The organism is Oceanobacillus caeni (assembly GCF_019037185.1).
GTDB classification, from domain to species: Bacteria; Bacillota; Bacilli; order Bacillales; family Amphibacillaceae; genus Oceanobacillus; species Oceanobacillus caeni.
On the sequence record NZ_JAHHXM010000016.1, the window covers coordinates 1 to 57,671 of the forward strand.

At 35.6% G+C, this 57,671-nt stretch carries 49 protein-coding genes (1 of these 49 running past the window's edge); 40 read left to right on the plus strand and 9 right to left on the minus strand.

The window, feature by feature from the left end; translation table 11 throughout:
• Positions 1-847 precede the first annotated feature (847 nt).
• The 22 genes from KM885_RS10155 (at position 848) to KM885_RS10260 (ending at position 29,232) form a co-directional block, all read left to right on the plus strand.
• Positions 848-2,794: a hypothetical protein gene (locus tag KM885_RS10155; protein WP_068672179.1), complete on the plus strand. Its 1,947-nt coding sequence runs from the start codon at positions 848-850 to the stop codon at positions 2,792-2,794.
• Positions 2,784-3,629, plus strand: coding sequence for a hypothetical protein (locus KM885_RS10160; protein ID WP_068672178.1), 846 nt, complete (start codon positions 2,784-2,786; stop codon positions 3,627-3,629). Before KM885_RS10155 ends, KM885_RS10160 begins: the two co-directional genes overlap by 11 nt.
• Positions 3,630-3,635: 6 nt before the next feature.
• Positions 3,636-4,412 carry a DUF6339 family protein gene (locus KM885_RS17895; RefSeq protein WP_244986979.1) on the plus strand — a complete coding sequence of 259 codons (777 nt, stop codon included), beginning with the start codon at positions 3,636-3,638 and terminating at the stop codon, positions 4,410-4,412.
• 575 nt (positions 4,413-4,987) lie between these two features.
• Positions 4,988-6,664 (plus strand): restriction endonuclease, encoded by a 1,677-nt coding sequence (locus KM885_RS18190; protein WP_216883902.1) that lies wholly within the window; start codon positions 4,988-4,990, stop codon positions 6,662-6,664.
• Between the two features lie 208 nt (positions 6,665-6,872).
• Complete coding sequence (locus KM885_RS10175; RefSeq protein ID WP_216883904.1) at positions 6,873-7,271, plus strand: (deoxy)nucleoside triphosphate pyrophosphohydrolase; 399 nt, start codon at positions 6,873-6,875, stop codon at positions 7,269-7,271.
• A 79-nt stretch (positions 7,272-7,350) separates the two neighbouring features.
• On the plus strand, positions 7,351-10,245 hold the full coding sequence (locus KM885_RS10180; protein WP_216883906.1) for a DEAD/DEAH box helicase: 2,895 nt from the start codon (positions 7,351-7,353) through the stop codon (positions 10,243-10,245).
• 245 nt (positions 10,246-10,490) lie between these two features.
• Complete coding sequence (locus tag KM885_RS10185) at positions 10,491-12,308, plus strand: DUF262 domain-containing protein (protein ID WP_216883908.1); 1,818 nt, start codon at positions 10,491-10,493, stop codon at positions 12,306-12,308.
• 346 nt (positions 12,309-12,654) lie between these two features.
• Positions 12,655-12,825, plus strand: coding sequence for a helix-turn-helix domain-containing protein (locus KM885_RS10190; RefSeq protein WP_216883910.1), 171 nt, complete (start codon positions 12,655-12,657; stop codon positions 12,823-12,825).
• A gap of 62 nt (positions 12,826-12,887) precedes the next feature.
• The gene (locus KM885_RS10195) at positions 12,888-13,604 is read left to right on the plus strand and encodes a DnaD domain protein (protein WP_216883912.1); all 717 of its coding nucleotides are present in this window, start codon (positions 12,888-12,890) and stop codon (positions 13,602-13,604) included.
• A gap of 383 nt (positions 13,605-13,987) precedes the next feature.
• Entirely contained in the window at positions 13,988-15,016 is a 1,029-nt protein-coding gene (locus KM885_RS10200; RefSeq protein ID WP_216883914.1) for a LacI family DNA-binding transcriptional regulator, read from the plus strand.
• Between the two features lie 281 nt (positions 15,017-15,297).
• On the plus strand, positions 15,298-16,311 hold the full coding sequence (locus KM885_RS10205) for a Gfo/Idh/MocA family protein (RefSeq protein ID WP_216883915.1): 1,014 nt from the start codon (positions 15,298-15,300) through the stop codon (positions 16,309-16,311).
• 63 nt (positions 16,312-16,374) lie between these two features.
• Positions 16,375-17,628, plus strand: coding sequence for an ABC transporter substrate-binding protein (locus KM885_RS10210; RefSeq protein ID WP_216883916.1), 1,254 nt, complete (start codon positions 16,375-16,377; stop codon positions 17,626-17,628).
• A 52-nt stretch (positions 17,629-17,680) separates the two neighbouring features.
• The gene (locus KM885_RS10215; RefSeq protein WP_338113676.1) at positions 17,681-18,658 is read left to right on the plus strand and encodes a carbohydrate ABC transporter permease; all 978 of its coding nucleotides are present in this window, start codon (positions 17,681-17,683) and stop codon (positions 18,656-18,658) included.
• Positions 18,655-19,485 (plus strand): carbohydrate ABC transporter permease, encoded by an 831-nt coding sequence (locus KM885_RS10220; RefSeq protein WP_338113677.1) that lies wholly within the window; start codon positions 18,655-18,657, stop codon positions 19,483-19,485. Before KM885_RS10215 ends, KM885_RS10220 begins: the two co-directional genes overlap by 4 nt.
• Before the next feature lie 67 nt (positions 19,486-19,552).
• Positions 19,553-20,521 (plus strand): sugar phosphate isomerase/epimerase family protein, encoded by a 969-nt coding sequence (locus KM885_RS10225; protein WP_216883917.1) that lies wholly within the window; start codon positions 19,553-19,555, stop codon positions 20,519-20,521.
• Positions 20,509-21,714 (plus strand): Gfo/Idh/MocA family protein, encoded by a 1,206-nt coding sequence (locus KM885_RS10230; protein ID WP_244986980.1) that lies wholly within the window; start codon positions 20,509-20,511, stop codon positions 21,712-21,714. The genes KM885_RS10225 and KM885_RS10230 overlap by 13 nt, the downstream gene beginning before the upstream one ends.
• A 136-nt stretch (positions 21,715-21,850) precedes the next feature.
• Positions 21,851-23,176 carry a xylose isomerase gene (gene xylA, locus KM885_RS10235; protein ID WP_216883918.1) on the plus strand — a complete coding sequence of 442 codons (1,326 nt, stop codon included), beginning with the start codon at positions 21,851-21,853 and terminating at the stop codon, positions 23,174-23,176.
• 177 nt (positions 23,177-23,353) lie between these two features.
• The gene (gene xylB, locus KM885_RS10240; protein WP_216883919.1) at positions 23,354-24,853 is read left to right on the plus strand and encodes a xylulokinase; all 1,500 of its coding nucleotides are present in this window, start codon (positions 23,354-23,356) and stop codon (positions 24,851-24,853) included.
• A 237-nt stretch (positions 24,854-25,090) separates the two neighbouring features.
• Positions 25,091-25,717: a DnaB-like helicase C-terminal domain-containing protein gene (locus tag KM885_RS10245; RefSeq protein WP_216883920.1), complete on the plus strand. Its 627-nt coding sequence runs from the start codon at positions 25,091-25,093 to the stop codon at positions 25,715-25,717.
• A 427-nt stretch (positions 25,718-26,144) separates the two neighbouring features.
• Entirely contained in the window at positions 26,145-27,053 is a 909-nt protein-coding gene (locus tag KM885_RS10250) for an RluA family pseudouridine synthase (protein ID WP_216883921.1), read from the plus strand.
• Between the two features lie 180 nt (positions 27,054-27,233).
• Positions 27,234-28,535 carry a DEAD/DEAH box helicase gene (locus KM885_RS10255; RefSeq protein ID WP_216883922.1) on the plus strand — a complete coding sequence of 434 codons (1,302 nt, stop codon included), beginning with the start codon at positions 27,234-27,236 and terminating at the stop codon, positions 28,533-28,535.
• Positions 28,536-28,611: 76 nt separating this feature from the next.
• Positions 28,612-29,232: a branched-chain amino acid aminotransferase gene (locus KM885_RS10260; protein ID WP_204798737.1), complete on the plus strand. Its 621-nt coding sequence runs from the start codon at positions 28,612-28,614 to the stop codon at positions 29,230-29,232.
• Positions 29,233-29,478: 246 nt separating this feature from the next.
• Here the strand turns inward: KM885_RS10260 and KM885_RS10265 are convergent, their stop codons facing one another.
• Both KM885_RS10265 and KM885_RS10270 read right to left on the minus strand, forming a co-directional pair.
• Positions 29,479-29,643 carry a hypothetical protein gene (locus KM885_RS10265; RefSeq protein ID WP_167507324.1) on the minus strand — a complete coding sequence of 55 codons (165 nt, stop codon included), beginning with the start codon at positions 29,641-29,643 and terminating at the stop codon, positions 29,479-29,481.
• A gap of 282 nt (positions 29,644-29,925) precedes the next feature.
• Positions 29,926-31,353: an aldehyde dehydrogenase family protein gene (locus KM885_RS10270; RefSeq protein WP_047185115.1), complete on the minus strand. Its 1,428-nt coding sequence runs from the start codon at positions 31,351-31,353 to the stop codon at positions 29,926-29,928.
• Between the two features lie 414 nt (positions 31,354-31,767).
• Between KM885_RS10270 and KM885_RS10275 the strand changes: the two genes are divergently transcribed.
• The 10 genes from KM885_RS10275 to KM885_RS10320 all read left to right on the plus strand — a co-directional run bounded on the left by KM885_RS10275 (position 31,768) and on the right by KM885_RS10320 (position 40,229).
• Positions 31,768-32,118 carry a hypothetical protein gene (locus KM885_RS10275; protein ID WP_204798738.1) on the plus strand — a complete coding sequence of 117 codons (351 nt, stop codon included), beginning with the start codon at positions 31,768-31,770 and terminating at the stop codon, positions 32,116-32,118.
• Positions 32,119-32,477: 359 nt separating this feature from the next.
• Positions 32,478-32,618 carry a hypothetical protein gene (locus KM885_RS10280; protein ID WP_204798739.1) on the plus strand — a complete coding sequence of 47 codons (141 nt, stop codon included), beginning with the start codon at positions 32,478-32,480 and terminating at the stop codon, positions 32,616-32,618.
• Between the two features lie 621 nt (positions 32,619-33,239).
• A complete protein-coding gene (locus KM885_RS10285) occupies positions 33,240-33,524 on the plus strand; it encodes a hypothetical protein (RefSeq protein WP_047185112.1) in 285 nt (94 codons plus the stop codon).
• Between the two features lie 142 nt (positions 33,525-33,666).
• Positions 33,667-34,473, plus strand: a complete 807-nt coding sequence (locus tag KM885_RS10290; RefSeq protein ID WP_216883923.1) for a class I SAM-dependent methyltransferase — start codon at positions 33,667-33,669, stop codon at positions 34,471-34,473.
• A gap of 163 nt (positions 34,474-34,636) precedes the next feature.
• Positions 34,637-35,494: a class I SAM-dependent methyltransferase gene (locus tag KM885_RS10295; protein WP_216883924.1), complete on the plus strand. Its 858-nt coding sequence runs from the start codon at positions 34,637-34,639 to the stop codon at positions 35,492-35,494.
• A 79-nt stretch (positions 35,495-35,573) separates the two neighbouring features.
• Positions 35,574-36,002: a FosM family fosfomycin resistance protein gene (gene fosM, locus KM885_RS10300; RefSeq protein WP_420874572.1), complete on the plus strand. Its 429-nt coding sequence runs from the start codon at positions 35,574-35,576 to the stop codon at positions 36,000-36,002.
• Between the two features lie 141 nt (positions 36,003-36,143).
• Positions 36,144-36,563 carry a cytidine deaminase gene (locus KM885_RS10305; protein WP_216883926.1) on the plus strand — a complete coding sequence of 140 codons (420 nt, stop codon included), beginning with the start codon at positions 36,144-36,146 and terminating at the stop codon, positions 36,561-36,563.
• Positions 36,564-37,671: 1,108 nt separating this feature from the next.
• Positions 37,672-39,468 carry a group II intron reverse transcriptase/maturase gene (gene ltrA / locus KM885_RS10310; protein ID WP_145523649.1) on the plus strand — a complete coding sequence of 599 codons (1,797 nt, stop codon included), beginning with the start codon at positions 37,672-37,674 and terminating at the stop codon, positions 39,466-39,468.
• Between the two features lie 238 nt (positions 39,469-39,706).
• Positions 39,707-40,051 carry a hypothetical protein gene (locus KM885_RS10315; protein WP_225344116.1) on the plus strand — a complete coding sequence of 115 codons (345 nt, stop codon included), beginning with the start codon at positions 39,707-39,709 and terminating at the stop codon, positions 40,049-40,051.
• Positions 40,041-40,229: a helix-turn-helix transcriptional regulator gene (locus KM885_RS10320; RefSeq protein ID WP_047185108.1), complete on the plus strand. Its 189-nt coding sequence runs from the start codon at positions 40,041-40,043 to the stop codon at positions 40,227-40,229. The genes KM885_RS10315 and KM885_RS10320 overlap by 11 nt, the downstream gene beginning before the upstream one ends.
• Positions 40,230-40,522: 293 nt before the next feature.
• Here KM885_RS10320 and KM885_RS10325 read toward each other — a convergent pair whose 3' ends face one another.
• The gene (locus KM885_RS10325) at positions 40,523-41,401 is read right to left on the minus strand and encodes a DUF2161 domain-containing phosphodiesterase (RefSeq protein ID WP_225344117.1); all 879 of its coding nucleotides are present in this window, start codon (positions 41,399-41,401) and stop codon (positions 40,523-40,525) included.
• Positions 41,402-41,432: 31 nt separating this feature from the next.
• On the opposite strand from KM885_RS10325, the gene KM885_RS10330 reads away from it, so the two are divergent.
• From KM885_RS10330 to KM885_RS10340, 3 genes are all read left to right on the plus strand, one after another.
• On the plus strand, positions 41,433-42,011 hold the full coding sequence (locus KM885_RS10330; protein ID WP_216883927.1) for an ABC transporter permease: 579 nt from the start codon (positions 41,433-41,435) through the stop codon (positions 42,009-42,011).
• Positions 42,012-42,235: 224 nt separating this feature from the next.
• Positions 42,236-42,958, plus strand: a complete 723-nt coding sequence (locus KM885_RS10335; protein WP_204798621.1) for a 3-ketoacyl-ACP reductase — start codon at positions 42,236-42,238, stop codon at positions 42,956-42,958.
• A 1,348-nt stretch (positions 42,959-44,306) separates the two neighbouring features.
• Complete coding sequence (locus KM885_RS10340) at positions 44,307-45,611, plus strand: S8 family peptidase (RefSeq protein WP_047185106.1); 1,305 nt, start codon at positions 44,307-44,309, stop codon at positions 45,609-45,611.
• A 304-nt stretch (positions 45,612-45,915) separates the two neighbouring features.
• Here the strand turns inward: KM885_RS10340 and KM885_RS10345 are convergent, their stop codons facing one another.
• Positions 45,916-46,125, minus strand: a complete 210-nt coding sequence (locus tag KM885_RS10345; protein ID WP_060668867.1) for a hypothetical protein — start codon at positions 46,123-46,125, stop codon at positions 45,916-45,918.
• 444 nt (positions 46,126-46,569) lie between these two features.
• Here KM885_RS10345 and KM885_RS10350 point away from each other — a divergent pair, with 444 nt between their 5' ends.
• The 3 genes from KM885_RS10350 (at position 46,570) to KM885_RS10360 (ending at position 49,285) form a co-directional block, all read left to right on the plus strand.
• Positions 46,570-47,433 carry a C40 family peptidase gene (locus KM885_RS10350; RefSeq protein ID WP_216883928.1) on the plus strand — a complete coding sequence of 288 codons (864 nt, stop codon included), beginning with the start codon at positions 46,570-46,572 and terminating at the stop codon, positions 47,431-47,433.
• Between the two features lie 422 nt (positions 47,434-47,855).
• Positions 47,856-48,617, plus strand: a complete 762-nt coding sequence (locus tag KM885_RS10355) for a SurA N-terminal domain-containing protein (protein WP_216883938.1) — start codon at positions 47,856-47,858, stop codon at positions 48,615-48,617.
• 407 nt (positions 48,618-49,024) lie between these two features.
• Positions 49,025-49,285, plus strand: a complete 261-nt coding sequence (locus tag KM885_RS10360; protein WP_047185102.1) for a hypothetical protein — start codon at positions 49,025-49,027, stop codon at positions 49,283-49,285.
• A gap of 153 nt (positions 49,286-49,438) precedes the next feature.
• On the opposite strand, the gene KM885_RS10365 is transcribed toward KM885_RS10360, so the two are convergent.
• The 3 genes from KM885_RS10365 to KM885_RS10375 all read right to left on the minus strand — a co-directional run bounded on the left by KM885_RS10365 (position 49,439) and on the right by KM885_RS10375 (position 52,284).
• Positions 49,439-50,380, minus strand: a complete 942-nt coding sequence (locus KM885_RS10365; protein WP_216883929.1) for an FAD:protein FMN transferase — start codon at positions 50,378-50,380, stop codon at positions 49,439-49,441.
• A gap of 88 nt (positions 50,381-50,468) precedes the next feature.
• A complete protein-coding gene (locus KM885_RS10370; RefSeq protein ID WP_060668863.1) occupies positions 50,469-51,656 on the minus strand; it encodes an NAD(P)H-dependent oxidoreductase in 1,188 nt (395 codons plus the stop codon).
• 19 nt (positions 51,657-51,675) lie between these two features.
• Positions 51,676-52,284, minus strand: a complete 609-nt coding sequence (locus KM885_RS10375; protein WP_047185099.1) for an NADPH-dependent FMN reductase — start codon at positions 52,282-52,284, stop codon at positions 51,676-51,678.
• A 417-nt stretch (positions 52,285-52,701) separates the two neighbouring features.
• On the opposite strand from KM885_RS10375, the gene KM885_RS10380 reads away from it, so the two are divergent.
• Positions 52,702-53,337 carry a lysozyme inhibitor LprI family protein gene (locus tag KM885_RS10380; RefSeq protein WP_047185098.1) on the plus strand — a complete coding sequence of 212 codons (636 nt, stop codon included), beginning with the start codon at positions 52,702-52,704 and terminating at the stop codon, positions 53,335-53,337.
• A gap of 356 nt (positions 53,338-53,693) precedes the next feature.
• On the opposite strand, the gene KM885_RS10385 is transcribed toward KM885_RS10380, so the two are convergent.
• Together KM885_RS10385 and fdhA are read right to left on the minus strand one after the other, a co-directional pair.
• Positions 53,694-54,122, minus strand: coding sequence for a GlcG/HbpS family heme-binding protein (locus KM885_RS10385; protein WP_060668862.1), 429 nt, complete (start codon positions 54,120-54,122; stop codon positions 53,694-53,696).
• 183 nt (positions 54,123-54,305) lie between these two features.
• A complete protein-coding gene (gene fdhA / locus KM885_RS10390) occupies positions 54,306-55,517 on the minus strand; it encodes a formaldehyde dehydrogenase, glutathione-independent (RefSeq protein WP_216883930.1) in 1,212 nt (403 codons plus the stop codon).
• 302 nt (positions 55,518-55,819) lie between these two features.
• Here fdhA and KM885_RS10395 point away from each other — a divergent pair, with 302 nt between their 5' ends.
• Positions 55,820-57,671, plus strand: the 5' portion of a protein-coding gene (locus tag KM885_RS10395) for an FdhF/YdeP family oxidoreductase (protein ID WP_216883931.1). It continues 494 nt past the right edge of the window; only the first 1,852 of its 2,346 coding nucleotides appear in the window; the start codon lies at positions 55,820-55,822; the stop codon falls past the right edge of the window.

Here is a 57,671-nt window from a genome sequence, read left to right on the forward strand (position 1 = left end):
ATCCCTATCAACAATAATATATATATTTTGTTTCGTTTCGTTTAGTTTATATAATGGGGCCACATTGTGGTTCGTGCAGCGGTTCATTTTGTGGTTCTTTTATCAGTCCGTACTTTGGTCCAAATTGTGGTTCAAGTTGAGGGCCAAACTGTAAAAAAGTGAACAGAAAAATAATCAATTTAGTGTTTAAAATCCACCAATTAAAGATGAAAATTGGATGATTTTTGTAGTGGTTGTTAAAAAGATCAGTAATGGCTAGGAATATTCTCTTGTTTATAAAAAAACTGTTATAATTTAACTATCTTTTTTATTGAACCTTAATACCTAATGCGTTATTTAAATAAGTGTTATTTTAATAAACTTCTTGCCTAAACGGAAAACCAAATTTAATCATTCCCTCACTCTGCCTAACAATATATTCCGTAGCATTAATCCACCCGATATTCCTGATTGCTTCGATATATTGCTCCATATCCTTTCAAAAATAAGAATTCTACTCTTATCAATCTTCCAACTCTGGCGGATTTTTTCACTATCGTGAGCTCGTACATAAAGTAAACCTGTCTTTTCATCCATATAATTTGGCAAGGTAATATTATTTAAAGCATTCATTGTATTTTCCTTTCTAAAAGATATTGTTTTTAGGTTCCATTTTATGTAATAACTTTTCTATTTTTTTCTTGATTATATTCTTTTCTATAATAATCATTGTTATCTTTATGTGGAATTTTTATCCTGCTTTTTGGAAACTCAACTAGGATTTATTATGGTACTATTATACTAGTAAATATTCTTTACATCATACATAAGATTAAATGTTATTTACATTTTCAACAGGGGGATACAAATGACAACATACTGGAATTTTCCAGCTGCAACTGGTGGATTGATTAATTCCATTAACAATGCCGGATTGGAAACCTTTAGAGGAAACGCACTTGATTCATTAACAAGAGAAATATGTCAAAATTCGTTAGATGCGGTAAAGGATAAATCGAAACCGGTTGTGGTTGAATTTAAAAGTTTTCAAGTGGATACGAATAAATTTCCAAATAAAGATGAGCTATTAAACGTCTTCGAATTATGTGAACGAACATGGCGAGGCCATAATAAGAAGAGTGAGGATTTCATTGAGGAAGCCCTAATGATTTTGAACCAGAGTGAAATGAGATTTTTACGTATTAGTGACTTTAATACTAAGGGACTGGAAGGTGCTAAGGATGGAAAGCTTGGATCACCTTGGTCTTCATTGATAAAAGAAGCTGGTTCTTCCAATAAAGAGGATAGTTCTGGTGGGAGCTTTGGAATTGGAAAATCAGCTCCCTTTTTAAATTCAAACCTAAGAACTTTATTTTACTCCTCGTATGATATAACCAATTATACATCTCATATTGGCGTGGCTAATATTATGTCATTTAGAAAAGATCATGACCATATTACACTAGGCAATGGTTATTTTACAGATAATGAGAATTCAACTGCGATACCTGGACAATTATTATTAGATGACACGTTCCATAGAAAGGAAACGGGAACGGACATTTATGTTTCAGCCTTTCATCCTAAGGAGCAGGATTGGGAAAATGAAATTATAAAATCTATCCTATATAACTTTTTCATTACGGTTTTCCAGAAGAAATTAGTAGTGAAAGTTAATGATATGGAAATAAATGATCACAATATAGGACAATTAATTGGTGAATTAGAGGATACGAAAGAAAACCAAGAATTAAAGAATTATTTTCAGCTATTAACCTCAAGTAAAACAATTGTCATTCCTTATCCAGCCAAAAAATATAAACAGGGAATCCAATTTGAAGAAGGAGAAGCGGAACTACTTCTAATGAATGGAGAAGACTTGAATAGAAGAGTACTGATGACCAGAAAAACTGGAATGCGTATATTTGAGCAAAAGAATATTAGCGGGAGTATTTCATTTACCGGAATTTTGATGATTACAGGAGCCAACATGAACAATATTTTTAAACAAATGGAAAACCCCGCGCATAACGAATGGTCAGAAAGTCGTTATGAAAAGGATCCAAAATTAGCAAAGGAAATTTATACTGAATTACGGAAATTTATTCGTGATACTGTAAAAGAAAAGTTTCAAGAACAGATTACAGACGAAATGGATGCAGTAGGATTAAGCGATTTTTTACCAAATGCAAACTTAGACTCTGGTCAATCTACGAATAAAACGGAATCATTAAATTCTTCTATTAAACAAATTATCAAAAAGGAAAAGAAACAGGAATCAAAAACAACCTCTAGACGTAATAAGGGGATGGAGATAGAAGATGTTGAGGAGCAATTAGCTGGTGAATACGGCATTACTCCTTCTGGTAACGAAGGTGGGAGTAATGGTGAAACTACGACTGATGGTGGAAATGCAGGTGGCGGAACCGGTAATCCTGGTGGAGATAATGAACTAAATCCAAATGAAGACGGAGAAAAAGATAAAAAACGGCAAAGAAAACCGAGTAAATATCCGATTGAAATGAACCAAAAATATGTGTGTATCGATAAGGCCAACGGTAAATATCGCTTTATCATTTCAGCACAAAAAACACTTTCAAGGGCTCGATTGGTGTTTCGTGTAATGGGAGAGCAAAGTAATTATGATTTACCAATAAAACAAGCAATCACAAATGATGCTAATGTGACTGTTGAAAAACACACATCCAATATGGTCTATTTAAATTCATTGAAAAAGAACAAGCGGTTTATGCTTGATGTTGATATTGACTACCCGGACTATTGTGTATTGGAGGTGGAACTCTATGAGAATTAATACATCTTATCCGTACCCTGTTCTATATATGAATAACGAGGATTATATTAATTCAAGTTTTCACGTGAATTTCGATGTCCATCACTCATTTGGTGAAATAAAAATTCATGCCCAATTTCATTTAGATAATGAAGAGATTCAAAGACTAATAGAAGAGGAAGCATGTATTTATGTAATCCATGTAGAATGTGCTCAGGCTAGTTTCAGAAAAGTGTATCGTTCGTTTACGAAGAACTTGGAAGTATCTATTCCTGTTGAAGAACTACGTGGAAAAATTGAATTGCATTCCTTTATCATTGCTAATAAAAGAATGGAAAATTATACCAATGATAGTCTAAGTGAATGGTATCAAGATATACCTATTACGTTTGAAAAAGGGAATATACTTGCCATAGGAGATGCTATTGAAACAACAATGTTTGAAGATAACATGGAAATGCTGAATTTACCTTCTATTGCAAAGGTAACTAAATCTCTTAAAAATGAATTTATGGAAGTTGATATCGCATCAGATATTATTACGATTTCATTGCCAGAGTATGAATATAATCAATATGCGTTAAATGCAAAATCGAACCTAAAGAATACCATTCTATCTAATGTTATCCTGCCAAGTTTGGTATATGTTTTTACCAAAATCAAGGACGGCCAGGAAGATATAGAGGAATATACCTGGTATCAGGTTCTGAAGAATATATTTGATGAGAATAATTACCGTATAGAAGATGTTGGAAGCGACTCTTTATCGGCTCTTAAGGCAGCACAAATGGTTTTAAGAAAGCCGTTGAGAACGACTTTTGAAGAAATTGAAAAAATCAACAAGATGGAGGATTAAAATTCGATGAAACTAGAATTTGTATCCGATGAAACATTAATGGATTTACGGACAAATTATAATGCATATAAAGAAAACTATTATAACAAGGACAATCAGTGGTTTGATGATTACTTCAAGGAATCCGGTAGAGTAATAGAGTCAAAAATAGAGTTCGATATGCCTGAGCTTAATTACAATGAGGACTATGCGATTAGTGATAGAGAAAACGTGAAGCTTATTTATAATGCCCTGAAAGATTTAAATGTTTCACAAGCAACCCAAGAAAGATTGTGGTCCGGTCTTGCGCATTTGCAGTTTAGAGATTTTACCTACTACAGATTGAAGAAAGAATTACAGAATAAGAATGACAAACGGATTAATACTGCGGTGTTTTTTAAAAACGGTAAAAAACGGTCATTATTTGTGCATATCATAGCCCGTCTATGGTGGGTAGGTTACATGACTTATGATGAATCGAACAGAGAAAATCCATATTGGTTAACAGACTTCTTCTGTGAAAAGGATTTCTCAGCAAGAAGTGTCGTATTTTTTGCAAGTAATTTGACTTCCAATCCGAATATTACAAAAGGTATCTTGAGAACTTTGAAAAGATGGCAGAACAGCGGAATATCCATCAAACGTGATCATTTTGTGCAGGCGAATAAGTATTTAAATGTTGTTGGAGGTGCCATGATCTTGGATATGCTTTCAATGGAGGAAGTGGAAGGGATGGTGGATAGTTATTTGAGGAAGTATTATGGGGTAGAAGTGATGGAAGAGGGAAAAGGGTTAAAAGTTTGATTAGTAGCCTTTAATAAAGTGAAGTTTCAAATGTGTGGGAGGTTTTAATCCTCTACTTATTATTCTTAGGACGTAGGAATTCTTCTTGGTAGGTGACATACAATCAGTAAACCCGCGAAAAAGGTTAAGATGTTCAGGAATTTGTCTTCTGCCATTAAGGTCAAGAAATTTTGTCTATAATAGTATTCTAGTCTAAGAAATACTTATTTATTATTATTGGGTTATTAAAAGCAAGAAAAAAAGGGCAGTTCCCTCCCGCGTTAAAGTATTAGCGTGGCTGGAAGCTAACCTTATATATCATTTTTAACACTCAAAAATTTGAGCTTTTTATCGGGTGTTTAGTTACCCTATTATTCGGTGGTCTTAAATATTTGCTTTTTCATAACCTATCAGAATTATATTACGAAAATATGATTTAAACTTAACTATCTTGTGCAAGGGTGGTAATTGTTCTATATATAGTTATTGGGAATAAAATGTAAATGATATAAGCTGAGTTAATTGATAATATAGATATAAAGAACTAGTAAAATGTAGAGGAGTAAGTAGAATATTACTGATTTAGGAGGATAAAAGTGGCGAGACAAATGTACCAGGTAGAGATTAAACATGATGGTTTAAACAAATATAGGGTCATAAAAGGTTCCGATCCTTATGTAGTAAGACAAAAGGCAATATATCAAGAACAACAATGGGATGAAATGTGGGAAAAAAAACAGGAAGCTGAAAGAAAAGAAGAAATTCGTGAAGCTGCAGCGAAGGAAAAGGAGGAAAAAAAGTCTTTAGCACTTCAACTAACTACCGAAGCTTCACAGGAATTAAATAAATTAGAAAATATACTGAATTTTACCTTAAACATAAATGATGCAATTGATTGGGAGAAAATAAAAGATAAGTCCGAATATAAAGAACCAAAACCGAATCCAATAGAAGAAATTGAATTACCTGTAAAGCCTAATGAAACCGATATTGAATATCAGCCCCAATTAGGATTATTAGATCATATTTTTACATCAAGAAAGGAAAAAAAAGTACTTGAATTGAAAGATAAATACAATAATGATCTAGAAAATTGGGAAAAGAAAGTTGAAGAAATAAAAAACATAAATGAAAAAAATAAGGATGAATATGATGAAATCCTTAATAAGTGGTTAAAAGCGGAAAAAGAGTTTAAAGAAGAACAAAAATCGAAAAACTTAGCGATAGATAATCAAAAGAGTAATTACGATACTGGAAAACCAGCTGCTATAGTTGATTATTGTGACATGGTTTTATCTAATTCAATTTATCCGAATTATTTTCCACAGGAGTATGATATAGATTATAATCCGGAAACTAAGTTATTAATTGTCGACTATTCATTTCCATCTCCAGATGTTTTACCTAAAGTTAAGGAAGTAAAATATATCCAAACTAGAGATGAATTTAAAGAATCTCATCTGTCGGCAGCCGCATTCAATAAAATGTATGATAATTTACTTTATCAAATTACCTTACGTTCTTTACACGAACTATTTGAAGCAGATGTTCATAATTATCTACAAGCTATTGTATTTAATGGTTGGGTTGAATCCATTGATCCTGCTCTAGGAAAAGAGGTTAATTCGTGTATTCTATCAATCCAAGTATTAAAGGAAGAATTTTTAGAAATAAATCTATCTCAAGTGGAACCAAAATTATGTTTTAAAAATCTGAAGGGTGTAGGAAGCAGTAAATTAAACACTTTAACTCCGATTGCCCCTATTATTAAAATTAATCGTGATGATCCGAGATTTGTTTCTTCATATGATGTAACTGATTCATTAGATGAGTCACAAAATTTAGCAGCAATGGATTGGCAGGACTTTGAACATTTAATCAGGGAATTATTCGAAAAGGAATTTAATCAATCCGGTGGCGAGGTTAAAATTACAAGGGCAAGTAGAGATGGCGGTGTCGATGCAATTGCATTCGATCCTGACCCAATACGTGGAGGAAAAATTGTTATCCAAGCAAAAAGATATACCAATGTGGTTGGAGTTTCAGCAGTACGAGATTTATACGGTACTGTAATGAATGAGGGAGCTACTAAAGGGCTTTTAGTTTCTACCGCGGATTATGGTCCGGATGCGTATAATTTTGCAAAAGATAAACCACTTACCTTATTGAATGGAAATAATTTACTACACCTCTTGCAAAAACATGGTCAAAAAGCAAAAATTGATTTAAAAGAAGCCAGAAAATTAAATAAAGAACGTGAAGAAAAAATTTAAATTATATAGAGATAAAATGTTTCGGGATGGATTTTCTATAAAGAATGTACTGCACTTCAAGAGTAGAAATTTAATTCTTGAGGTGTAGTTTTTATTTTTATATACAATTTTTATAGAAAATCAAAATAATTCTTTTAGTGGGAATTAGATAACTAGTTTAGTTATAATAAGAAATATATATAGTACATATTTAGGGGAGAATTTTTAAATGAAAAAAGATATTTATGTAGTGGGTGCAGTTATTGTAGAAAATGGAAAAGTTTTGTGTGCTCAAAGAGGACCAAGTAAATCCCTAGCAAATAAATGGGAGTTTCCAGGTGGAAAGATTGAACAAGGAGAACTACCCGAAGAAGCATTAAGACGTGAAATTGAAGAAGAAATGAAATGTAAGGTTCTAGTAAAGGAGAAAGTAGAACATACGATTTATGAATATGATTTTGGAATTGTTCATTTGACAACTTTTATTTGTGAGCTTAAAGAAGGAACTCCGGTTTTAACGGAGCATATTGACATAAAGTGGTTACAACCTGATGAACTTCCAACTTTAGATTGGGCTCCGGCTGATATTCCAGCTATTGAAAAATTGTCTAAGGAATATACGTTTTAGGCTATCTTTTAGAAGGATAGCTTTTTGAACTGAACTCTAAATCTAATAGGATATAAAGTTTAATTGAATGGTGGTACATATGGAGCAATTTGTAGAAATATTAAAGACATCTTTACATAAAGGATTTATTGATAAGAAAATTAACAAATATGGGAGATATTCCCCAAAACTACTTGTGAATGATCATAAAAGGAATGAGAACGTTTTAACATCTATCATTGAAGAATTGGATCATTGTAAGACATTTTTGTTTTCTGTAGCTTTTATTACAGAAAGTGGACTTGCAACTCTTAAATCTCATCTACTAGATTTGAAGAGAAAAGGGGTTTCAGGACGAATTCTAACGTCTACATTTTTAAATTTCAATCAACCCAAAGTATTTAAAGAACTTATGAAAATAACAAATGTAGAAGTTAAACTTGCAGAGGTAGAAGGCTTTCATTCGAAGGGATATATATTTGAAAAAGATGATTTTTATTCATTAATTGTAGGGAGCTCTAATCTTACGGCACAAGCATTAAAAGTAAATCATGAATGGAATGTCAAGCTGACATCACACGAGAATGGTGAGATCGTACAACATTTCAGAGATCAATTTGAGGAAATTTGGAATGAAAGTAGGCCTTTAAGTGATAGTTGGATAAAAGAATATGAAGAGAAATATACACCAATTGAATATCAAAATGCAGAAAAAGTACTTGAACTTCCATCAAACTATAACCTAAATCCAATGGAAGAGGCTTTGAAAATAAAGCCTAATAAAATGCAAATTGCAGCATTGAAACAAATAGAGGCTGTAAGGGCCAAGGGGCTGGGCAAGGGTTTAGTTATTTCCTCAACTGGTACAGGAAAAACTTTTCTATCGGCATTTGATGTTAGAAGATTTGCCCCAAAAAGAATGTTATTTATTGTGCATCGTGAACAAATCTTAAATCAGGCGAAATCTGACTTTCAACGAATTTTAGGTGGCTTAGAAAGAGATTTCGGTATATTATCCGGTTCTAGTAAACAGAAAGATGCAAAATATTTATTTGCAACCATTCAAACGATCTCCAAACAAGAAACATTACATCGTTTTGATCCTGAAGAATTTGATTATATTTTAATAGATGAAGTACATAAAGCAGGTGCTAAATCCTATCTTAATGTCATTAATTATTTTAAACCAAAATTTTTAATGGGGATGACAGCAACACCGGAACGTACGGATGATTTCAATATATATGAGTTATTTAGTTACAATATAGCCTACGAAATTCGCTTACAAGAAGCACTTGAAGAGGATATGCTCTGTCCATTTCATTATTTTGGAGTAACAGATTTGGAATATGATGGAGAATTAATCGATGATGCGACCATTTTATCTAAGCTGGTTACAGAAGAACGGATAAATCATATTATTGATAAAATTAACTATTATGGTTTCTCGGGAGAACAAGTTAGGGGCTTAATGTTCTGCAGTCGAAAGGAAGAAGCAGTAAAATTATCCCATGCTTTAAATGACAGAGGGCTTCGTACCGTGGCCTTAACAGGTGATCATTCACAAGAAGATAGGGCACATCAAATATTAAGATTAGAGAATGGATCCTTAGACTATATCTTAACAGTAGATATATTTAATGAAGGGATTGACATACCAAGTATTAATCAAGTAGTAATGTTAAGGCAAACCCAATCCAGTATTATTTTTATACAGCAGTTGGGAAGAGGCTTACGTAAACATAGTTCAAAGGATTTTGTGACGATTATTGATTTTATTGGAAACTATAAAAACAATTATTTAATTCCTGTAGCCTTATCAGGGGATCAATCACAAAACAAGGATAATATACGCCGTCATACGGTTGAAACTAGCTATATTAAAGGTGTTTCTACCGTTAACTTTGAGGAAGTAGCTAAAAAGCAAATATTTAAATCTATTAATAATAGTAGCCTAACTTCATTGAAGATCTTAAAAGAAGCCTATACAGAATTGAGAAATAGAATTGGAAGAGTTCCAGACCTATATGATTTTATTGAAAATCATTCGATAGACCCATTAGTTATTGCAGATAAATATAAAAACTATTATCAGTTTTTAATTAAAATGAAGGAAGAAATACCTCCAATAACACCTTATGAAACTAGCGTTTTAACTATGTTATCTAATGAAGTATTGAATGGAAAACGAAAACACGAGTTATTGTTGTTGAATTTATTGCTTCAGCATGGTGAGCTGGATCATTCTAAATATATAAATTATTTAATGGAATCGCGTTGTTCGGTAGATATAGATACTTTAGATTCCGTTCGACGTATATTTGACTTAACGTTTTTCACACAATCTGATAGGAAAAAGTATGGCGATCAGCCACTTATCATCTTGAATAATGATAAGTATACATTCAATGATTCAATACAACAAAGTCTTCAGGCTAGTTATTTTAATCATTTAGTAAATGATATTGTAAAAAGTGGGATTGAAAAGAGTAATAAATATCAGTGTAATCAACCACTTACATTGTATTCAAAATATACAAGGAAAGACGCTTGTAAACTACTTAACTGGAAAATGGATGAAAGTTCGACAATGTATGGTTATAAACCTAAACATGATACTTGTCCAATATTTGTAACATATCATAAAAACGTAGAAGTAGAATCCAGTGTAGACTATGGGGATGAATTTTTAAGTCCAGAAACATTAAAGTGGTATACAAGAAGTAATAGATCCTTACAATCAGAAGAGGTTCAAAAAATAATAAACGCAGAAGAAAGAAACATAGATATCCATATTTTTGTTAAGAAAGATGATGATGAGGGAAGTGGTTTTTACTATCTAGGACAAGCTAATCCGGATAAAAGAACCGTTGAACAAGATAAAATGCTTGATAAAAAAGGAAAAGAAATTCCGGTTGTTCATATGAATATGATGATGGAGAAGCCGGTTGAGAATAAGCTTTATCAGTATATTGTGGATGGTATAGTAAATTAGTTCAGTACTTAGAGATATCATTATTAAATATATAATGGATTTTGTAGATTTTATTAAAATATTATTATCTAACTGCAATAAATTAAATAGAGATCTTAGAGATTTATCATCTTATACTTATTTCGAATAAAGATTCATTAAATAGTTATACTGTAAGTTAACTAATGTAAGTAAAATAGCAACATTAGTTCTTCAAATTCATCATTTTGTATGGGATCTAATAGTTTTAAGGAGGATAAATTATTATGAATATTAACCCAGAATCTAAACCCATATCCGAAATTTTCCCTATAGAAGGAAAGTCTATTTATAATATTCCTATTTACCAGCGTAATTATTCCTGGAACAATAACAATATTGAAGAACTTTATAACGATGTTATAAATGAAGAAGCGGGTTATTATATTGGTAACTTGTTAGTGACACGCATTCCTAATACACATGAGTTCGATGTGGTCGACGGCCAACAACGTTTAACTACAATTGCTCTTTTCTTCCTAGCTATTCATGAAGAACTAACTAATATAGAAAAAAAATATACCGAATCTAATGAATATGGTCAGATTTTTGCATTGAAAGCTGATATCCAACGCAAGCTACGCACGAGCGAAGGTGACCCAAGATTAAAACTACTTGAATCTGATGCAGAAATTTTTAAAAACTATCTGCAAGTTCTTGATGGGAAACCAAAAGGAAAATTCGGGAATCGAACTTTCGGTAAAAGATATAGGTTTATCCAAGATTTAATTGGAGACAAAGAAGAAAATAATGATGGTATTGACGAATTCTCGAAATTAAACGGACTTTACAACAAACTAAACAATGTTGAGTTATTAAGAATTACAGTTAATGATCTAACAGATGCTTTCTCTGTATTTACGTCTTTAAACGCAAAGGGCTTGCCATTAACTCTAATTGACTTATTGAAATCTTATTATCTAAGTGAAGCTGTTCGTCATTTTTCTGAAAAAGAAGCTCTACAAGAATGGAATAAATTAATTAGTGTTTTCTCAGATGAAGATGGTGAACCTAATTCAACTGCGGTAACTCAATTCTTGCAAAATAACTATGATGCTTTTGAGGGAGAAGGTACTTCTTCAATTACTAAACGTGCCTCTTTACGGAAATATGAAAATCTATTTAAAGATAATGGTTATCGCTATATGGATACACTGATTATTCATGCTAAAATATTTTCTACTATAATTCCTAAAATAAAAAACGATGAAGATATTAAATATGGCAAAGGGTTAAAAACAGCGATTATTAAATTATCAAAACTAGAAACATCTCCTGTTTATCCGCTAATGATTTATTTGCTGAAAGAGCTATATCTGGAGAATGTTTCTGAAAAAACTGTTGAATCTGTATTTAACTATCTTGTTAATTTCTATGTACGAAGAAACATTGTACTTAAACCCAAATCATCAAATATCCGTTCTAAGGCCATTCAAACTGTTCGTCTACTTCAAAAAGAAGATAAAATAGATGATATTAGTCTATCTGTTACGCAAGATACTTTAGGTCAAATTAGTCCAAGTGACGAGGAATTTCTATCAGCACTCAAGGGGTCCGTTTATGATATTTCACCACAAACGGTTCGCTTCGTTTTGATTGAACTCGAGCGTAATTATGGCCATTTTTTCAATAAGCAAAATAAAGATACTTTAGATAAGTATAATAATAACGGAAAACCTGTGTGGTCTCTCGAGCATATTCTTCCACAAAATGTTAATTTAAAAGATAGTTGGAAAGAGATGATTTCACCAGAAAATATTGATCTTGCAACTAACCTACAAAAAGAGAATATGCACAAATTAGGAAATCTAACCCTCACCGGATATAATACGGAAATGAGTGACAAGAGTTTCGTAGATAAGCGTGATTACCAACCTAGTGATTCTGATGAATATACTGGGTTACGTACAAAACTTTTTATAAATGAGTCAATTATCCGTGAAGGTGAAACAATCGAAAATAAAAAAACTTGGACAATTGAAGATATCAATGATCGAACAGATAAATTGGCAAATTTAATTCTTCAAGAATTTCCTTTAGATTAGTAACAAAATTATTATTCTTAAAAAGAAAAACTTCATTTGGTAATTCAATTTGCTTAAGTACTATATCAACTGTTATCTAGACTTATGGGGCAGTTCCCCCGCTTTAAAGTGTTAGCGTGGTAGGAGAATGACCTCATAGCTAAATTGACGATATTACCGAGATTCATTATTATCACAATAAAAATTCTGGATCAGTGCCTACCATGCTAACACTCTAGGATAGTAGGTCACTGGTCTTTTTCTAATAAATTCTTCCTTGGCTTAAAAAAATCCCCCAAAAATAACCCAATCAATCCCCCCTCAACCCAATTCCTTTCGATTATACAATTGAAAGGAGGTTGATATCATGGAACGCCGTACGATGACCGTAAAGGAAGTAGCTGCATTTCTAGGTTTACATTCCGATACCATTTATGATTTAGTTCGAGATCAAGAGATTCCACATTTCCGAATTAGAAGCAAGATTTTATTTTTGCCGGAAGTGATTGAGAAGTGGATTCAGAAACAAGGAAAGTAATAGGGAAGGTGCTAGGTACAAGGCACCTCCCGAAATAAAAATACGAAAGGAAGCAAAAAAACATGAATATGTGGAAAGAAATGAGTGCTTTTCGGGATTGGTTATTATTAAACGAAATGTCCAGCAGCGGAATTGTATTATGGTATAGCTTATTTACCATATGGAATAAGGTTGGCTGTCAGTGTAAATTTAATGTACCCAATTCCACATTGATGAAATTAACGGGACTATCGAAACAGGGGTTGATTAATGCGAGGGCGACTCTTATTCAAAAGGGATTTATTCACTATGAAAAGGGAAAGAAGGGACGTGCACCGGTTTATCAGCTGAACTCATTGGTCCACTCAGTTGACCCATCTGTGTACCAATTACCTACCCAATCGACGACTGAAACCTTGCCCTTAATAGATGATTTAAGAGAGAGAAGAAGAAGAGGAAGAAGAATAGCGTCAGAAAAATTGCTTGTTACATACGAACAAAACTTTGGTAGTCTACCTCCGATTGTGATGAAATCCCTACATGATTGGTGTGACGAGTTAGACGAAGAGATTGTGATGGAAGCTATTAAATTTGCAGTGAAAAAAGGTGGGAAGACCTTTAGCTATTTAGAAAAAATCTTGGAAAAGTGGAATGATGCGGGGCTAAAAAGCAGACAGGATCTACGACATTACATAAAACGACCAAAGGCTAAAAACACGGTCTTATTCCAAACGCGTAAGAAATCGGAAAAACCAGAAACGTTATTTGATGAATTGAGAAGAGAGGGGGAACGGGTGTGAAACGGGAAGAGGCAATTGATGTGCTGGAACATATTGCTGCGATGTATCCGAAAGTAGAAATGAGTAGGAGAATTATGACTGTGTAGAATTGGGGGGGTGTATCAAATATGGAAAAGTCTCAAAATATTTCAATCAGAGTGATCCGTGATATTGTGAACGTTCTATTGTAAAAGAGGTTAAAAAAAGGATTTAACAGCAGTAATCACTAATCGCTTATATTATTAATAATTTTTTGAATTTTTGTATTGACAAAGACAGGTATCTAGAATAAACTGAAATTAATGAAAATTGATTAACGTCAATCAATTTTTGGTGATTAATTAATGAAGTTATTAGGCAAAAAAATTTAACTAAAATATGTATATAAAGTATGGTGTGAAGATATGAAGGTAACGGCTAAAATGATTGCAGATCAACTAGGACTCTCAACATCAACTGTTGATAGAGCCCTTCATAATAGGGGGAGTGTAAGCCCGAAAACATTAAAAAAAGTAATAGAAAAAGCAAAAGAAATGAACTATCAGCCCAATCAATCAGCTAGTTTTTTAGCAAAAGGGAAACATATTTTAGTTGCTTTTGTATTTCCTGAATACCCAAATTATTTTTGGGAGGAGATTGAAATGGGAATAAATCGAGCACTTAAAGATATTCAGCATTATGGATTTAATATCGAAATTATAAAAACTCCTGATAGCGTAGCGGAACAAATGAAGATTGTTGAAAATATTATTGAATCAGATGACTATAACGGCTTAGTTTTTGCACCTATAGATTCAACACCTTTTACAAATTTAATAGATAAGGGTGTTGACAAAGGTTTTCCAGTGTATACATTTAACAATGACTCTCCATCAAGTAAGCGGTTATTTTTTGTAGGAGCAGATTATTTAGATTCAGGTCGACTAGCTGCAGAGTTATTAGATATCTTTACGAATAATCCACAGAAGTTTGCTGTTATAACGGAGGAAATGAGCACATTTCAAATGCAACAAAAAATAATTGGATTTCGAGAATATATGGCAAATAGGACAACATTAGATTTTGTAGGGCCGCTTAAATTAAATCGTTACGCTTTTGAAAAGTCGATTTCTAACCTAGAAAAAGATTTAAAAAATGTTGATGGAATATATGTAGCTTGTGGTGCACTTTCAGAGGTTGCAAAGGGAATTAAAAAGATGGACTTAAAAAAGAAACCCATTTTAATTGGTCATGATATTAACAAAGAAATATACCAAAACATAAGACAAGATGTAATTTCAGCGACAATTTGTCAGGACCCAATTTACCAAGGGGAATTAATAACCAGAATTGTCTTCAACCATTTAATGCTTGAAGAAAAGATTAATACCGAACAAAATATTGTTAAATTAGAAATAGTGACAAAAGGAAATGCTAAATATTATATACATTAGAGATAAAAATGATGTACGTAACTACTTTGCTAATTTTAAGGTATCATATATTTAGATAAAAGATAAATTTAGGTGAGATATCTGTAAAATGATTAACGTATATCATTTGAAGAAGATTCTTGGTTAGAATATGTCAAAACTGCTATTTAGAAGTTTTTGAATAATGTAAACGCAATCATTAGGCGGGTTTGATATAAGTGTAATTCTTTTGTAATCCTGTCTAATTCCTTGAAATTAGAAGGAGGTAAAGGGATTTAATAAAAATAAGGAGAGTGTAGGGGATGGAAAAAGTTAGGGTAATACAGATAGGTGTTGGTGGATTCGGACAATCATGGTTGGAAATCTTAGACACCTTTGAAGAACTTGAACTTGTGGGAGTTGTAGATGTCGTTGAAGATAATCTTGAAATTGCTAAAACAAAGCTTAATAACGAAAAAATAGCTTTCTACCAAGATCATTTACAAGCTTTTAAAGAAGTTAGTGCTGATGCAGTTGTCATTATAACTCCCCCACAAACACATAAAAGTCTGGCATTAGATGCACTAGAAGCAGGATTATATGTCTTTATGGAAAAACCTATTACCCAGAATTTTGAAGAGGCTATTAAACTATTTCATGAATCACAGAAGTATGAAAAATATATTATGATTAGCCAAAACTATCGTTGGAGACCTGAAATTGAAGCAGTAAGACAGTGTGTACAAAGTGGAGAAATCGGGATTGTGGAGTATGGAGAATGGAACTTTCGAAGAGCAACAAGGTTTGGTGGATGGCGTGATAAATATAGCGAAATTTTAATTGAAGATATGAGTATTCATCATTTCGATATGCTTAGATACATTTTAGGTAAAGAGGCTAAAACTATTTACGCTAAAAGTTTGCGTCCATCTTGGAGCTGGTTTGATGGTAATGCTGTAGCAAGCGCCACTATTAGTTTTGAAGATGATATATTAATTAATTACTTCGGTAGTTGGGTTAGTCGAGGTAAAGAAACATCTTGGAATGGGGAAGTTAAGTTAGTTGGTAGTAAAGGGACTATCGAATTGATTGACGATCTACCTATCCTAACATTGGAAGATGGGACAACTAGACAACTACCACTTGTTCAATTGCCGTATGAAGATCGAGTTTTTTCCATCTATGAAATGGTACGAGCAATTAAAGAAAATAGAAAACCAATTACCCATATTGGGGATAATATAAAAAGCTTTGCAATAGTTGGTGGGGCCTTGAAATCCATACAACAAGGGAAGGAGGTACCAATAACAATTCAACTACAATCTATCCAAAATTAATTAAATACTTTAAAGGATGAACAAGGGCAATTGCAAGATATTAAAGTAGAGGGAGGTAGGAAAATGAAAGAAAAAATGTATTGGGGAGTTATTAGTTTTATTTTAATCTCATTATTCTTAGTTGGTTGTAGTAGTGGTAGTGAGACAAGTGGTAGTGGTGATGAATCTGATGGTGTTGTTACTCTAGAAGTTTGGGATTACAACAGTCCGGATTCCCCCTCTGAAGATCAATTACTGGGTTTGTTAGAACAATATGAAGAAAGTAATGAGAATGTTAAATTTAAAAGAACTTACATTCCTTTTGGTGATTTAAAAACCAAATTACTTCAAGGAGTAGCAGGGAATGAACTTCCAGACATTGTTTTAATTGATAATCCCGACCATCAATCATTTGCTGAAGCTGGTGTATTTGCAGATATTACCGATGAGGTAAATGAATGGGGGGAAGCAGACCTATATTATGAAGGCCCTATGGCTTCTGTAATGTTAGATGGAAAGTATTATGGGATACCGAATGATAGTAACGCGTTAGCACTTTATTATAATAAAGATTTGTTTAATGAAGCTGGTATAGATAATCCGCCAAAAACATGGGATGAACTGAGGGAAGTGGCTAAGGAATTAACAACTTCTGAAACGAAGGGGTTAGCAATTGCTGGTGCAAAAATAGAGGAAGCTACCTTCCAGTTCCTACCTTACTTATGGCAATCAGGTGCAGACTTAGACAACTTTGATAGCCCCGAGGCAATTTCTGCAATGAAGTTAATACAAGACATGGTTAACGACGGTTCTATCTCAGAAAATGTTATCAACATGGATCAAAATGATGCATTGGTACAGTTTCAAACTGGAAAGGCTGCAATGATGGTTAATGGACCTTGGCAACTACCTAGGTTAAGAGAAGAATCTGCAGATTTAAACTTTGAAGTTGCTTTAATGCCGGAAGGTAAGCAGGCTGCATCTATTCTTGGTGGTGAAAACTGGGCAATAACATCGACAACGGAAAATAAGGATGAGGCTTGGGAGTTCTTAAAATGGACACAACAACCAGACGTTATGGGGCCATTACATGAACTTGGAGGACAGTTACCTAATCGTTCAGATGTAGCCGAAGATGAGCAGTATGAGTGGAATGAAGATAAACAAATGCAAGTGTTTGTTCAGCAAATACAAACTGCAAAGCCAAGGGCTTATGGATCTAATTATCCAGAAATATCAACAATCGTTCAGGAAGCAATTCAACGAGCATTAACAGATGAGGACGTAGAAACAGTTATGAAAGAATCAGCAGAGAAAATTAATCCATTATTACCTTAATAATATTTTAAGTGGGGAACTAGCTTCCCCTATTTATCAAGGAGGAGTAGTAGTGGAGGCAAATGCTAAGGTTATTACTAAAGACAATTCAGAATCTAAAAGAAACCTAAATCTAAAAAATGCCCCAAATCCAAAGAAGGAGAAGTCATCTTTGATAAGAAATAATGCTTCCAAGTATATTTTTATTCTGCCAGCGTTTCTTTTTGTATTGTTTTTTATGTTGTATCCAATCTTCTATAATATAGTAATTAGTTTTCAGGATGTATCTATCGCAAATCTGAGAGGGGAAAAACCATTTGTAGGGTTAGCGAACTATGTAGAGGTGTTTCAAAGTGAGAAGTTTCTAATTTCCCTAAAAAATACGACAATCTATACTGTTTCCAGTATTGTTTTTCAATTAGGGATTGGCTTTTTACTTGCACTTTTCTTTAATCAAAAGTTTCCGCTTAGAAATTTCTTTCGTTCCATTATGTTATTAGCGTGGTTGACCCCACTTGTTATTACAGGGAACTTATTTAAATGGTTATACGATGTAGACTATGGTGTCATTAATTATATACTTGTTCAAATAGGTATTTTGAGTGAACCTATTAACTGGTTAGGGCAACAAAGTACAGCACTTATAGCTATTATTATAACAAACATTTGGATTGGTATACCATTCAACATGATTTTACTTTTATCAGCATTGCAAGCGCTTCCGACTGATGTATATGAAGCTGCAAAAATTGATGGAGCAAATAAATTCCAGTCTTTCTTTAAAATAACAGTTCCTTTATTGAGACCAGCTGTATTAGTTATTTTAATATTAGGAATAATATATACATTTAAGGTCTTTGATATTATTTTAATCATGACTGGTGGTGGACCAGTTAATGCGACACAGGTATTACCATTCTATGGTTATGAACTTGCTTTTATTAACTTCGACTTTGGATTAAGTGGAGCTGTTGCAACAATAATATTAGTCATTTTACTGTGCATTTCACTAATTTATCTCTATATGGTTCGGAAGGAGGAATCCATGTGAGACAGTATAGTATAAAACAATATGGGTTGTTTCTTATCGCTGTAATTATTACCGGAATCTTCTTGTTTCCTATTTATTGGATGATTACAACATCTATTAAGCCAACTGTTGATGTATTTTCAACTCCTCCGATGATTATTCCTGAGAATATTCAATTTGATGCCTATATAAAGAATTTAATTGAAGACCAAAGTATTTTAATGTACCTTAAAAATTCTTTAATTATTGCTGTAGGTACCTCGTTACTTACACTTATATTAGCTTTACCAGCAGCATATGCCATGGCAAGATTTAAGTTAAAAGGAAGTGGTGTATTTTTACTAATATTACTAGTAACTCAAATGGTTCCAGGAATTTTAATGGCGATGCCACTATTTATCTTTTTTAGTAATATCAACTTATTAAATAGTTACCCAGCAATGATTATTGGAAATACAACACTTGCTTTACCATTTGCAATATTAATCATGCGGCCTTTCTTTTTATCAATACCTAGAGGATTAGAAGAAGCAGCGGTAATTGATGGTTGTAACCGTTTTACAGCTTTTATTAAGGTGGTTCTACCATTAACGAAGCCAACGTTATTAACAGTTGGTACTTTCAGTTTTCTGTTTTCGTGGGGCGATTTAATCTTTGCTTTAACTCTTACAACCGATGAAAGTATCCGTCCTTTAACTATGGGAATTACTAAGTTCATTGGACAATATGGAACAGAGTGGGATAGTCTTATGGCTGTTTCAACTATAGCTGCTGCACCTATTATTCTGGCATTTATATTCCTACAAAAATATATTGTAAGTGGAATTACATCTGGATCTGAGAAATAAAGACAGCTATTAAGTTTAGTTTCAATTAGCAATTAATTTTTCTATAAATTATTAAGGGGTGGATCACATGAAATTAGGAGTATTTGCAGTTTTATTTTCGGATAAGTCATTAGAGGAAGCATTGGATTACATTAAAGAACAAGGTTTGGAAATGGTAGAAGTTGGAACAGGTGGATTTGTAGGGGATGCGCACTGTAACCCCAGTGAATTATTAGCAGATGGAGCTAAACTAGATAAATTTAAAGAAGCATTTGTATCACGTGGACTTGAAATTAGTGCACTTAGCTGCCATGGTAATCCTTTACATCCGAATAAAAATATTGCAGAAAAGGATCATCAAAGATTTCAAGACACAGTTCTTCTTGCATCTAAACTAGGTGTAGAGCATGTTGTAAATTTTTCAGGTTGCCCAGGGGAGTCAGAATTTTCCTTAAATCCTGTTTGGGTTACCTGTACATGGCCGAATGACTTTTCTGAGGTATCTGAATGGCAATGGAATGAAAAGGTAATTCCTTATTGGAAAGAACAGAATGAATTTTTAAAAGAAAATAATGTAAAAGTTGCTATTGAACCTCATCCGGGTTTTGTAGTTTATAATACAGAAACTTTATTACGTCTTAGAAAAGAATGCGGTCAGCAAATTGGTGCAAACTTTGACCCGAGTCATTATTTCTGGCAAGGAATGGATCCGGTTGCTTGCATCAAGGAATTAGGCAATGCAAATGCTTTATACCATTTTCATGCAAAGGACACGAAAGTTGATCCGCAAAACGGTGGGTTGAATGGAGTTCTGGATGTAAAAAGTTATCGTGAAATTGCTAAGCGTTCATGGGTGTTTCGAACTGTTGGTTATGGTCATGGAGAAGATACTTGGAGAGACATTATTAGTGCACTTCAACTCGTTGGCTATGAAGGAGCAATAAGTATAGAACATGAAGATGGATTAATGAGTGTAGAAGAGGGTTTTACAAAAGCGGTATCATTTCTAAAAGATAAACTAATTAAGGAAGGTGCTACTAAATTATGGTGGGCGTAAACAAAAAACAAGTTAGAATCGGGATGGTTGGTTATAAGTTTATGGGAAAAGTCCACTCCCATGCCTACCGAGATGTCTCCTTCTTTTTTGAGACAAATGTTGAGCCAGTTATGCAAGCGTTATGTGGAAGAGACGAAAAAGGAGTAAAAGAAGCAGCAGCTAAAATGGGGTGGATGAGCTATGAAACAGATTGGCGACATCTGATTCAACGAGAGGATATTGATTTAATTGATATTGTAACACCTAACAATAGTCATGCTGAAATTGCTATAGCGGCTGCAGAAGCGGGAAAACATGTGTACTGTGAAAAACCTATTGCAATGACATTGGATCAAGCAAGAAGAATGTTAGAGGCTGTTGAAAAAAATAATGTTATTCATATGGTTAATTATAATTATCGTTTTTCTCCTGCTGTTCAGTATGCTAAAAAGTTAATAGAAAGTGGTAGGTTGGGTAAAATCTACCATATACGAGCACAGTATTTACAAGACTTTATTATGGATGCAGAGTTCCCACTTGTTTGGAGATTGAATAAAAGTGTAAGTGGATCAGGAGCACTAGGTGATTTAGCAGCTCATAGCATTGACTTAGCTAGATTTCTAGTTGGAGAATTCAAAGAAGTAACTGGTATTATGGAAACATTTATTAAGCATCGTCCATCAGAAGCAGGTAGTTCAGGATTAACTGGACAAGCATCATCTACATCTACTCAATATAGGGAAGTGGATGTAGATGATGCAAGTATATTTATTGCTCGCTTTGAAAATGGGGCTGTTGGTACTTTTGAAGCTACACGCTTTGCGGGAGGAAATAGAAATGGAAATCGTTTCGAAATTAATGGCGAAAAAGGCTCTATTCGTTGGGATCTTGAGAATATGAATAATTTAGAAGTTTATTTTCATGAGGATGAGCCTGGTCTTCAGGGTTTTAGATTAATTAATTGCACGGAAGATGAGCATCCATATGCAAGTGCCTATTGGCCTTCAGCACATATAATTGGTTATGAACATACGTTTATCAATTTATTGGTAGAATTACTAAATGGTGTAGATAAAGGTTTTAGTCCAAGCCCAAATTTTATTGATGGCGTATATAATCAAGCAGTTTTACAGGCAGTTGAACAATCTTCAACCTCTAAACAATGGATTTCTATTTCTGGAATAATGAATGAAAACACGGTGACTGAAGGATAAATATAAAATTCGGAAACATCTAATCTCGCTTAGTATGGGAATCTAATCAATTTAATAAGTTAGAAAATACTTATCTCATCGGGCTCTAGCTCGGTAAATACCGAGGTATTATATAAACATTGAGGAGGCTATTAACATGACCTATTTCAACAACGTCACGAACATCAAGTATGAAGGTGTTAATTCAAATAATCCATTTGCATTTAAATTTTATAATCCAGAAGAGATAATAAACGGTAAAACTATGGAGGAAATACTACGTTTTGGTGTTTCTTACTGGCATACCTTCACAGAAGATTTATCAGATCCTTTTGGAGATGGTACAGCTATTCGCCCTTGGGATAAATATCAAGGAATGGACCGTGCAAAAGCACGTGTGGAAGCAGCATTTGAATTTTTTGAGAAACTAAGTGTTCCATATTTTTGTTTTCATGATGTAGATATTGCACCAGAAGGAGATACATTAAAAGAAACCAATAAAAATCTAGATGTCATTGTTGATATGATAAAAGATTACATGAAAGATAGTAAAACAAAATTACTTTGGAATACGGTAAATAACTTTAGTCACCCACGTTTTGTTCATGGTGCGGGTTCTTCAAACAATGCAGATGTATTTGTATATGCCGCAGCTAAGGTGAAAAAAGGACTTGAAGTTGGTAAGGAGCTAGGCGCTGAAAACTATGTATTCTGGGGAGGACGTGAAGGATATGAAACTTTATTAAACACTGATATGAAACTAGAAATGGATAACCTAGGGCGCTTCTTCCATATGGCAAATGACTATGCAAAAGAAATTGGTTTTGATGCTCAATTCCTAATTGAACCAAAACCAAAAGAGCCTACATCCCATCAATATGATTTCGATGTTGCAAGTGGTTATGCATTTTTACAACATTATGAATTAGAAGATGTTTTCAAATTTAATATAGAGGCGAACCATGCAACTCTAGCTGGTCATACTTTTGAACACGAGTTACATTATGCACGCATTCATAATATGTTAGGATCCGTGGATGCGAATCAAGGACACCCACTATTAGGTTGGGATACCGATGAATTCCCAACAGACCTTCATAGTACTGTTTTATCTATGTATGAAATCTTAAAAAATGGTGGTTTAGGTCGTGGGGGGTTGAATTTTGATGCGAAAGTTCGCCGTGGTTCTTTTACACCAGAAGATTTATTCTCTGCACATATCGCTGGAATGGATAGTTTTGCGGTTGGATTAAAAGTAGCACAACGTTTAATTGATGACAAAGTACTTGAAAAGGTGATTGAAGAACGCTACAAATCTTTCAATGAAGGCATTGGACTTGATATAGTTGAAGGAAATATAGACTTTCACAGACTAGAAGAACATGCCTTAGGTTTAAAAGAAATCAAGAATGAATCGGGTAAACTTGAACAAATTAAAGCGACTATTAATCAATATTTATTAACTACTTTCACTAGTGAGTAATATTTAAAAAGAATATTCCTTATCGATAAGAAGAAAAGACGAAGACCTTCCGATTAAGCGCCTTCGTCTTTCTTCTAGGTTCTTTTCGTGAATTTTTGTATTTCGGGGATTATTAGTTTTGTAGAAAACAGTGTAACTTTAATATGTATGATTAATTAATATGTGGGAGAGTTTCAGATGAAATATGTTATTGGAGTAGATTTAGGGACAAGTTCCGTTAAAATTATATTAGTCAACCAGCTAGGAGAAGTTACTCAGGAAGTATCGAAGTTCTATCCACTTATCCAAGAAAAGGTTGGATACAGTGAACAAAAACCAGATGATTGGGTTGAACAAACTATTGCCGGATTATCAGAACTACTCAAGAATTTTAAAGGAAATCCGGAAGATATTGAAGGACTTAGCTTTTCTGGACAGATGCACGGTTTGGTATTGCTGGGTGAGAATGATGAAGTGTTAAGAAACGCCATTCTTTGGAATGATACACGTACAACCAAAGAATGTGAAGAGATTAATGAACAAGTAGGCAAAGAACGATTGCTAAATATTACGAAAAATATTGCCTTAGAAGGGTTTACCTTACCTAAGATTCTTTGGGTGAAAAATCACGAATTAGAAATTTTCACCAAAGCCAAGTCATTTGTATTACCGAAAGATTATGTTCGATTGAAATTAACAGGTCATCTCCATATGGAATATTCTGATGCAGCAGGTACACTTCTTTTAGATATTGCTGATAAAGCATGGAGTAAAGAAATTTGTGAATTATTGGATATAGATCCGGAAATTTGCCCACCACTTGTTGATTCGTATGATAAGGTAGGGAGCATTAAAGCAGAAATTGCCGAGGCTACTGGATTGAGTGTATCAACCAAAGTATTTGCAGGTGGAGCAGATAACGCATGTGGTGCAATTGGAACGGGAATTTTAGAAGAAGGGAAGACATTAGTAAGTACCGGAACATCTGGTGTAGTTTTATCCTATGAAGGAAATGGTGACAAGGAATTTGAAGGAAAAGTTCATTACTTCAACCATGCTGTACCAAAAGCATTTTACACGATGGGAGTAACCTTGGCTGCGGGCTATAGCCTTTCCTGGTTTAAAAATATATTTGCAAAAGAGATCAACTTTGATGAATTACTAGCTGATGTGGACTCGGTACCAGTAGGTTCAAATGGACTCATATTTACCCCATATATTGTTGGGGAGAGAACACCGCATATGGATGCAAGTATTCGTGGAAGCTTCCTTGGAATGGATGCTTCTCATGATATAAAACAATTTGCTCGGGCTGTACTAGAGGGTATCACGTTTTCTTTAAATGAGTCTGTAGAAATCCTCCGTGAAAATGGAAAAGACATTGATACTATTGTGTCTATTGGTGGAGGAGCGAAGAATGAATCCTGGTTGCAAATTCAAGCAGATATTTTTAATGCAAATATCTTGAAAATGAAAAGTGAGGAAGGACCAGCTATGGGTGCAGCTATGTTAGCAGCATATGGTTGTGGCTGGTTTAACTCACTTAAAGAATGTGCGAATGAATTCTTAAAAGTTGATAAAGTTTATCAGCCCATACCAGAAAATGTAGTGAAATACAAAGGACTATTTGCTATTTATAAAAAGGTTTATAGTAGTACTAGGGAATTGAATCAACAACTAATAGATTATCGTAAGTAGACTATTAATTGGATTTTGGTGTAATTGTAATTCCATAAGAGTAAAATTTTACCAATTGGCTTCTGTTTTAGAATTAAAAAATGGGGACTTGGTCTAAAGTGACCTTGTTCCTATTTTTTTCACATAAAATTACTAAAAAAATAAGCGTTATTTCTTCTTCTGTTGCTTGATGGATGGCTATATTTCCTTCAAACTTTGTCTCCTTTACCTTAGGTATGGGGACTTTCTGTCGTCCCCGTGATTAGATTGGAAATGGGAACGAAGCAACTCCTGGAGCGTATGATTTCTGCTGAAGGGCTGATGGACGGGAGAAAATGGCGAAACCTACTATTTTCAGAGGAGGATTATGAAAAAGCATTTCGGGCTATCGGTACGATTGCATCGTGGGATTTAGCCATTTTTGATACGAAGCGTACCCTTTCCCAGATCTGTGCAACGATTCGGAATACCGTTCAACAAGATCCAAGCAGCAATCCCCTCATCATCATCGATTATTTGCAACTCATCACCCCAATTACCATCCGAAAAGAACGGCGAGATTTAGAAATTGGTGAGATTACGAGGGAATTAAAACTTCTTGCTATGGAATTAAAAGTACCAATTGTTCTCCTGTCCCAGCTTTCTCGAGGTGTCGAATCGGGAAACATTGAACAAGATGCAGATGTCATCGCTTTTCTTTACAGGGAGGATTATTATAATCGAAAGGCGGAAAGTCCTACGCTGACAGAGGTTATTATTTCGAAGCATCGAAATGGACCGACGGGAACGGTGGAGATGGAGTTTTGGAAGGAGTATGGGAGGTTTGGGGATGTGGAGGAAGGAAAGAGGGAAAATTGGGGTCCCAGTTTTAAAGTGATCAACTAAGAGTTCCAAAAGCTTATTAAAAAAATAGATGGAATCATTTTTTTCAAGATTGCTTGGCTGAATTATGTATGTACGTTCAATTGAGGAAGATGAGGGTAGTAACATGTTGGTATAGTATCCGTTTCTATCACACCTCAAAGTTCCTATTTTATCTTGATTATAAGTTTGATTAACTTAATTATAACCCTTTATAATTTTAATAAAATAAGTTCTTTAGTAAATATATCCAAACTCGAAGTGAAGTTCCAGAAAGCTGGACTCTGGGAGCTTTCCCCATGGGATGAAAATGGAGCATATGAGACGACTATAAGCGTTAATTTTATTCAATCTAAGGTTCTATTTTTATTCCCATTTGCATTTCCAGCCCACACCTACTAATCTTAAAGATACATCCATCATAATTTCACTATTTTAAGGAGCATGCAGCATGTCTAAAAAAAGATCCAACTATCGAAAAGATGCCAAAAATATAATCATTGAGGTAAAAGAACCCGATGAATTATTATCCTTTTTATTAAAGGTAATGTCTAATCGAAGTAGAAATTCAGTAAAGTCCATCTTGGCTAGAGGTCAAGTAACGATTGATGATCATATCGAAAAACGGTTTAATTACCAATTAAAACCCGGTCAAACGGTCACGATTTTAAAAAATAAAGCAGCAGTAAAGCAAAATGTGTTAATTGGAATGCAGATTCTTTATGAAGACGAGGATATTATTGTCATTAACAAGGAAGCTGGATTATTATCGATTGCGACGGAAAAAGAAAAACAGCAGACGGCATTGCATCAATTAATGAAATATGTGAAGAGGGAAGACCCTGAAAATAGAGTTTTTGTCGTGCACCGCTTAGATAAAGACACATCAGGTGTGATGATGTTTGCAAAGAGTGAGCATGTGAAAAGGAAACTACAGGATAATTGGGCAAAGGCCGTTAAAGAGCGGACATACGTGGCTTTAGTTGAAGGTAGGTTTACAGAGAAGGAAGGCTATATCACGTCCTGGCTAAGAGAAACGAAAACACATCTTATGTATTCCAGTCAAACGCCTAATGATGGTTTACTTGCTAAAACACGCTATACGTTCATTCAGGGTAATGCAGATTTTTCTTTATTAGAATTGAATCTTGAAACTGGTAGAAAAAATCAAATTCGAGTCCATATGCAAGATCTTGGGCATCCGGTTGTTGGTGACAAAAAATATGGATCTAAGGAGAGGAATGTAATTGGCAGACTCGGTTTACATGCGAAGACCCTAACCTTCCAACACCCAACAACAAATAAAATTTTAACATTTAAAGCTGATGTGCCAGCATCTTTTTTAAGTAAGTCTAAATAAACGATTAGCGGGGGAACAGTTTATCTGTTTCCCTTTAACTTTTTGGGGTCACATTCAAGAAAAAAGGAAATACAACATAATAATCCCAACCACTCCGTAAATACTAATCAATATGCTATAGTTAAAAAGCCTTGGAACAAAAATAAAGGCATTACTATAAGAAAAGAGACGTGATTAGCCATGCCTGATTTTTTACAACTAGGTATTCGAAAAGAGATAAACCATACATTAAAGTCATTAGGAATAGAAGCTCCTACCTCCATCCAGGAACGGACGATTCCATCCGTACTGGAGGGGAAGGATGTTATTGCAAAAGCACAAACGGGAACAGGAAAGACGTTGGCTTTTGTTCTTCCTATGATTGAAAAGATTGATGTGCACAAGTCGGATGTTCAAGCACTTATTTTAACCCCAACAAGAGAATTGGCTCAGCAAATTTCAAAAGAGATAAAAAGAATGGTTGAGAACGTAGAAGGCATACATACGTTAGCTGTGTATGGTGGTCAAGATGTGGAGCGTCAATTAAAAAAGTTAAAAGGGGACAGGCATATTGTCGTTGCAACTCCTGGTCGGTTATTAGATCATATTCGCCGTGAAAGCCTTGATCTTTCAACGGTTCAGATGCTTGTGTTAGATGAAGCTGACCAAATGTTACAGATGGGTTTTCTTCCAGAGGTAGATGACATCATCCATGAAACACTTTCTACCAGACAAACCATGTTATTCTCTGCGACTATCCCAAAAGAAATTAAATCTCTTGCCAAAAAATATATGAACGAGCCAGAATTCATTGAAGTAAAAGCAAAAAAGGTAACGGTTGAAGAAATTAAACAAGTTGTGATTGAAACAACGGATCGGAGAAAACAAGAAACTATATTCCATTTAATCGAAGAACATCGACCGTTTTTAGCGATCATATTTTGCCGAACAAAAATTCGTGTCAGAAAACTTCACGAAGCTTTGATTGCCAATGGGTACAATTCAGACGAGTTGCACGGTGATTTATCCCAGTCTAAACGCGAAAAAGCGATGAAACGTTTTCGTGAGGCGAAAACTCAAGTCCTAGTTGCAACAGACGTTGCTGCAAGGGGACTGGATGTCGAAGGAGTGACACATGTTTACAACTATGATATTCCCCATGATGTGGAAAGTTATGTTCACCGAATTGGACGTACTGGCCGTGCAGGTGGCGATGGGGTTGCCTTTACCTTAATGGCTCCTAAGGATTTAGAGTTCCTACGTTTGATTGAAAAAGGGATTCATCAAAGATTGGAAATACAAGTGATTAAAGGAGTCAGTATCCCTGATCGTGAGGATTATCAAAGAATAAGCAACGAACAATTAAAAAAAGCAAAACCCTCTGATGGTGGTAGAAGAGACGGAAAGAATACTGCCACGCGTTCTTCCAATAGAAGACCTAATAAGAATCGACAAAAAGGCAATTCAGGTACTACAATAAGAGGTGGAAAACGTACACGCTAAAGCATACGAAATGGATTTGCTTAATCCAAAATGCACTAAAGTATTACTGTACAATCAAATACAGGAGGATTTACCAATGTTACATAAACGAATGAAACAATACATTTCATCATTGATGAGTGAAGAGCAACAAGCTACACCTTCGTTTGAAATTTATCAAGAAGAAAAAGAGTATATGGAGGAACATGAATTAATTTCAAATGACGTTACATTAATAGAAAAAGATCCTACGACACGTTTCCAAGATGCTTATATTGAAAAATGTGATAAAAATACAGAAGAAACTCTCTCTGAAGAATCATTCGCTTTTTTAGAACAGCCGATCGACTACCTTCAAAAACACAAGAATGAATTTTTATACTTAGAATCTAAATGGTTGGAAATCATCGGCGTCGATGCCATCACATTGGAATTGAGTGATCTATTTGGAACATACGACGTCATGGTAGGATTGCAGCTGCAGAAAAAGTTTGAGATATCCCTTAAAGAAAACTTAAGGAAAGAATTACATGGAGATGAAGCAAGATTTGAATTGATTTTTAATCAAACGGATGGCTTGTTTGATTTGAATTTTGCCTTGAATTATGTGAATGGGTTTAAAGAAGAGATGTCATTAGAGGAAGCTTTTCGGTTAATTTATCGCTTTCTATTTAAACTAGTTGAGAGAATGGAAGAAAGAAGCAAAGACATGAATTAACTGTTATATCGCATTTCCTTCTCTACAAAAAAAGGATAAAAATTAGCGTACCTACTAAAATGTATTTTATTAGAAAAAGGGTCTGAGCCCAGATCCATTTGGTCAAGGGAAAACTAGTTAGGTAGGATTACATTCTGCCGCGAAAGAAATTAAGGATCATTAAATGACTTATTAAGTACAACAGCAACAGTGAGGACAGGTAACTCATCCCAGTTGAATGGGGTAGGTACCTGTCCTTGTTCCTAATCACTTTTCTATCGTATCGTTTTTCTTTCTTGGTTGATTGGTATCCGGGACCTCTAGTTGTTGTAGCTGATAATCGTACTCGATCGTTCCACCACCAAGACCTTCATTAATCATTCGGTCGACCTCAAGCATATAGTCCATGTCTTTATCATTTTCAATATACATATCCACCATCTCCTTTGATTTCAATATATGAAACTTTCTCATTTTCGTCCTAGATGCCATATCAAAGGATAAGCAGAAGCCTTTTTGGGTATTCAGTTTCTGAAGTGAGTTAAACTCAATTGTATTTTTTGTTACGGCAGTTGGAACAGCCATTCTATTCTTGGCTAAAACTGATTAGAAGATAGCATGATTTGTGGAACTAGATAAGGATATTCCAAAAGGGAAGGCCACCACTATCAGTTATCACTGATAGTAGGTGGCCCCTTACATGGTTTCGATTCTCTAAGAAGGCATGCCAACTACTGATTTAATTTCTAAATATTCTTCTATACCAAATGCTCCCCACTCACGCCCGATTCCAGATTGTTTATAACCTCCAAAACAAGCTGCGAAGTCAAAAGGAGCACCATTGACATTAATAAGACCCGCCCGGATTGAAGTTGCGACTTTCCGCACTTTTTCTTTGTCCTCACCAACGACATATCCGGCTAATCCATATACCGTATCATTAGCAATTTCAATCGCTTCATCAAGATCGTCATAAGTTAAGATGGACATGACTGGTCCAAAGATTTCTTCTTGGGCGATAACCATATCGTTTTTCACATTGGTAAAGACGGTTGGTTTGACATAGTATCCTTTTTCCAATCCTTCTGGTTTACCAGTACCGCCAATTAGGAGTGTTGCACCTTCTTCTATTCCTTTCTTTATATAACCTTGTACACGATTGTATTGTTTCTCGGAAACGAGTGGTCCAAAGAAATTAGTAGCATTCTGTGGATCACCAAATGGAAAATTAGGTAGGACTTCCTTTACTGCATCGGTGAATTCATTTATCTTTGACTTTGGAACGAGTGTACGTGTTGCTGCTGAACATACTTGACCGGAGTTTAAGACAACATTCGTAACCGCAATTTTTGCTGCTTTTTTCATGTCGACGTCATCAAGTATGATAAGTGGTGATTTCCCTCCAAGTTCGAGCGCCACTTTTTTAATATTTTTTGCGGCATTTTCAGTGATCTTTTGACCAACTGGACCGGATCCGGTAAAAGATACAAAGTCAATATCAGGATGAGAACTGATCCCATTTCCGACGACTTCACCTGTACCATTTACAAGGTTAAAGACACCTTTTGGTAAACCAACCGCTTGAAAGATCTCAGCGAGTATAATTGCTGCAAATGGTGTAAGTTCTGATGGTTTTAACACGACTGTACTTCCGGCAGCAAAAGCACTAGCAAGCTTCGTTGATGGCTGGTTCGTTGGAAAGTTCCAAGGAGTAATTAGTCCACTTACACCAATTGGTTCTTTTCGAATGACCGTATTCCCACGTCTCTCGGTGAATTCAAAGCTTTCTAGCTCTTTTGCAGCTTGTCGGAAATGGGATAACCCCAAGACGTAATGCGTATTTTCACTTATGGAAATAGGGGCTCCCAATTCTTCCGTAATGACTTCCACGATATCGTTTTTGCGGTTCTCATATTCATCGGCAATCCGATTTAATAGGTCAATGCGTTCTTCCTTTGTTGTCTGAGAAAATGATGGGAAGGCTGCGCGGGCTGCAGCAACAGCTTTATCTAAATCTTCTTTTGTTCCATCACTAATTTGACCGATTACTTCTTCTGTTGCCGGGTTGATGACATCAACCGTCTTTGTACCGGTAGACTCCACCCATTCACCATTAATAAAATGTTTTAAAAATTTACGCATGCTAGATACCCCTTTTCATAAAATTGATTTAGACTGTTTCATTTTGTTAGGTGTTTTTCAACATCTATAACTAAAGAAAGAGTCCTGCGTTTTTTATAAAAACAGAATCCTCCGAGTGTATGAACCATGTAGTTATTAATGATTCTATTCTAGTAGTAAGGCAAGTATTCCTATGAAACTCATAAGGCCGGAATAGCTTAACGGAAAATGAAAGTAAGTTTGAAGCTACCTTACTAGTCTTTCATCTGTCTTCAAAAGAATCTATTGTAACGCAAGTTCGTTTGGGGATATCGGTTAATCCCAAATCAGGAATGAGAATCGTTCAGCTCCTACATTTTATAGTAGCTCCAGGTTCTCCATGTTGTTTCAATTGCAAAGAAATTGGTTAGTATGATCATAAAGGGAGGTTTTCATATGGGTTCAATCTCAGTACTAGGTGCAATCGTTATCCTTACTGGGTGGTTTGCGCTTATTGAATACGATCAATTTCCTGAAACTAAACGTACAGAGATTTTAGAACGAATTAAAGGAAGTCCCGTCGCTATCATTGTAATCGCCTTAATGCCTGTTGGGATCCTCATCAATATGTTAGGAAACTTTTTCGGCTCTCTTTGGATGGTCATCATCGGGGCAACCATGATATTTATACAAAGTATCATCGTTTCCCTTTTATTCTGGAGGCGAAAACGTTGGAAAAGTATTGTGCTACTTATTACGATGATTTTACTAGGAATTATCCTCTATATGCCATTCTTCATTAAATAGCTAAGGTTGTTTTTCATTCTTTCTTCAAGAAACTGAGAGGCCGTAGCCTAATAAGTAGATGGGTGTCGTCTGAACATAAAAAGATAGTCATCCATGCTGTTTGGAACAAGGGGAACGGTTCTAATGCTTTCATTTCTGTCGGAAGTATTAGAACCGTTCTTGTGTTTTATAACAGTGTTGTCCATAATTTCTAATAAACCAAGATGATGAAACGAAGAATTTATGTAAACTGTGGGCATTCCTTTTTCTGTGTAATTATTTTCACTTTTTTCTAAAATGATTATTGACAAAATCGCAAAACTGTTATATATTATCAACATAAAGTTATATCTGTTATATAACAAATAGGAGGGAAAATAATGGAAAACATTTGTGTTGCAGCATACCGTGGTTACTTGTTGATTTGCGAGAGAAATGGCATGAAGTCCATTAGCTTTTATCACTTTATCGGACAATTAACAGAAGAACAGATCAACGAGTATAGTAAGTTGGCAATTTAAGAAAAGGACGTGTTGAAAACGGAACTCCCATTAGAATCAGAAGTCGAAGTCAAATAAAACCCCTACTTGTCATGTATGAATACAAGTGGGGGTTTTTAGGTGGATCAAAAATAGTTACCCATTTATATGATGACAGGATCTTTCTATACCGCGCATAAAACTCCTTTGGACAAAGCATTATCCCAAAAGGTTTGTAAAAAAGACGCGAAATTTTGTTACAATAAAAGTAAGCAACATTCGGGCCATTTAACGGAGTGAGAATTATAACGATCGAGACTAGAGAGAGCAGGTGGTTAATTGTTTAAGGCAGGAGTATATTTGATACATGGATTGATATTCATATTAGTAACCCTTATTGGTATAGGCCCAATGTTTAGTATTGCTGCACAAGTCCCAGATCAAACTTATGGGGTTTAGGTTTCAATGATTGTGATTTTTAATATCCACAATAGGCTTGATTGCTCTTTTTATTTGCACTTTACAATACATATACCCTTACGTTTTGGATTTATTTTAGAATCAACAAAGTAATAACTGTTTAATTAACGGGCGTGATTCTCGAACAAAGATTTGTGCTTGTTCGGTAATCGGGCCATTATAAAATATAAAGGGGGCTAAATGATGTGGATAATATTAGGGGTCATTGCTATAATAGCAACTTTTATAAATCTTTATATGTATGGAACAGGAAAAGATTATAAATTGGCAATGGCATTGGGTTTATCATTTACAGCGCTAACACTTGTCGCAGAATACAGGATGGTATCCGATTGGGTAAAAGTGGAGGATTGGTCTGCTTTATTAGATGTAGTGCCTACAATGGAGACAGCGTTATGGTTTTTGACGATACTATCCATTTTATTAAATATAACTCCTATACTTTTAGAGTTGAAAAGTAAAAATTAATGATTTATACATACTTCAACAATCGAGCCAGATTGTGGCGTAGTTGAAACCTTGCTTAAAATTTATCGTAAGTGAAGAAAAGGGGGCACCTATTTTCCACATAAGGGTCATTTAACGGAATAAAAGAAGGAGAAAAAGAATAATGGATTCTCGTAAAATTAACTTATCAGAGGAAAAAGAAACTCTTCTGATCACTTTGCAGGCAAAGGCTCAGGACAGCCGTTCAAAAAATCCAATTCTTGATGATAAAAAGGCAGCAGAGTTCCTTCACATGATTGATTACGACTTTGAAAATGTCAGTCATTTTGGGAACGAAATCATGGTCATAAGAGCGAAGCAATTGGATACATGGCTGCAGAAATTTATAAAAAAGCATCCTAGCGCAACGGTGCTTAATCTTGGTTGCGGTCTGGATACAAGAATAACAAGAATTAATCCGCCGTCCATGGTAAATTGGTTTGATGTGGATTTCCCCGAGGTTATCGAATTACGTAAGTCCTTTTTTAAAAGTCAAAAAGGCTACGTAATGATCTCATCTTCTATTACGGATCTAAACTGGCTAAATGAAATTCCAAAGGACCAACCAACCATAATCCTTGCAGAGGGTGTGTTGGAATATCTTACTGAAGATGAAGTAAAAGAACTGCTTAACCTGATAACAAGTAATTTTCCAAAAGGACAGATCGCTTTTGATGTAATGAGTTCCTTTGTGGTAAATTCCGGAAAAGACCGCCTAAAAGAAACAACAGGAGCTGTACACAAATGGACAGTGGATGATATTAATACCGTTGACCAATTAAACGGCAAACTAGAAAGAATGGCAGCCTTGTCTATTTTTAGATCAAAATATATTCATAAACTTCCATTAAAAACTCGCTTACTATATTCTGTTTTGGGCATGATTCCAAATTTCAGAAGCATGATGAAGTTACTTTTATATAAGTTTTGATGTTGCCAGACCACAAAGTTTTCCCCCATTCCGCAATCGGGTGCTTTTCCTGAATAGGCTAAGACGCCTTTTCTGAACTTTTTCAATATCCCAAGGGCTTGTACTTTATTATACATTTCGATTATCGAATAAAGATTGAGTAAACGAAAGGAGAAATAAAATTATGCATGATAAAAAAAATACAGAACCTGATCACACAGCAATACGGGTTGCATTGTGGCGTGCTTTGCATGTACAGGTCGATTCACCACCGTATGTGCTTGAAGATGAGGTCGGCTTACAATTGATTGATCCCGACAATGAATGGCGCCAAAGACCCGACATGGATCAAAAGTTTTCTAGGGGGTTCCGTGCTTCTATTGTTGCCCGTGCCCGTTTCATTGAGGATCTGATTACCGAGCAATCCAATCACAATGTTACCCAGTACGTGATTCTCGGCGCTGGACTAGACACCTTTGCCCAGCGTCGAACGGAGATTGCCTCCCGAATCCAGATATTCGAAGTTGACCAACCCGAAACACAAGCTTGGAAAAGAAAACGCTTGGTTGAACTTGGCTTTGGTATTCCTAATTGGCTACACTTTGTTCCAGTCGACTTCGAAGCAGGTCGGTCATGGTTAGAGCAACTAAAGGTATCGGGTTTCGACATGAATAAGCCAGCTGTAGTCGTTTCTACAGGGGTTACACAATATCTTACCAAGGAAGCAATCACAGCGACATTACGTCAGGTTTCGAAGCTAGCTCCTGGCTCCACGCTGGCTATGACATTTTTATTGCCGTTTGAGTCAACAGAGTCCGAGGAACATTCTGAAGTTGATACGGCGAAGGAAGGTGCACAAGCAAGTGGAACGCCTTTTATCAGCTTCTTCACGCCACCAGAAATTATAGAGATGGCTCGCAAGGCCGGTTTACAAGAAGTCCGATATGTATCTTCAACTGATCTTAATGAGCGCTACTTCACCAATCGGATCGATGGTCTTCATTTGCCAAATGGAGAGGAATTTTTAGTGGCAACTACTTAACAAACGGGCGCAATAACAGAATAAGCATTGCGTCCTTCATGAGCAATCGAGCCATATTGTTTAATAAATGTTTGGGGTGATGCAGTTGTTAGTAAAGGGACTAAATCATTTATTGTTTTCTGTTTCTGATTTAGAACAATCTATAAAATTTTACCAAGATGTCTTTGATGCAAAATTGCTGGTTAAGGGGAGAAGTACCGCCTATTTTGATTTGAATGGAATGTGGTTGGCGCTTAATTTAGAGAAAGATATTCCCCGTAATGAAATAAACCAGTCATATACTCATGTTGCTTTTACGATAGAAGATACCGACTTTTATAATGCATATGATAAATTGGAGAAATTGGGAGTAAATATCTTAACTGGACGTCCTAGAGATGAAAGAGATAAGAAATCCATCTATTTTACTGATCCCGATGGACATAAGTTTGAATTTCATACTGGTTCCTTGCAGGATAGGATAAATTATTATAAGCAGGATAAACCACATATGGAATTTTACGACTGAGTAGTATCATCGGCAAATGGGCGCGATTACTTAACAAGCAGTTGCGTCCATATTGCACATTAGGGCCATTACTGAACGATCTTTTGGACATAGTAGAGGGTCGAAACAATTCCAGGGACAGAAAATTATGGGGGAGATAATATGAACATTGAACAGACACTTTATGATGCAGCAATTGATTTAATAAAAAACAGATATCCTTCCGGTTGGGGTGGGGCAGCAGCAATGTATACTGAGGGTGGTAAGATTCTAACAAGCGTTGCACCAGATGTAATCAACGCTTCAACTGAATTATGTATAGAAACGGGGGCAATTCTCGAAGCACACAAGTTAAATGAAAAGATAACACATTCTTTATGTGTAGTACGGGATGATGAAAATTCTAAGTTTAAAGTACTAACCCCTTGTGGAGTCTGTCAAGAAAGACTGTATTATTGGGGAGCCGATGTCAAAGCAGCAATTACTTCCGAAGACGAGAATTTAACATTTAAAACCCTAAAGGAAATACAGCCATTTCATTGGACAAAAGCCTATGATGAAGCAGAGCTATATGCTGAATAAGTTCGGCTAATGGACGCCTATACCAAATAAGGACAGGCGCCTTATCTGTATTTTCGCTATTACAAAAGGAGCGTATTTTATTATACACATTTCTATTGTTGAATAAGGGATGGGTAATAAGACCATATTGAAATCAAATTAATTGATTCATAGTGTGGGAGTGTGAAGACATGTTGTTGTCGGAAGCCGGGAAAGGTACCAATCCGATAAAATAATAGAAGGTTATTCTCTTCTTACTTTAAAGATGTATGGCTTTCAATGTGATCTTTTAACGTTATTTCGTGATATTAGAATGAGCGATATTACAACAGATAATTTGAAGCAATACTTGGGGGAGGCTACAGAACATTTAAAGCCGTACAGCTTGGGTCGTCGTGTACGTTTTGTTCTGCGACAAGCGGGCCAGCGCGACAAGTTTTGTGATAAATGCCTTCGGCATGAAAACACAGGAAGTCTTATTATAAACTTCAACTTTACAACGGAAGATAGGAATGATGAAACCATGTTTTCTGAAACTATCTCAACGATACTCCTGCGTGCGTTATGAATGACAGTTCATAGGGTTCGAAGCACAGGTAGAGTCGGCAGAAGGAAAGCTAAAGCCATTCTTTAGAAAAGGTATGCCAACTGATATGCCGGATGGCTGAAAAACTAGATAGGGTGAGTATGTTCCCCTCTAAAGGAACTGACGAACTTCTGAATTAAAGGGTCTATAGTTTGAACATAGTGAAAGCTATGTCCCATCCTACGATGGGGTGAGTAATGTAGAGTAAAATTTGGCCCTCTGAAATACATTATACTGGACTATGGCGGTATCAAGCTCACAGGCTTAAAGGAAGCACCTACGTCTAGAATGGATAGCTACGTTGTAAGGCACTTGGGAATTAAGGGACGTTGAAACGAGGACTGTCATCCGAAGCGTTTGCTATAAGGTGGAAACCGAAATGCATTTACTCTTATGAAGGTAGGGGTACGACCTGTGAAATTCCTGTAATGGGAACGGAGGAACAGCCCCAAGTCTAGCGAATTAGAACGATTATTTTCTTCACGTGAATGACACCGATCGGGTAGGAATGTGGGAACATCACTCGTTAGGAGGGATGCCACAGTGTCAACTTTGAGATATTGGGATTACTACAATATGACGGAAACTTTCACGGGGTTATATGAAAAGGCCAGTAATATGGATACATTCAGTCATCTCTACGACATCATTGTATCGAGAGAAAATATTCTCTTGGCCTTTCGTACAATCAAATCAAACAAAGGTTCCAAAACACCAGGTACGGATGGTAAAACCATCAAGGACATCAAAGAGCTTTCGGAGAATGAATTGGTGAAAACCATCCAAACAAAACTGAAAAATTATCGTCCCAAGAAGGTCAGAAGAAAATGGATTGAAAAGGAAAGCGGTGGACTAAGACCACTTGGTATTCCATGTATTCTCGACCGGATTATCCAACAGTGTTTTAAACAAGTTCTTGAGCCTATTGCAGAAGCTCATTTTTACAGACACAGCTATGGTTTTAGACCGTTAAGGTCTACACATCATGCCATGGCTAGAGTTCAATACTTAATTAATCAAGCGCAGCTACACTTTGTAGTGGACATTGATATTAAGGGCTTCTTCGACAATGTAAATCATACTCTTCTTATCAAACAGTTATGGAACCTAGGAATCCACGACAGAAGAGTATTGGCTTGCATATCCAGAATGTTGAATGCCGAAATCGACAAAGAGGGCGTGCCATCTAAGGGGGTTCCTCAAGGCGGCATCTTGTCAACCTTACTATCGAATATTGTACTAAACGACCTAGACCAGTGGGTTGCGGATCAATGGGAATTCTTCCCTCTCGCGAAAAATTATAAATCACGAAATGGGGAAAGATATCATAAGAAACGTACTAACCTCAAAGAAGGATATCTCGTCCGCTATGCAGATGACTTCAAAATCCTTTGTCGAGATGGGAAAACGGCTCAAAAGTGGTATCATGCAGTTGTTATGTATCTCAAAGAACGTTTAAAATTAGACATATCACCGGAAAAATCGCAAATCGTAAATTTGCGTAAGAGAGAATCCGAGTTCTTGGGTTTTACAATTAAAGCGAACGCAAAAAGGAACAAGCGAGTTGCCCATACGGGCATCAAAATGAAGAAACAAGAAAGATTAAAAGAACAGGCTAGAATTCATATCCAAAGGATAAAGGAATCGCCGACCATCCGGAATGCATTACGATTCAACAGTTTTGTTTTAGGTATTCACAATTACTTCAACCGAGCTACCCACGTCAACCTGGAGTTCTCACGTCTCGCCTATGAACTAAAAGCCTTTCTGTATAACCGCCTTCGCCCTGTTGGGAAATATGGACATCCAATCAATCCTAGTACAGCTTATAAAAAGTTCTATAGCACGAAAGTGAAAACGTTCGAAATCGCGGGAGTACACTTATTCCCGATTGGAGATGTTAGAACTGTAAATGCCATGAACTTTAGCCGAAAACTCTCCCTATACACGGAAGAAGGCAGAAAAAGAATTTACGAAAAATTAAAGCCAAATATCAGCCTAGAAATCAGCGGACTAATGAAGGCAAAGCTTCCCGGTAGAACCGTTGAATACACGGATAACCGCATCAGCCGTTTCAGTATGAAAATGGGCAAATGTGAAATCACCGGTTGGAACTTAACCGCTCAAGAAGTTCACTGCCATCATTATACACCAACACACCTTGGAGGAACGGACACGTTTCAAAACCTAAGAATTCTCCATAAGGATATACACCGACTGATACATCGTAAAAATACAGAAATTATCTCGTCAGAGATACAGAAATTCGGTTTAACAGCTTCAATGATAAAGAAAATCAACCAATACCGAATGGAATGTGGGCTTGAAACGGTAGAATAATCTCACGTCTAAAGGTAACGAAGAACTTATAATCTAGTATACTTCGATAGATGGAGCGCCGAATGCTTGGAAACTGGCACGTTCGGTGCGGAGCAGGGGAAAAGCCGGAGATGACTTCAAAGGTTTACCTATTGCTACTTTAATGGCATAATTCGGTACGTTAAATGTAAAAACCTTTTGACATAGGCGAAGTTTTTCTGTAAGGTTAAATGGAAAGAGTTTTTGACATTATTAAGAGGTGATTACATTGGATTTTATCAGAATAGCCGTACCACTTTTAGTCGGCTTAATTATTTTCTTTATTATCGGTTGGGTTACTGGTACAGATGAATATGGTGGGGTTGAAACAAAGGATGATGAGCGTTCGCAATTGATTAAACAAAAAGCGATTGTAAGCAGTTGGTTATTACTCCTTATGTTTTTCGTTATTAACTTTGTCTTTGATTTCTTCAATTTAAATGATGAGCGTTTAGCATTGGTTCCGTTTGTCTATCCAGAATTACTTTATTTGTTGATTGCGGTTATTAGCTATTTTGTATATTACTGGATTTATAGTCGACGGATGAGTAGCAATGAAAAATAAAATTTTAGAACTTCGCAAGGGCAAAGGATTTACTCAAGATGTACTAGCAAAGAAGTGCAATGTATCAAGGCAAACAATTAATGCTATTGAAAATGACCGATATGACCCTACCCTACAACTTGCATTTAAAATAGCGAGGGTACTCAATACAACAGTTGATAACGTTTTTAAGCCATAGCTTGTTTCTTCTAGAAAGTGGCACGATTGTTTAATATCAAAAGTGTAAAATGATCAAACTTTTTTATAACAATAGAACAATATATCACAAAGGAAGAATCCTTTTTCCAAATGGATTCTTCCTGTTTACGGTAATATAAGGGCTTGTGAGGTATTTTAATTAAACTTTATTTCAAAGCAACATTATTCTCACTTGTTCATAAGTTCGTCATCTGCCCCTTCTGCCAATGAGCCAGTATATCAAGGTATGTAGGTTTAGTCCCACTTTATCGAAATGAGCGAGCGATCTGCCAACTATTTACGATAATACTCCACCAACTCAGGGTATTGCTTTAATTCCTTTTTTCCCTTTTCACTCAGTACATAAATTCCTCGTTTAACCCGAATAAACCAACCATAATAGTTTTTACTAAGTATCGATTGTGTTTTCTTGCCTGTTCCCATTTGCAATAACTGCTTTGGGGAGAGTTCCCCGTGTTCCTCTAGGTAACTAGCGATTTGAATGCAGTTTTCCCGATAAGCAGTCATAATTTGTTTTCTGCTAGAACCACCAATATTATAGTCCGCACTTCGACCATTTATTTCTTTTATGATTGCTTGTCTAAGGTATTTGGCTTTCCCCATGCTAATCGGGCGGTGGAAAGGGGTTGGCTCTATCATGATTTCCACCCGTTTTTGTTTTTCTGTAAATGAAACGAGAATTAACCCTAACTCTAATCTCCGTATTAAGTGACACGTGTCCCGCCATTTTTTGGAACGAGGATTGTGTTTTTTTGGTTTCGGTATGGCCACATATACATGCTCAGACACCCGTTGTCGTTTCGTTGCTTGAATAAGCAGGTCTACGCTTAAGTTTAGTTTTAATTCCACAAGTATAAGTAGGTCGTCTTTAATGACCGCCATATCACAGTCTTTTACCTCCCCGTACACTTCGAATCCTTTACGCTTAAAATACTTGTTAATCGGTTCATACAAATCCATCTCTTTCAATTTCACTTTTCCCAATGATAGCACCGTCCAGTTTTGAAATACTAGATTTAATTTTATCATATTAGACGATAATTTCCCTTTAGATGATATTAGTAAATTACCTGTACCATTCGTCCCCAATGTATTTTTATTTTTTCTCTCCTGCTTTAAAATGGCTGGTAATCTTCCAGAAGGAGCTGTCATCGATATACCGATACCATCGGGTGAGGAAGTATTGATTGCTACTTTATCCCAATATGGAACGATTGGTACATTGTTATTTGTATTGGCATTGATGAATGTTATTTCTCAGGAGCGTCAAACTGGGGCAATCGTTTTTGTGGTGGTGCGACCTGTAAGTGCATTCCAGTATATAGCTAGCAAATACGTAGCACAGCTGTTTATTTTAATAGTGGCTTTAGTGGCTGGTTATCTCTTCACTTGGTATTATACAACGATCCTATTTAATTATGTTCCATGGACCTTGATGCTTGCAAGCTTAGGAGTTTATAGTCTTTGGATTGTTCTACTTACTGCGGTTACTCTATTATTTGGAACGGTGTTACGGAATAGTGGCGGTATCGCTGGAATGAGTATTTTGTTTTTAGCGATGCTTAGTTTGTTAACTACCTTGTTTCCAAAATATATGGAGTGGAACCCGGGCAACTTGAGCACAGAGGCCTCGAAGTTTTTAATAGAAGGAGAATGGGGGAGTTCTACCGTACTGGTGTCTGTTAGTACGTTGACATTATCTATTCTATTTTTAGGATTAGCAGTTTATCTATTTAAAAAACTTGTTCGTTTCGGAAACTAAGATTATATGTTAATTCTAGATAACGCGTTAGCAATGCGGGAGTTAATACTCATATAGGGATAGCTCACTGACCCCAATTTCCCACAGTGAGCTAAAACTTTAACATACTGGGAGCAGGTACCAAATTTTGACTACATAAAGGAATGATATTGGAGAAATATAATTTAGACTTATATAATAGAGTGGATTGGTAAATTTATATATACAAAAAGGAGTTGATTGTTTTGGTACAATCTTTAACAGGGAAGGTAGCATTCATAACAGGTGCAGGAAGAGGGATTGGAAAAGCGACTGCGATCGCACTTGCGAATGAAGGGGTTAACCTTGGTTTACTTGGAACAACTGAATCAAATTTAAAGCAAGTAGCAAGTGTTGTGGATGAACTAGGAGTAAAAGTTGCTTATACAGCAGTGGATGTTTCAAACTTTGAGCAAGTTCAACAGGCTATTGAGAAGATAACAAATCAATTAGGCAAAGCCGATATTCTGATTAATAGTGCGGGAACGAGTAAGTTTGCATCCCTTTTAGACATGGATCCAGAAGAATGGAAAAGGATCATAGACGTGAATTTAATGGGTACCTATTATGTTACACGGTCCGTTCTTCCTCAATTCATTGAAAAAAATAGTGGAGACGTAATCAATATTTCCTCCACCAACGGCTTGAATGGGGCGGCAACATCAAGTGCGTATAGTGCTTCAAAATTCGGTGTCATTGGATTAACTGAGTCATTAGCACAAGAGGTTCGCAGAAATAATATCCGGGTAACGGCTTTAACTCCGAGTACAGTCGCAACGGACATGGCAATTGAATTAAAACTAATTCCTGAAAACGACGAAAAATATATGCAGCCAGAAGATATTGCTGAACTGATCGTTTCCCAATTGAAATTAAACCAACGAGTCTACATAAAATCAGCTAGCATATTGGCTACAAATCCATTTTAATCATAATTAATTCAAATGCCTGCCCCGTCGGATAAAAGTATTACACGCCCGAGGGGGAAAGCACAAAAGTTGATTATAGACTTTAAGCTACAGATTTCAGGATCAGTCCCCCCATTCACTACATTTTACCAAAGTGAGGGACTGCCCCTTTTCATTTGTCCAAACCAATCCAATATCTGATAAACTAATGTTAATGAATAATTTTAGGTGATAGGATGATAAATGTAGTAAGAATCTCAAAGGTTCTGACCATTACCGCCAAAGATAAAATTTGTTTTCAGGAAAAAACCATTTGTACGAGTATAGATTGTCCATTTGTAAATGGGTTTTATGACCGGTTTTTGCAGAGGAAGTATCAAGAGTTGTTGCCTTATGAGTGGTTGCAATATAGGAGTGGCGTGTGAAGGTTAGGTATGGATCATTTGTTAATTAACAACTATTATTATTTGCATAAAAAATCGGAGGGGAGAAGGCTTATCTAGTCCATGGATCTTCACTTGATATGATAAAATAGATTCGTGTTTTATTAGAGCACGGATATTAACATGAACAGATAATGGACCTATTAGGTTAAATGGAAGTATAAAACGTTAAGGGTAAATGAAGAAGAGACGAATGAGTTTTCCTCCATTACATCGATGAGTTTTATCTGAGGAATTTCTAAGATACAGACTTTTTCGAGTTTGAAAAGAAAATCACCCCCTTTTATTTATTTTTTAGTGGAAGACCAAAAAACAAATATCTTAACAATATAAAAAGAGAGGGAATCTAATAATGTTTCAAAAATGAATGAGATATAGAGGTCTATTACAACAGATTAAGTACGAAGTTTAAAATGGCCATTAAGAATGTTCCAAAAGTACATAAGAGGGCTAATAAGGCGATTACATCACTTAATTTCACAATGATACCTCCCCTCTATTAAATTGTAATGCTGAAACTTCAGTTGATGGAACCTTCTGAATTTTGTAATTATTATATACCTGTCCTAAAATTTTATCATAGTTAATTATCTTTTTCAATACAATAAGCCTTTTTTATTATAGATTTTGGAACCGCTTTAATAAAGGGGAGGGTACAAGATGTTTTTTATGAAAAACTTTTAAAGCTACTACCTAACATGTGACAGTTATTTAAAGGAAGAACATTTATGTTACTATCATATTTATATCTATTATACTATATTGAATTTTAAGTATATTAAGAATATAGTTAAATTGTCTTATAGTTTTAATAGATTGTCCTTGATATAATGGGATTAGAAGGTAAAGTCTAATTACCTTCCATTATTTAGTAGTTGTTGACTCTCTTGGAATAAGTATTTTATTCATTAAAGGAGGAGAACAATTTGACAAGACGAAAAAGAGTTTGGTATGAAGCTGCGGGTAGAAGTTTAGACTTAGGATTGGTTGAGCAGTTAAGAATTAATCGAAGAGTTGATCCGAATGAGACAGATAACGAAATCCCTGTCATTGTTTATTTGAAAAATAGTTGTGAAAAAGGATTAAAAGACGACCTCTATAATACTTGCAACGTAGATTCCCACAATAAACTTGAACGAGAACTCCCCATTATTCATGGTATAAAAGGAAAATTAACCCCTGGAATGATAAAACAAATTAAAGATCATGATGCCGTAGATCGTATTTTCTATGACCGAGAAGTAACTGCTTTTTTAGATATTGCAAGCAAACAAATTGGAGCCGTAAATGTTCAAAATCAACTTCATTTCACTGGAAAAGGAGTAACGATTGCAATAATTGATACAGGAATTTATCCGCATGAAGACTTTACCAACCCATCTAACAGAATTATTGCCTTTAAGGATTTTATAAATGGAAATGAAGAACCTTATGATGATAATGGACATGGAACTCATTGTGCTGGTGATGCAGCTGGTAATGGGTTCTTATCTAATGGGAAATATATCAGCCCAGCACCAGAGGCCTCTATTATTGGGGTTAAGGTATTAGATAAAAATGGTAGTGGTAGATTATCTTCTATTATCGAGGGCATTGAGTGGTGTATCAATCATAGAGATGAACACCAAATTCATATTATTTCCCTATCATTAGGGGCACCAGCATATGATTCTTTTAGAAATGATCCACTTTCATTGGCTGCCCAAGAAGCATGGAAAGAAGGGATCGTGGTTTGTGCTGCAGCTGGAAATAGTGGCCCTTATCCATACACCATTAGTACTCCAGCTATCAATCCATTTATCATTACAGTTGGATCTACGGATGACCAAAATACCCTAGAGCGTGCGGATGATGTGATAGCAGATTACTCAAGCAGGGGACCGTCCATAGATTATTTTGTAAAACCAGATATTTATGCACCAGGTACGAATATCATTGCACCTCTAGCTCCGAATTCTGTAACAGAGTCACAATTACCAGAAATGATAATAGATGAGAATTATATACAATTATCTGGTACATCCATGGCAACGCCAATTTGTGCAGGCGTCATTGCTCTCATGTTAGAAGCAAATCCAAATCTTAGTCCAAATGATGTGAAAGCTATATTAAAGGAAACTTCACAGCCTACTCTTAATGACACTTGGGGGAATATCCATGCAGAACTAGCTGTTGAAAGGGCAAAAGCTTACCAAGTAAGAGTCCCTCTTGAAGCTATTCAAGGAGAGTAAATCAATATTGGTATCATGATTTTAGAAATGGATAATAGATAACGTAGTTTTACTAGGACAAGTTCAACAACCCCCAACTATAAAAGTTGGGGGATTTTACAGTGTATATTTTTATAACAGATTCGGTCTTAGAAACATTATACCTAGATGAAGGGGACTTTAAAGGTGTTTAAATAACTATAAAAATCATGGTGAACAAAATAGCATGCCTTGAAAGAAAATTCTTCCAAACATGCTACGATCCATATATTTTATTTGTCCGTTTTTCATTATAAGGCTCTTGGATTGGAAACAGTGTGATAAACTATGTGTTCAGTGTTCCGCGACCCTGATTACCTTGGCTTCTTTTATATAGATTTGAACCAGATTCATAGTATTCCCGCCATTTTTTATTTTCCTCCTCTAGTTTTTTGTTTTCATTCAACAAATTTTCCAATTCCCCCAAAAGGGAAAGATTCATCTCAGAAGCTCTTTTATTTGCATCTTTCATTTTTTGCCGATCTTGTTCATTCATTGTATTCCTCCTCAAGATACGTTATTTAATCATCATTGAGTTGATATATCTGTCGTTTATGGCTGTCTAAATCACAGTTGATAACTCCCACTCTATAACCGTATCATAAGATTACATTTTTTTAGCAGTTGTCATTAATTTGTAAACGAAGCGTATCCTCCTTATCATCTCAAAGTCTATTTCGTTCACTAAATGAAATCTAGTAATCAAAATGCTTATGTAAGAGTATAAAATAGTCCAACCGTTGCTAGGAATAACCGCGTCGTTCCAGGCATCTAGCGATTTTGTGGAATTCTTATAAAGTTTCATTTTATTTAATAATTTGTTATTCCTTCTTAAACTCTATGTTATCGAATTGAGATTTTCATATGTTAATTTACAGATAGTCAAAAATATGGCGAATAAATCTTTCGCCTTTAACTAGTAAAAAAAGGAGGAATAATGATGGCACAGTCCAATCAAACAGTAGGGAAATATGTACTTTCTATAGCATTTGTAAGTTCTTTGGTTTTTACTCCAGTTCTTAGCGGAAAGGTGTTTGCCAATGCTGGAGCAGGCGCTTCGGAGGGAGATATTACTATTAGCGAGAGCAACCTTTCTAATATACAGGAGCAAGAGGTAGCATCATCAAGTGAGGGGACATTAATTCAGCACGGTGATGTAGGTGCAGTAGTAGAGGATATACAGAAAGAACTTCAAGAACAAGGTTACTATACATATACGATTGACGGTATTTTTGGTTCTATAACGGGACAAGCAGTAAGAGATTATCAAGCAGATCATCATTTACAAGTGGATGGTATAGTAGGTCCAAATACTTTAGAAACGATGGCGTTACCAGAAATGGAATCTTCCGAAGATAACTTAACGATAACGGAAATTGACTCTTCTGAAAATAATTTAACGGTTACGGAGTCTAGCTCTGGGGATGTTTCTAATATAAAATCTGATATTGTTGCTGTAGCGAAAAGTGTTATAGGTACGCCTTATGTATGGGGAGGAACAACTACGGAAGGAATGGATAGTAGTGGTTTTATTAATTATGTGTTTAATCAAGTAGGCATTGATGATATTTCACGCACTCATCGTGAAATGTGGGAGAACGATGGTAACTATGTAGATCATCCTAGTATCGGGGATGTTGTATTTTTTGAAGGTACTTATGATACAGAAGGAGCGTCTCATAGTGGAGTCTACATCGGTAATAATCAAATGATTCACGCTGGAGATGACGGTGTAAGTGTAGCAGATATCAGCATCGATTATTGGCAAAGTCATTATCTTGGTGCCAAATCTTTTACTGAATAATAGATTCTAACGTTAAAATACAAGTACAAAAATGGTACTTGTATTTTTTCAGTATAAATATCAAAATGGACTGAATGGAACATTACAAAAATATTTCTAATGATGTTATAAACTTTTCAAGCAACACAACATTTTGGCTAAAAATATCCTTCCTTACGTCTAAGAAAAATCCTTTTTAAGTTAGAATACATCCTTGGTATAACAATAGTCGTTCATAGATATGGATCCATTGATCTATTAAAAATTTAGGGAATAAAAGAATCTAAAGATAATGGTCTTTTTGTATGATAAAACGTCTCAATTCTGTTACAAATCTTAAGAAAACCCACATAAGGTTTCATTTTCGTAAGATTTACTATATAATTCGTACCAGATGTTTTTTTAAAATAATTATGCTTCTAGCTTAAGGAAGGAGATCGATGATGAAAAAAATAATGTTAACATTACTAACTGGTCTAATGGCTGTTGCTTTAGTAGCATGCGGAGGTAACGAAGAAGGCAAAGAGGATAAGAATGATAATAAAGCCAAAACAGAGGAACAGCAGAAGGAACAGGAAAAGCAAATGGAAGAGATGCAAAAGAAATTAGATGCACAGCATGTAGATGAAAAGAAAACTGTTGCCATCGTGAATGATAATGAAATTCTAGGAAGTGACTATAATAGCACCTTAGCCTCTATACAACAACAAATGTTGCAAATGGGACAAGATCCGACTTCTAAAGAAGCATTAGAGCAAGTAAAAGACCAAACAATTGATAGCTTAGTCGGACAAACTCTTCTTCTACAAGATGCAGATAAAAAGGGCTATAAAGCTTCAGAAGCAGATATTAAAAAACAGCTGGACGAAATGAAAAAACAGTTTGAAACAGAAAAAGAATTCGAGGACGTTCTTAAAGAGTCCGGCATGAATATGAAAACATTTGAAACTCAAATAGCTGACAATATAAAACTTGAACAGTACGTCGAGAAAGAAGTACCGACTAGCCAAATAACCGATAAGGAAATTGAAAAAACGTACAAACAATTATCGGAACAAGGAAAGAGCACTGGACAAGAAGTTCCAAAGCTTGAAGAAGTAAAACCGCAAATCGAACAATCTCTCAAGCAGCAAAAGCAACAGGAAAAAATCGCTCAGCAAGTTGATGAGTTAAAGAAAAATGCGAACATTGATATTAAGATTTAAGGTGTTACACATCAAAGGAACAGCCACTTGTGCTGTTCCTTTTTGATCATTTATTATCCTAATAAAGCTGCGCCCTCTAATATGGTACGGTGAACCATTTCATACCTAACTTCAAACTTTAAAATGATAGAAGTAATAACCCTAGTAATTAATATAGAGTTATTACTTCTATTGATTTTTCAAGATGTTATAATAGAAATGTGAATTTTTCAAAGGTAGAGAGAAACATTTCAAATAGGGATATAAATCCAGCTTCTATAATACTTAAAAAAGTTAAAATGGACCTACTTCTTGCAACTAAGCAGGTGAAAAGAGACATAAAATTATGCAAACAAGCTTTCTATCAGAAAAAATAAGATGGAATTTTATACATCTATTGTTATTATAAAAAGCATAGGAGAGAGAATATGGCACTAATTAATACAGAGAATCTAAAAAGAAAAGAAAAAAACAGAAACAATGTGCATACGGAAGTAGATGCAACTTATACTAGTTTTATAGATGAAAATGGTAATAAGTATTTTCAAATCGACACGTATAGTTCTTCTGATGGCAAAACACAAGGGAAGATTAGTCAATCTATCCAATTAGATAGAAATTCGGCAATTGAGTTAATGAAGTTACTTAAGAAGGAATTGGATATATGGAAGATCAGCAAAACAGATTGATTAAATTGTGACCAAAACAAATAGCACAAGTAAAACCGAAACACGGCAACATAATTTAAACAAACATTCCCCTTATCCATTGGTAAGGGGTTTTTTCTTGTAACAGGGTATGCATAATATATTAGAGAAGAGGATAAGTGTTCGAATTTTTAGTCAAATATAAGTTTCTATTAAATACGGCCTAAGCGATTCCGAATAATAAAGCTCACCATCCTTCGTAACGACAATACCTGCTACATCTTGTATTTGATTTAACGTATGAATGATTTGGCTAGGGGACTGCCCAAATAAGCGACTCGTCCATATTTCTCCATCGACTGATTTATTGGATACAATAGTTAAACCAGCAATTTTCGTTTGAATCGGATATCCAGTAGTAGAGTCCAAAATATGATGGTATGTTTTGTTATTCATTGTAAATGTTCTTTCGTAAACGCCAGATGTAACAACAGATTGATTGAAAGCTTTTAAAACGGCGATATAATTTCCGCGCGGTAGGAAGGGGTGTTGAATTCCAATTCGCCAGTAACCATCCTTCTGATTAGGAGAAATTCCATATGTCATGACATTTCCACCTAAATTAATTAAAGCGGATGTAGCATTCATCGCTTCCAAATCTTGAATAATGAGATCCGCGATAAATCCTTTTGCTAAGGCACCTAAGTCGATAAACATTCCGGTGTGTTTTAAAAAAACGGTTAGATTTTCATCATCCAGAATAATGTCCTTTGCATTTGTTTTGCTAAGTAAAGATTGAATATCTTGATGTGATGGAACCTTTGCATCTTCAAATCCAATACGCCAAGCTTGAACAAGGGGACCGATGGCAATATTTAATGAACTATCTTCAGCCGTGCTATGTTTTTTACCTATTTTAATTAATTCGTATAAACCTGGATTTATTTTCACAGGTTGAATTCCTGCATTTTGGTTAACTTCCACTAGTTCTGAAGTAGGGTCATTCGCGCTAAAACGTTTCTCATACTCTTTCAATCGTAGAATAATTTTATCCAAAACGAATTCTGCATATTCATGTTGAATAGCTAAATGGATAACGGTTCCCATCATTTGTATGTCACGACTTTGCATTGCCATACTATCACCCTTTCCTTTTTGAAAAACAACTCCAGCTATATGTTATTTGAACTAGACTCGAAAAAGAGGCCATCACGACCTCTTTTTATTAGCCTTTAACCGTTGCACTAGATACAGTATCTACTTTAGTAGTTGCCCCAGATACTGCATCAACATTGCCGCCAGTTAACTGTTGTCCTGTTTGTTCTAAATACCAATCAATCATCGGTTTAATATCTTGTACATATTCGTTGATTCCAAGATAATTACCATCTTCATCACGAATGGCCTGGTAGCTATGAACGACATACTTATCTGGTCCGTGTGTTGGTACATGGGTTCGTACAACATCTTGTTTCCCATTACGTAATTGTTGAATGACCCAAGCAACGCTACTAAAGGCTCTTTCTGGGTGACATTCTGCTAACGGATTTCCTACTTGTCCTGGTCTACGAGTTGCTAACATGTCTTCAGCTTCAAGCTTATGGTTATAGTATAAGAATTGATTATTACTATCCGCATAAGTTAATTCAGCAGGCATGGAATTTAAAAAATGATTTAATTGATTCACGGTTAAAATACCGCGATTTAATTTAACATAGGTATTGCCTTCTACCGCTTTCGTTGCTTTAGCAGCTTGTTCCACCCAGTCATCGGCTGACATGTCAATCCCTTCAATCGTTGTATCAATGGATCCTGTAGCATATAAATCTTCTGTACTTGATACATCTTTCATCCCTTCAGGAGAGTTAAGAACGTTGACAACGTTGATAAAGCGAATAAATTTCTTGATACAACTTTCTAGAAATTGGGTGGTTTGTGGATCTTTTAGGTTCTCATCTTCATCAAATGCCTTATGCACTTCCCCTAACAGAAATTCATTTCCCGGCATAACGACTGCATTCACACCAGGCGCATCTAATATTTGTCGTAAATGTAGTTGAGATCTTGAAGATCCCTGGACATCGTAAGAAGCCCCCACAATCATGACCGGTTTTCCATCAAGCGGATGGATTTTAAAGGATAACCATTCGATGACGCTTTGTAAGGCAGATGGGACGGAATGATTATATTCGGGTGTAGCAATAATAACGCCATCTGCTTCCGTAATTTTTTTATTAAAATGTTGAATGGGTGCACTATTTGTTTGATCATCGGATTGATTAAACATTGGAATATCTTTAATATCTAAAACTTCCACATCCACTAACGTTTTAAACTGCTTAGCGATAAAATTTAACAATAGACGATTATATGAAAAATCAGCATTTGATCCAACGATTCCAACGATTTTCATGTCTATACCTCCTAGTTGATTAATTACCCTCCCAAGAAAAGTTCTGTGACTTTTCTTTCTGGGAATGATTTATGTTTACTAATTGATTGGTGATCTCAACAAATTGAATAAAGTCATTAAATCTCTCCTCAAGCTCTTCTATTTTCTTCTGATCCGTTAGATTACCATCTTCATCAAAAGCTTGTAAGGAAAAACCTATTAAGAACTCGGAACTAGGCATAATTCGTGCTTTCAATTCAGGCGCATCCAATATTTGTCGCAAATGTGCTTGTGAACGGGAAGAGCCTAATCTTCCATATGAGGCCCCAGTGATCATAACAGCTTTATCAATAAGTGGCTGCGACGTATAGGACAACCATTCGAGAGTGCTTTTTAATGTCGCTGGTATGGAATGGTTATATTCTGGCGTACTGATGATTACACCGTCTGCTTGCGTAATCTTATCCGCAAGTTTTTGTACTTCAATAGGCGCTTTCTTATCTGTTGGCTTATTAAAAGCAGGAATGTTCTTTATTTCACAAATTTCAATGTCAGCTTTATCCGTAAAATGTTTTTGAATAAATTGTAGCAATAAACGATTAGTGGAACTATCTGAGTTTGTTCCTACTATACCTATAAAATTCTTCATGTTATTGCTCCTTTCTTATGAAAAAAGTAATGTGAAATACTTCACAATTGAATCTTAATAGGTTTCGATAAAAAATACAAGATTAATATGTTACGAAAATGTTACAAGATAGAATTTCCTTTGGATGGCAGAAGTGGGGTAGTTTCGAATGCACTAACAGAGGCATGGTTAGATCAACAGCATGAGAAGGAATAGTAGGGCCTGAGGAAAGCAGAGTAATCATTTTCCAAGAGATAGTCCTTAACCATCTAAAGTAGTATAGGAGCGAAGATTAGACTATGAAAACTACAAAGTAAGATGCTAAAGAATAATAATGTTATGGAAAAATATGCTAAAATATTTTAGTATAATGATTTTTTTCTTAACTATGGTTTATTTAAATAAGTTTAAAATTAAAAAAGGAGGGAGAAGGTAGGGATGGAAAATAATAAAAAATTATTATTTACAATTGTTACTTTATTAATAGTCATATTAGCTGCTTGTGGAAACTCAAATGCTGAAGTAAATGAAAAATCGGACACCGAATTATCCGACGGAATGAATGATTCATCAAATACGGATTTAACAGAAAATACTGCAACCGAATACACCGATACAGACGCCAAAGATACAGAAACTAATGATACAAAAGAAAAAGTGGATGCATCAAACAATGCACCTATTAAAGAGGAGAGTATTTCTACTACCAATACTCCGGTGAATCTTAAGGAAGAGTATTTAACAAAATTGAGTGATGCTAAAAAGGAAACGGATGAAATGAAAGCAGAAGATTCATCAACGTACGCTATGAAAAAGGTGGAAAACGATAGGTACGATGTTTGGGATGAATTGTTAAATGAAGTTTATGAAGTTCTCATTGAGCAACTACCTACTGAAGAGGTGGACCATTTAAGAAATGAACAACGGGATTGGATAAAGTATAGAGATGATTCTGCCAAAGAAGCATCTCTAAAATATAAAGGTGGCACACAAGAACACTTAGAATATGTGGCTGTGCTAGCGAATCTTACGGAAGAAAGATGCTATGATTTAGTTGAGAATTATATGAAGTAATTTAGTTAAATATTATCATTAAAAAATAGTTCGTGTTCAGTGTGCCGATGGCTAAGATAATTAAATTGCCAGCCTGGTGATATACTCGAATATGAAGAAAAAACTGACATATAGCAAAAGCGATTGTTATATGTCAGTTTTAGTTATGGACTGTTCAAATAAACACGTTCGAATTGGGAATTTACCTAACATGGATTTCGTAATCAACCATATAAACGTTCAAAAAAGTTGGTTGAAAAATATGATGTTTTTTATAAGCACATCGCTAAAACAATTCTAGGATTCTTTTGATCAAACCTTATTATAAAATCACATCTGACCCTAGCTTATCAACCTATTACAAAGTGGGTTTTCTATTAATTACCTACACTAACCTTCAAACTTTCAAAAACATTAACCGCCGCTTGTGCTACTTGAATATCATGTTCTACACTACTTCCACTAACACCTACAGCCCCGACAACTTTTTCATCCTGAGTAAGTGGGATTCCGCCGCCAAATAGTACAATTCTTCCATTATTTGTTGTATTTAGTCCATAAAGTTCTGCATTCGGAACAGTCGCTTCAGCTAAGTTAGCTGTTGGCATTTTCAGTGCAACAGAGGTCCAAGCTTTATTTTGGGCGATTTCAACACTTGCAAGCCAAGCATCATCCATGCGATGGACAGCAATTAAATTTCCACCTTCATCCAAAACAGAAATGACCATTTGTATGCCGAGTCTTTTTGCTTCCTGCTCCGCACCTTCAATTAGCTTTTTTGCTACTTCTAAATTTAATTTACCCATGATTAAATTCCTCCCATCTAAAGTCAGTATAATTAACGGATTCCTGATCCTAAATTATCGGATTATTATATATGAATAACGGATTCTCGTATACGAGTCTCGAATGATTACATACGATTAACGAACTACTGTTTTACAAGATAACGATTTTTAAACTTCTTGATTGAATGCGATACAATTCTTTTATTTAATCAGGTTATGTGGATCAATAACGAATTTTCTTGATACGCCACCATCGAATTGTTTATAGCCATTCGGGGCGTCGTCTATGGAGATAACCGTTGCGTTAACAGCTTTCGCAATTTGTGCTCTACCACTTAAAATGGCTTTCATTAGATCGTGATTATATTTCATTACCGGTGTTTGCCCGGTTACAAATGTATGTGCTTTTGCAAATCCTAGACCGAAGCGGATTTTAAGTGTGCCTTCTTTTGCATCTGCGTCCACTGCACCTGGATCTCCTGTTACGTATAAACCTGGAATTCCTAATCGTCCACCAGCTCTCGTTATGTCCATAATGGAATTTAATACTGTAGCAGGAGCCTCTCCAGCATTTCTGCCATGTCCACTTGCTTCAAACCCAACAGCATCTATTGCACAATCTACCTCTGGGGTACCTAATATTTGTTCAATTTGTTCTCCCAGATTATCATGTTCACGTAAATTCACTGTTTCGCAGCCAAAACTTCTTGCTTGAGCGAGGCGTTCCTCATTTAAATCACCAACAATAACAGCCGATGCTCCTAATAGTTGTGCGGAATTTGCAGCAGCTAAACCGACTGGACCGGCTCCAGCAACATATACCGTTGACCCAGTCTTCACTCCCGCACTGACTGCACCATGGTATCCAGTGGGAAAGATATCCGAAAGCATGGTTAAATCAAGGATTTTTTCCAATGCTTGATCTTTGTCAGGGAATTTTAATAATTGGAAGTCTGCGTATGGTACCATGACATATTCAGACTGTCCGCCGACCCAACCACCCATATCTACATATCCATATGCTGAACCAGGGCGATCGGGATTAACGTTTGTACAAATATGTGTATCTTGTTTCCTACAATTGACACAACGACCACATGCGATGTTGAAGGGAACGGATACGATATCTCCTTTTTCAATAAATTCAACATCTCTACCAACTTCAACGACCTGTCCTGTAATTTCGTGACCCAACACTAATCCACTTGGCGCTGTGGTACGTCCTCTAACCATGTGTTGATCACTGCCACATATGTTCGTTGAAATCACCTTTAATATGACACCATGATGACACTTTCTTCCGACATTAAGTGGATTGACTCCTGGACCATCTCGAAGTACTAAATCCGGATAACCAATATCCCTTACCTCAACTTCACCTGGTTTAACATACACAACTGCTTTGTTACTCACTAAAAAACCCCCTTAAATAAACTGTTATTAAAAACGTTTAAGTTCAATTTTTGTTTAAACCTATCTGTTCCATGAAATGTTTTAAATAATAACAGTTTTTAAGATATTTTGTTCCCACCATCAATATATATATCTAGTAGCTAAATTTAATAACCACTTTATGAAACTATCTTTACTTGATTAGGAGAATACTTCTTGAAAAAAAGAATAAAGAAGGAATTCTTCTTGACATTTGTATAGACTTTAACAGAAAAGAATGTTGATTTAGTAAATGCTATTTTATTAAATATGGAGGGATTGACGTGGGGGAAACAAAACACACTGGTCCAGTTAAACTACCAAGGAAACCTGATCCATCACTTTGGGTTAGTAAAGTTCCATTCGGTCTTGGGAAGGTGAAGCCACATCATATTCGGGATACCATGAAAGTAGTTTGGGAAAATAAAGATAATCTAAGGTTTGCAACGAGAATCCTTACACAAGGAGTTTGTGATGGATGTGCCCTTGGAGTATCAGGACTCAAGGATCAAACGTTAACAGGACCACACTTATGTACCACCCGCTTAAATGTCCTACGATTAAATACAATGCCTGCAATGGAGGAAAAATACGTACATGCGGATGTTGCTGATTTACGCAAAATGAGTAGTACGGAATTACGTCAATTGGGGAGAATTCCGTATCCACTTATTCGCAAACCAGGGGAAAAGAAATTTAGTCGAATCAGCTGGGATGATGCGTTGGATAAAATTTCGGATAAAATGAAAATGCTAGATCCGAAGAAATTCGCTTTTTATACAACGTCAAGAGGAATTACGAATGAAGTATATTATACACTAGGGAAGGTTTCCAGATTTCTTGGTACGAACAATGTGGATAACGCATCACGTATTTGTCATTCCCCATCGAAAACAGCATTATCTCGTTCGATTGGTGTTGGTGCATCCACTTGTAGTTATAAAGATTGGATTGGTACAGATGTCCTCGTCTTTTGGGGTTCTGTTGCTGCAAATAATCAACCAGTCTCAACGAAATATATGTATGCGGCAAAGCGTAAAGGTACGAAAATTATTATCATCAATCCATATCATGAGCCTGCCATGGACAATTACTGGGTTCCATCGATTGCGGAATCTGCTTTATTTGGAACGAAAATAGCGGATGATGTTTATCAAGTAAATATTGGTGGAGATATTGCTTTCATGCATGGAATCATGAAGCATTGGTTTACGATGGAGGAAAGTGTTCATGGCTCTGCAATCGATCATGAATTTGTCTCCAAGCATGTGAATGGACTGGAGAGTTTGAAAGAAAAAGTAATGGCTTATGAATGGGATCAGTTAGAAAAATCATCCGGATTAACGAAAGAACGAATGATGGAATTAGCTGAACTTCTAGCTAAATCAAAATCCGCGGTATTTGTTTGGTCAATGGGATTAACACAACATCGATTTGGTACAGATAATATATCACAAGTAGCCAATCTCGCCTTGTTAAGAGGTTTCTTAGGAAGAGAACATTGTGGTTTAATGCCAATCCGTGGACACTCTGGCGTTCAAGGTTCAGGGGAAATGGGGGCAGATCCATTTGTCCTCCCTGGTGGTGGCATGGATGATGCAAATCGAAGCCGTGTAGAGACGATTTGGGGATTTGAAATTCCAAAATGGCAAGGTGATATTGTTGGTGTTTCTTTAGAGAATGCCCTTCTTCCAGACGATCATGAACGAAAACTTGAGCTCTACTATTTATCTGGTGGTAATTTTCTGGAAACCATGCCAAATCCTGATTTTGTGAAGCGATGTTTAGAAAATATAGATATTCGTGTTCATCAGGATATTATTTTTAATACGTCGACACTTGTAGATGCAAAGGAAGCAGTTATTGTATTGCCGGCAATGACGCGATATGAGCAACCGGGCGGAGGTACATCTACTTCTACAGAAAGGATGGTATATTTTTCTCCGGAAATAAAGGGACCACGTATGGAAGAAGCAAGGGCAGAGTGGGAGATTTACGTAGACCTTGCCAAAAGGGTAAAACCAGATAAAAAACATTTGATTGACTTTAAGGACCCATTTGAGATTCGAGAGGAAATAGCAAAGGCAGCACCAAATTATGATGGAATTCAGCATTTGCAAAGCAGAGGAGATGTCT

Bases quoted from the DNA above. Each gene is read 5' to 3' on its own strand.
- KM885_RS10160 (WP_068672178.1), top strand. From the start codon at position 2,784: ATGAGAATTAATACATCTTATCCGTACCCTGTTCTATATATGAATAAC.
- xylB (WP_216883919.1), top strand. From the start codon at position 23,354: ATGAAATATGTTATTGGAGTAGATTTAGGGACAAGTTCCGTTAAAATT.
- KM885_RS10195 (WP_216883912.1), top strand. From the start codon at position 12,888: ATGAATATGTGGAAAGAAATGAGTGCTTTTCGGGATTGGTTATTATTA.
- KM885_RS10305 (WP_216883926.1), top strand. From the start codon at position 36,144: ATGAACATTGAACAGACACTTTATGATGCAGCAATTGATTTAATAAAA.
- KM885_RS10260 (WP_204798737.1), top strand. From the start codon at position 28,612: ATGTTACATAAACGAATGAAACAATACATTTCATCATTGATGAGTGAA.
- KM885_RS10280 (WP_204798739.1), top strand. From the start codon at position 32,478: ATGGAAAACATTTGTGTTGCAGCATACCGTGGTTACTTGTTGATTTGC.
- KM885_RS10205 (WP_216883915.1), top strand. From the start codon at position 15,298: ATGGAAAAAGTTAGGGTAATACAGATAGGTGTTGGTGGATTCGGACAA.
- KM885_RS10230 (WP_244986980.1), top strand. From the start codon at position 20,509: ATGGTGGGCGTAAACAAAAAACAAGTTAGAATCGGGATGGTTGGTTAT.
- KM885_RS10285 (WP_047185112.1), top strand. From the start codon at position 33,240: ATGTGGATAATATTAGGGGTCATTGCTATAATAGCAACTTTTATAAAT.
- KM885_RS10365 (WP_216883929.1), bottom strand. From the start codon at position 50,380: ATGGCAATGCAAAGTCGTGACATACAAATGATGGGAACCGTTATCCAT.
- KM885_RS10200 (WP_216883914.1), top strand. From the start codon at position 13,988: ATGAAGGTAACGGCTAAAATGATTGCAGATCAACTAGGACTCTCAACA.
- fosM (WP_420874572.1), top strand. From the start codon at position 35,574: ATGCAGTTGTTAGTAAAGGGACTAAATCATTTATTGTTTTCTGTTTCT.
- KM885_RS10385 (WP_060668862.1), bottom strand. From the start codon at position 54,122: ATGGGTAAATTAAATTTAGAAGTAGCAAAAAAGCTAATTGAAGGTGCG.
- KM885_RS10360 (WP_047185102.1), top strand. From the start codon at position 49,025: ATGGCACTAATTAATACAGAGAATCTAAAAAGAAAAGAAAAAAACAGA.
- KM885_RS10345 (WP_060668867.1), bottom strand. From the start codon at position 46,125: ATGAATGAACAAGATCGGCAAAAAATGAAAGATGCAAATAAAAGAGCT.
- xylA (WP_216883918.1), top strand. From the start codon at position 21,851: ATGACCTATTTCAACAACGTCACGAACATCAAGTATGAAGGTGTTAAT.
- KM885_RS10295 (WP_216883924.1), top strand. From the start codon at position 34,637: ATGCATGATAAAAAAAATACAGAACCTGATCACACAGCAATACGGGTT.
- KM885_RS10290 (WP_216883923.1), top strand. From the start codon at position 33,667: ATGGATTCTCGTAAAATTAACTTATCAGAGGAAAAAGAAACTCTTCTG.
- KM885_RS10265 (WP_167507324.1), bottom strand. From the start codon at position 29,643: ATGTATATTGAAAATGATAAAGACATGGACTATATGCTTGAGGTCGAC.
- KM885_RS10270 (WP_047185115.1), bottom strand. From the start codon at position 31,353: ATGCGTAAATTTTTAAAACATTTTATTAATGGTGAATGGGTGGAGTCT.
- KM885_RS10320 (WP_047185108.1), top strand. From the start codon at position 40,041: ATGAAAAATAAAATTTTAGAACTTCGCAAGGGCAAAGGATTTACTCAA.
- KM885_RS10355 (WP_216883938.1), top strand. From the start codon at position 47,856: ATGAAAAAAATAATGTTAACATTACTAACTGGTCTAATGGCTGTTGCT.
- KM885_RS10350 (WP_216883928.1), top strand. From the start codon at position 46,570: ATGGCACAGTCCAATCAAACAGTAGGGAAATATGTACTTTCTATAGCA.
- KM885_RS17895 (WP_244986979.1), top strand. From the start codon at position 3,636: ATGAAACTAGAATTTGTATCCGATGAAACATTAATGGATTTACGGACA.
- KM885_RS10225 (WP_216883917.1), top strand. From the start codon at position 19,553: ATGAAATTAGGAGTATTTGCAGTTTTATTTTCGGATAAGTCATTAGAG.
- KM885_RS10380 (WP_047185098.1), top strand. From the start codon at position 52,702: ATGGAAAATAATAAAAAATTATTATTTACAATTGTTACTTTATTAATA.
- KM885_RS10210 (WP_216883916.1), top strand. From the start codon at position 16,375: ATGAAAGAAAAAATGTATTGGGGAGTTATTAGTTTTATTTTAATCTCA.
- KM885_RS10190 (WP_216883910.1), top strand. From the start codon at position 12,655: ATGGAACGCCGTACGATGACCGTAAAGGAAGTAGCTGCATTTCTAGGT.
- KM885_RS10370 (WP_060668863.1), bottom strand. From the start codon at position 51,656: ATGAAAATCGTTGGAATCGTTGGATCAAATGCTGATTTTTCATATAAT.
- KM885_RS10325 (WP_225344117.1), bottom strand. From the start codon at position 41,401: ATGACAGCTCCTTCTGGAAGATTACCAGCCATTTTAAAGCAGGAGAGA.
- KM885_RS10375 (WP_047185099.1), bottom strand. From the start codon at position 52,284: ATGAAGAATTTTATAGGTATAGTAGGAACAAACTCAGATAGTTCCACT.
- KM885_RS10255 (WP_216883922.1), top strand. From the start codon at position 27,234: ATGCCTGATTTTTTACAACTAGGTATTCGAAAAGAGATAAACCATACA.
- KM885_RS10155 (WP_068672179.1), top strand. From the start codon at position 848: ATGACAACATACTGGAATTTTCCAGCTGCAACTGGTGGATTGATTAAT.
- KM885_RS10275 (WP_204798738.1), top strand. From the start codon at position 31,768: ATGGGTTCAATCTCAGTACTAGGTGCAATCGTTATCCTTACTGGGTGG.
- KM885_RS10250 (WP_216883921.1), top strand. From the start codon at position 26,145: ATGTCTAAAAAAAGATCCAACTATCGAAAAGATGCCAAAAATATAATC.
- KM885_RS10180 (WP_216883906.1), top strand. From the start codon at position 7,351: ATGGAGCAATTTGTAGAAATATTAAAGACATCTTTACATAAAGGATTT.
- KM885_RS10175 (WP_216883904.1), top strand. From the start codon at position 6,873: ATGAAAAAAGATATTTATGTAGTGGGTGCAGTTATTGTAGAAAATGGA.
- KM885_RS10185 (WP_216883908.1), top strand. From the start codon at position 10,491: ATGAATATTAACCCAGAATCTAAACCCATATCCGAAATTTTCCCTATA.